51 protein-coding genes and 1 pseudogene (1 of these 52 running past the window's edge) are annotated in these 57,671 nt (G+C 70.4%); 38 read left to right on the top strand and 14 right to left on the bottom strand.

Annotation, left to right across the window (positions count from 1 at the left end):
* Positions 1–1,141, top strand: a pseudogene (locus WH07_RS04550) (TerD family protein); the annotation flags it as partial.
* 222 nt (positions 1,142–1,363) lie between these two features.
* Complete coding sequence (locus WH07_RS04555; RefSeq protein WP_046495579.1) at positions 1,364–2,431, top strand: TerC family protein; 1,068 nt, start codon at positions 1,364–1,366, stop codon at positions 2,429–2,431.
* 176 nt (positions 2,432–2,607) lie between these two features.
* Here the strand turns inward: WH07_RS04555 and WH07_RS04560 are convergent, their stop codons facing one another.
* Both WH07_RS04560 and WH07_RS04565 read right to left on the bottom strand, forming a co-directional pair.
* Positions 2,608–3,261, bottom strand: coding sequence for an MBL fold metallo-hydrolase (locus WH07_RS04560; RefSeq protein ID WP_046495581.1), 654 nt, complete (start codon positions 3,259–3,261; stop codon positions 2,608–2,610).
* Positions 3,262–3,271: 10 nt separating this feature from the next.
* Positions 3,272–3,958: a maleylpyruvate isomerase family mycothiol-dependent enzyme gene (locus WH07_RS04565; protein WP_046495583.1), complete on the bottom strand. Its 687-nt coding sequence runs from the start codon at positions 3,956–3,958 to the stop codon at positions 3,272–3,274.
* 228 nt (positions 3,959–4,186) lie between these two features.
* Between WH07_RS04565 and uvrA the strand changes: the two genes are divergently transcribed.
* The 15 genes from uvrA to WH07_RS04640 all read left to right on the top strand — a co-directional run bounded on the left by uvrA (position 4,187) and on the right by WH07_RS04640 (position 24,535).
* Positions 4,187–7,132 carry an excinuclease ABC subunit UvrA gene (gene uvrA / locus WH07_RS04570; RefSeq protein ID WP_046495586.1) on the top strand — a complete coding sequence of 982 codons (2,946 nt, stop codon included), beginning with the start codon at positions 4,187–4,189 and terminating at the stop codon, positions 7,130–7,132.
* Positions 7,133–7,319: 187 nt separating this feature from the next.
* On the top strand, positions 7,320–7,748 hold the full coding sequence (locus tag WH07_RS04575) for a Rieske (2Fe-2S) protein (protein WP_046495589.1): 429 nt from the start codon (positions 7,320–7,322) through the stop codon (positions 7,746–7,748).
* Between the two features lie 309 nt (positions 7,749–8,057).
* Positions 8,058–10,136 carry an excinuclease ABC subunit UvrC gene (uvrC, locus tag WH07_RS04580; protein WP_046495593.1) on the top strand — a complete coding sequence of 693 codons (2,079 nt, stop codon included), beginning with the start codon at positions 8,058–8,060 and terminating at the stop codon, positions 10,134–10,136.
* Positions 10,133–11,071, top strand: a complete 939-nt coding sequence (gene rapZ, locus WH07_RS04585; RefSeq protein ID WP_046495596.1) for an RNase adapter RapZ — start codon at positions 10,133–10,135, stop codon at positions 11,069–11,071. The genes uvrC and rapZ overlap by 4 nt, the downstream gene beginning before the upstream one ends.
* Complete coding sequence (locus WH07_RS04590; RefSeq protein WP_046495599.1) at positions 11,068–12,102, top strand: gluconeogenesis factor YvcK family protein; 1,035 nt, start codon at positions 11,068–11,070, stop codon at positions 12,100–12,102. Before rapZ ends, WH07_RS04590 begins: the two co-directional genes overlap by 4 nt.
* Positions 12,093–13,082 carry a DNA-binding protein WhiA gene (whiA, locus tag WH07_RS04595; RefSeq protein WP_046495602.1) on the top strand — a complete coding sequence of 330 codons (990 nt, stop codon included), beginning with the start codon at positions 12,093–12,095 and terminating at the stop codon, positions 13,080–13,082. The genes WH07_RS04590 and whiA overlap by 10 nt, the downstream gene beginning before the upstream one ends.
* Positions 13,083–13,250: 168 nt before the next feature.
* A complete protein-coding gene (locus WH07_RS04600) occupies positions 13,251–16,202 on the top strand; it encodes a M14 family metallopeptidase (RefSeq protein WP_046495605.1) in 2,952 nt (983 codons plus the stop codon).
* Between the two features lie 181 nt (positions 16,203–16,383).
* Complete coding sequence (gap, locus tag WH07_RS04605) at positions 16,384–17,388, top strand: type I glyceraldehyde-3-phosphate dehydrogenase (RefSeq protein ID WP_046495607.1); 1,005 nt, start codon at positions 16,384–16,386, stop codon at positions 17,386–17,388.
* 149 nt (positions 17,389–17,537) lie between these two features.
* Positions 17,538–18,758, top strand: a complete 1,221-nt coding sequence (locus WH07_RS04610; RefSeq protein ID WP_046495610.1) for a phosphoglycerate kinase — start codon at positions 17,538–17,540, stop codon at positions 18,756–18,758.
* Between the two features lie 7 nt (positions 18,759–18,765).
* Positions 18,766–19,542, top strand: coding sequence for a triose-phosphate isomerase (gene tpiA, locus WH07_RS04615; protein WP_046495613.1), 777 nt, complete (start codon positions 18,766–18,768; stop codon positions 19,540–19,542).
* A gap of 203 nt (positions 19,543–19,745) precedes the next feature.
* On the top strand, positions 19,746–19,976 hold the full coding sequence (gene secG / locus WH07_RS04620; protein WP_046495616.1) for a preprotein translocase subunit SecG: 231 nt from the start codon (positions 19,746–19,748) through the stop codon (positions 19,974–19,976).
* Between the two features lie 174 nt (positions 19,977–20,150).
* Complete coding sequence (locus tag WH07_RS04625; protein ID WP_003976875.1) at positions 20,151–20,486, top strand: RNA polymerase-binding protein RbpA; 336 nt, start codon at positions 20,151–20,153, stop codon at positions 20,484–20,486.
* Between the two features lie 197 nt (positions 20,487–20,683).
* Positions 20,684–22,336, top strand: coding sequence for a glucose-6-phosphate isomerase (pgi, locus tag WH07_RS04630; protein ID WP_046495718.1), 1,653 nt, complete (start codon positions 20,684–20,686; stop codon positions 22,334–22,336).
* 4 nt (positions 22,337–22,340) lie between these two features.
* Positions 22,341–22,841: a PH domain-containing protein gene (locus WH07_RS04635; protein ID WP_046495624.1), complete on the top strand. Its 501-nt coding sequence runs from the start codon at positions 22,341–22,343 to the stop codon at positions 22,839–22,841.
* A gap of 152 nt (positions 22,842–22,993) precedes the next feature.
* Complete coding sequence (locus WH07_RS04640; protein WP_046495627.1) at positions 22,994–24,535, top strand: PH domain-containing protein; 1,542 nt, start codon at positions 22,994–22,996, stop codon at positions 24,533–24,535.
* Positions 24,536–24,626: 91 nt separating this feature from the next.
* Here WH07_RS04640 and pgl read toward each other — a convergent pair whose 3' ends face one another.
* Genes pgl through tkt form a run of 5 tightly spaced genes read right to left on the bottom strand, consistent with a single transcriptional unit; the run spans position 24,627 to position 31,185 of the window.
* Positions 24,627–25,409: a 6-phosphogluconolactonase gene (gene pgl / locus WH07_RS04645; protein WP_046495630.1), complete on the bottom strand. Its 783-nt coding sequence runs from the start codon at positions 25,407–25,409 to the stop codon at positions 24,627–24,629.
* Positions 25,406–26,422, bottom strand: a complete 1,017-nt coding sequence (gene opcA / locus WH07_RS04650) for a glucose-6-phosphate dehydrogenase assembly protein OpcA (RefSeq protein ID WP_046495632.1) — start codon at positions 26,420–26,422, stop codon at positions 25,406–25,408. The genes pgl and opcA overlap by 4 nt, the downstream gene beginning before the upstream one ends.
* On the bottom strand, positions 26,419–27,951 hold the full coding sequence (gene zwf, locus WH07_RS04655; protein WP_046495635.1) for a glucose-6-phosphate dehydrogenase: 1,533 nt from the start codon (positions 27,949–27,951) through the stop codon (positions 26,419–26,421). Before zwf ends, opcA begins: the two co-directional genes overlap by 4 nt.
* Positions 27,952–27,956: 5 nt before the next feature.
* On the bottom strand, positions 27,957–29,075 hold the full coding sequence (gene tal, locus WH07_RS04660) for a transaldolase (protein WP_046495637.1): 1,119 nt from the start codon (positions 29,073–29,075) through the stop codon (positions 27,957–27,959).
* 34 nt (positions 29,076–29,109) lie between these two features.
* Complete coding sequence (tkt, locus tag WH07_RS04665) at positions 29,110–31,185, bottom strand: transketolase (protein ID WP_046495640.1); 2,076 nt, start codon at positions 31,183–31,185, stop codon at positions 29,110–29,112.
* Between the two features lie 339 nt (positions 31,186–31,524).
* Between tkt and WH07_RS04670 the strand changes: the two genes are divergently transcribed.
* The 3 genes from WH07_RS04670 (at position 31,525) to WH07_RS04680 (ending at position 34,271) form a co-directional block, all read left to right on the top strand.
* Positions 31,525–32,472 (top strand): heme o synthase, encoded by a 948-nt coding sequence (locus WH07_RS04670; protein WP_046495642.1) that lies wholly within the window; start codon positions 31,525–31,527, stop codon positions 32,470–32,472.
* Positions 32,473–32,594: 122 nt separating this feature from the next.
* Positions 32,595–32,990 (top strand): hypothetical protein, encoded by a 396-nt coding sequence (locus WH07_RS04675; protein ID WP_232788714.1) that lies wholly within the window; start codon positions 32,595–32,597, stop codon positions 32,988–32,990.
* Positions 32,991–33,158: 168 nt separating this feature from the next.
* Positions 33,159–34,271, top strand: a complete 1,113-nt coding sequence (locus tag WH07_RS04680; protein ID WP_046495644.1) for an amidohydrolase family protein — start codon at positions 33,159–33,161, stop codon at positions 34,269–34,271.
* Positions 34,272–34,358: 87 nt separating this feature from the next.
* Here the strand turns inward: WH07_RS04680 and WH07_RS04685 are convergent, their stop codons facing one another.
* From WH07_RS04685 to WH07_RS04695, 3 genes are all read right to left on the bottom strand, one after another.
* A complete protein-coding gene (locus tag WH07_RS04685) occupies positions 34,359–35,333 on the bottom strand; it encodes a COX15/CtaA family protein (protein WP_046495646.1) in 975 nt (324 codons plus the stop codon).
* 135 nt (positions 35,334–35,468) lie between these two features.
* A complete protein-coding gene (locus tag WH07_RS04690; RefSeq protein WP_046495649.1) occupies positions 35,469–36,326 on the bottom strand; it encodes an ABC transporter permease in 858 nt (285 codons plus the stop codon).
* Positions 36,323–37,300 carry an ABC transporter ATP-binding protein gene (locus WH07_RS04695; protein WP_079022947.1) on the bottom strand — a complete coding sequence of 326 codons (978 nt, stop codon included), beginning with the start codon at positions 37,298–37,300 and terminating at the stop codon, positions 36,323–36,325. The genes WH07_RS04690 and WH07_RS04695 overlap by 4 nt, the downstream gene beginning before the upstream one ends.
* 247 nt (positions 37,301–37,547) lie before the next feature.
* Here WH07_RS04695 and WH07_RS04700 point away from each other — a divergent pair, with 247 nt between their 5' ends.
* From WH07_RS04700 to WH07_RS04735, 8 genes are all read left to right on the top strand, one after another.
* On the top strand, positions 37,548–38,333 hold the full coding sequence (locus WH07_RS04700) for a helix-turn-helix transcriptional regulator (protein ID WP_046495651.1): 786 nt from the start codon (positions 37,548–37,550) through the stop codon (positions 38,331–38,333).
* Positions 38,330–39,751, top strand: a complete 1,422-nt coding sequence (sufB, locus tag WH07_RS04705) for a Fe-S cluster assembly protein SufB (RefSeq protein ID WP_046495654.1) — start codon at positions 38,330–38,332, stop codon at positions 39,749–39,751. The genes WH07_RS04700 and sufB overlap by 4 nt, the downstream gene beginning before the upstream one ends.
* Positions 39,752–39,865: 114 nt before the next feature.
* A complete protein-coding gene (gene sufD / locus WH07_RS04710; RefSeq protein WP_046495656.1) occupies positions 39,866–41,044 on the top strand; it encodes a Fe-S cluster assembly protein SufD in 1,179 nt (392 codons plus the stop codon).
* Positions 41,044–41,361, top strand: coding sequence for a bifunctional 3-phenylpropionate/cinnamic acid dioxygenase ferredoxin subunit (locus WH07_RS04715; RefSeq protein ID WP_046495659.1), 318 nt, complete (start codon positions 41,044–41,046; stop codon positions 41,359–41,361). Before sufD ends, WH07_RS04715 begins: the two co-directional genes overlap by 1 nt.
* Before the next feature lie 7 nt (positions 41,362–41,368).
* A complete protein-coding gene (sufC, locus tag WH07_RS04720; RefSeq protein ID WP_046495661.1) occupies positions 41,369–42,133 on the top strand; it encodes a Fe-S cluster assembly ATPase SufC in 765 nt (254 codons plus the stop codon).
* Positions 42,130–43,422 (top strand): cysteine desulfurase, encoded by a 1,293-nt coding sequence (locus WH07_RS04725; RefSeq protein WP_408645798.1) that lies wholly within the window; start codon positions 42,130–42,132, stop codon positions 43,420–43,422. The genes sufC and WH07_RS04725 overlap by 4 nt, the downstream gene beginning before the upstream one ends.
* Positions 43,423–43,474: 52 nt before the next feature.
* Entirely contained in the window at positions 43,475–43,939 is a 465-nt protein-coding gene (sufU, locus tag WH07_RS04730) for a Fe-S cluster assembly sulfur transfer protein SufU (protein WP_046495664.1), read from the top strand.
* The gene (locus tag WH07_RS04735) at positions 43,936–44,274 is read left to right on the top strand and encodes a metal-sulfur cluster assembly factor (RefSeq protein WP_046495667.1); all 339 of its coding nucleotides are present in this window, start codon (positions 43,936–43,938) and stop codon (positions 44,272–44,274) included. The genes sufU and WH07_RS04735 overlap by 4 nt, the downstream gene beginning before the upstream one ends.
* 99 nt (positions 44,275–44,373) lie before the next feature.
* Here the strand turns inward: WH07_RS04735 and WH07_RS04740 are convergent, their stop codons facing one another.
* The gene (locus WH07_RS04740; protein WP_232788715.1) at positions 44,374–45,663 is read right to left on the bottom strand and encodes a hypothetical protein; all 1,290 of its coding nucleotides are present in this window, start codon (positions 45,661–45,663) and stop codon (positions 44,374–44,376) included.
* Between the two features lie 129 nt (positions 45,664–45,792).
* On the opposite strand from WH07_RS04740, the gene WH07_RS04745 reads away from it, so the two are divergent.
* The 4 genes from WH07_RS04745 to dapD all read left to right on the top strand — a co-directional run bounded on the left by WH07_RS04745 (position 45,793) and on the right by dapD (position 48,149).
* The gene (locus WH07_RS04745; protein WP_046495672.1) at positions 45,793–46,113 is read left to right on the top strand and encodes a DMT family transporter; all 321 of its coding nucleotides are present in this window, start codon (positions 45,793–45,795) and stop codon (positions 46,111–46,113) included.
* Positions 46,113–46,649 carry a TetR/AcrR family transcriptional regulator gene (locus tag WH07_RS04750; RefSeq protein WP_046495675.1) on the top strand — a complete coding sequence of 179 codons (537 nt, stop codon included), beginning with the start codon at positions 46,113–46,115 and terminating at the stop codon, positions 46,647–46,649. The genes WH07_RS04745 and WH07_RS04750 overlap by 1 nt, the downstream gene beginning before the upstream one ends.
* A 43-nt stretch (positions 46,650–46,692) precedes the next feature.
* On the top strand, positions 46,693–46,911 hold the full coding sequence (locus WH07_RS04755; protein WP_046495677.1) for a hypothetical protein: 219 nt from the start codon (positions 46,693–46,695) through the stop codon (positions 46,909–46,911).
* Between the two features lie 230 nt (positions 46,912–47,141).
* Positions 47,142–48,149, top strand: coding sequence for a 2,3,4,5-tetrahydropyridine-2,6-dicarboxylate N-succinyltransferase (dapD, locus tag WH07_RS04760; RefSeq protein ID WP_046495680.1), 1,008 nt, complete (start codon positions 47,142–47,144; stop codon positions 48,147–48,149).
* A 63-nt stretch (positions 48,150–48,212) separates the two neighbouring features.
* Here dapD and dapA read toward each other — a convergent pair whose 3' ends face one another.
* Positions 48,213–49,127: a 4-hydroxy-tetrahydrodipicolinate synthase gene (gene dapA, locus WH07_RS04765; protein WP_046495684.1), complete on the bottom strand. Its 915-nt coding sequence runs from the start codon at positions 49,125–49,127 to the stop codon at positions 48,213–48,215.
* A gap of 145 nt (positions 49,128–49,272) precedes the next feature.
* Here dapA and WH07_RS04770 point away from each other — a divergent pair, with 145 nt between their 5' ends.
* The 4 genes from WH07_RS04770 to WH07_RS04785 all read left to right on the top strand — a co-directional run bounded on the left by WH07_RS04770 (position 49,273) and on the right by WH07_RS04785 (position 53,544).
* A complete protein-coding gene (locus WH07_RS04770) occupies positions 49,273–49,947 on the top strand; it encodes a DUF4232 domain-containing protein (RefSeq protein ID WP_157877221.1) in 675 nt (224 codons plus the stop codon).
* 338 nt (positions 49,948–50,285) lie between these two features.
* Positions 50,286–50,915, top strand: coding sequence for an SMI1/KNR4 family protein (locus tag WH07_RS04775; protein WP_157877223.1), 630 nt, complete (start codon positions 50,286–50,288; stop codon positions 50,913–50,915).
* A gap of 140 nt (positions 50,916–51,055) precedes the next feature.
* The gene (locus tag WH07_RS04780; protein ID WP_046495689.1) at positions 51,056–51,757 is read left to right on the top strand and encodes an antibiotic biosynthesis monooxygenase; all 702 of its coding nucleotides are present in this window, start codon (positions 51,056–51,058) and stop codon (positions 51,755–51,757) included.
* Positions 51,758–52,035: 278 nt separating this feature from the next.
* Positions 52,036–53,544 carry a hypothetical protein gene (locus WH07_RS04785; protein WP_046495692.1) on the top strand — a complete coding sequence of 503 codons (1,509 nt, stop codon included), beginning with the start codon at positions 52,036–52,038 and terminating at the stop codon, positions 53,542–53,544.
* Between the two features lie 170 nt (positions 53,545–53,714).
* Here WH07_RS04785 and WH07_RS04790 read toward each other — a convergent pair whose 3' ends face one another.
* Complete coding sequence (locus tag WH07_RS04790; protein ID WP_046495695.1) at positions 53,715–54,479, bottom strand: SDR family NAD(P)-dependent oxidoreductase; 765 nt, start codon at positions 54,477–54,479, stop codon at positions 53,715–53,717.
* Positions 54,480–54,582: 103 nt separating this feature from the next.
* Here WH07_RS04790 and WH07_RS04795 point away from each other — a divergent pair, with 103 nt between their 5' ends.
* Both WH07_RS04795 and WH07_RS04800 read left to right on the top strand, forming a co-directional pair.
* Positions 54,583–56,001, top strand: a complete 1,419-nt coding sequence (locus WH07_RS04795; RefSeq protein WP_046495698.1) for an alkaline phosphatase PhoX — start codon at positions 54,583–54,585, stop codon at positions 55,999–56,001.
* A 323-nt stretch (positions 56,002–56,324) separates the two neighbouring features.
* Complete coding sequence (locus tag WH07_RS04800) at positions 56,325–56,552, top strand: hypothetical protein (RefSeq protein ID WP_046495701.1); 228 nt, start codon at positions 56,325–56,327, stop codon at positions 56,550–56,552.
* Between the two features lie 134 nt (positions 56,553–56,686).
* On the opposite strand, the gene WH07_RS04805 is transcribed toward WH07_RS04800, so the two are convergent.
* Positions 56,687–57,671, bottom strand: the 3' portion of a protein-coding gene (locus WH07_RS04805; protein WP_198533718.1) for a TerD family protein. 206 nt of this gene lie beyond the right edge of the window; the window shows 985 of its 1,191 coding nt (coding positions 207–1,191); its start codon lies off the right edge, out of view; the stop codon is at positions 56,687–56,689.

Genomic DNA, 57,671 nt, shown 5'->3' on the forward strand with positions numbered 1-57,671 from the left:
TCCATGGCCCCGCCCCGTCGCGGGCGACGCCACGGGCTGGTCCATGGACGAGCGGCTCTACAACCAGGTCTGGGGCATGTTCGAGGACCTGGCCCGCGCCGTCGCCTCGTACCGCAGCGCCATGGACTTCGCCGAGTCCCGGATGGACCAGGAGCTGGACCGCGTCCTGTCCGACCCCCGCAGCCGGATCGGCGGCGCGGGCGACGCGGCGCGGGAAGCTGCCCGCGCCAAGCACGACCAGCTCGCCGCCCAGGCCCGCGAGGTCCTCGACCGCGATCTCGCCCAGCTCGTCGCCGAGTCCGAGGTCGTCGAGCCCGCCCTGCCCGCCGCGTACGCCCGCTGGGACAACCCCGTCTGGCACGCCTACCGGGTCCCCATGGAGATCCCGATGGCGCTGCGCCTCGGCGACGTCCATCTTCCCGAGCGGCCCGAGCTGCGGATCCCCATGCTGGTGCGGCTGCCGCTGGAGCGCGGGCTCTGGGTGGACAGCGGCCGGTCCGGTTCCGAGGCCGCCCTGATGATGGACGAGGCCCAGCTCCGCGGCCTCGCCATGGACACCGCGGTCGCACACGCCGGGCGGCTCCTCGCCGTGTATCCGCCCGGCGAGTTCACGGTGCATGTCATCGATCCGGCCGGTTCCGCGACGCGTTCGCTGGCCCCGCTGACCGCCTCGGGTGTCCTCGCGTCGCCGCCCGCGGCCGGTGCCGCCGGGGTGGCGGCGGTCCTCGGCAAGCTCACCCAGCGGGTGGACCTGGTGCAGATGGCGGTGCGCGGCGGGGCCGCCGAGTCGCTGCCGCCCGGTCTGGACACCGCCGAGCAGCTCCTGATCGTCAATGACTTCCCGCACGGCTTCGACGACCGGGCGGTGACCCAGCTCCGCTATCTCGCCGACGAGGGCCCGGCGGTCGGTGTGCATCTGCTGATGGTCGCGGACCGCCAGGACGCCAGCGCGTACGGGCCGGTGCTGGACCCGCTCTGGCGGTCCCTGCTCCGGATCACCCCGGTGCCCGACGACCATCTGGCCGACCCGTGGGTGGGGCACGCCTGGACGTACGAGCCTCCCGCCGTCCCGCCAGGCAGCCGGGTGCTGTTCCAGGTGCTGGAACAGGTCGCCGCGGCCCGTCGTTCCTGGCGCCGCTGATCAGCACAGTCAACGCCTGTTGACCTTGCTCTTTACCTTTCCTTGGTCTTTCCTGTACTCTCTTTTGGAACGGAGGGGAGTACTCCCATCTCGCGGCGCACCCGTCAATACGGACCGCAATCGGTCCCGGGGCGCCGGCCCGGCGGCGGCTGCGCCGTGCGGGTGGAGGAGACCTCCGGCAGCGACGACGCTGATCAGTAGCCGTACGAAGCCGGAGGCACAGTGGACGTATCCCTGACCCTGTGGGCGCTGACCATCCTTGGTCTGTCCGCCCTGATCGCGGTCGACTTCTTCATCGGGCGCAAACCCCATGACGTGTCGGTCAAGGAAGCCGGTATCTGGACGGCCGTCTGGATCGCCCTCGCCGTGCTGTTCGGCCTCGGCCTGATGTTGTTCGGTACGGGGCAGGCGTCCGGCGAGTTCTTCGCGGGCTTCATCACCGAGAAGTCGCTCAGCGTCGACAACCTCTTCGTCTTCGTCCTGATCATGGCGAAGTTCTCGGTGCCCTCGCATCTCCAGCAGCGGGTGCTGTTGATAGGCGTGCTGATCGCCCTGGTCCTGCGCGCGGTCTTCATCGCCACGGGCGCCGCGATCATCGCCAGCTTCTCGTGGGTCTTCTTCATCTTCGGCGCGTTCCTGATCTACACCGCCTGGAAGCTGATCCAGGAGGCGCGCTCCGGTGAGGAGGAAGAGGAGTTCGAGGAGAACCGCCTGCTGAAGTCCATCGAGAAGCGGTTCGGAGTCGCCGACAAGTACCACGGCACCAAGCTGTTCATCAGGAACAACGGCAAGCGGGTGCTGACCCCGCTGATGGTGGTCATGCTGGCCATCGGCACCACCGATGTGCTGTTCGCGCTGGACTCCATACCCGCGATCTTCGGGCTGACCCAGGACCCGTACATCGTCTTCACCGCCAACGCCTTCGCGCTGATGGGTCTGCGACAGCTCTACTTCCTCATCGGCGGCCTGCTGAAGAAGCTGGTGCACCTCAGCTACGGCCTGTCGGTGATCCTGGGCTTCATCGGTGTGAAGCTGGTGCTGCACGCGCTGCACGAGACCGGGGTGCATGTCCCCGAGATCTCCATACCGGTCTCGCTGGCCGTCATCTGCGGCGTCCTGATCGTCACCACGATCACCAGCCTGATCGCCTCCAGGAAGCAGGCGGAACGCGAGGCACTGACCGCCACCGATGCCACGGACGCCGGTGCGGGCGCGCAGAGCAGCGACAGCACTGACAGCAGCGCCGACCCCGGCAGCACCGACAGCGCGGACAGCACGCTCAGCAGGTGACGCCGATACGCCGCCCGCGTCCGTCCACCCGTACCTGGCCGCCGTAAGGGATCACCAGTTGCGGATTGGTGCCCGCCGCCCGGCCGGGTCTCCGGTTCGGCCGCCAGGGCCGCCGAGCCCGCCGGTCTTCCGGGTCGCCGGATACTCGACGGGCACCAGCCCGAAGTGCCGGCGGGTCACCAGCCGCGGGCGCGCCAGGCCGGGAGGTGAGGGCGTTCGGCGCCGAGAGTGGTGTCGTTTCCGTGGCCCGGGTAGATCCAGGTCTCGTCGGGCAGCGGGCCGAAGATCTTGGCTTCCAGGCCGTCCATCAGGCTGGTGAAGTCCGCCGGCTCCGTGGTCCTGCCGGGGCCGCCGGGGAAGAGGCAGTCGCCCGTGAACACGTGCGGGTGGCCGTGCGGGTCGTCGTAGACCAGCGCGATGGAGCCCGGGGTGTGGCCCACCAGGTGCAGTGCGGTCAGCCCGATCTCCCCGACCCGCACGGTGTCCCCGTCCTCGACGAGCACATCGGTCGGTACGGGGATGCCCTCGGCGTCGTACCGGCCCGCGTACGTACGGGCACCGGTGGCCGTTACGACCTCGGCGAGCGCCTGCCAGTGGTCGCCGTGCCGGTGAGTGGTGACCACGGACGCGATGCCATCGTCGCCGATCAGCGTCAGCAGGGTCGCGGCGTCATTGGCCGCGTCGATCAGAAGCTGCTCACCGGTCGCCCGGCAGCGCAGCAGATAGGCATTGTTTTCCATCGGCCCGACGGCGACCTTGGAGATCATCAGGGCGGTCAGCTCGTGCACATCCGCCGGCCCGCCGACCTTCACCGCTCCGCTGTACGTCATAAGGATCAGCCTATAGCGGGGGCAGTACGGGCAGGGGGCCGCCGGAGAACTCCAGGGAGGCTCCGTCGCGGCGGCCCGCGAGCCAGCCCATCAGGTCCGCGGCGGGACCGGTCACCGGCAGCGGGTCGCCCTCCGCCGCACCCGTGTGCCAGGTGCGGCCGTCGGACGCCTTGAGGGTCAGCGGCGGGACCGAGGGCGTCCCGGAGAAGCGCTGCGCCAGGAAGTCGATCTCGCGGACCACGAACTCCTCGGACAGATCATCCAGCTCGCGGCCGAGACCGAGATCGACATGGTGCAGCTCCACCTCGACCAGCCGCCGGAACGGAATCCGGGCCGCCGCATCCGTCACACCGTTGCGCAGCTCGACGGTCCGGGTCCAGTCGGCGGGCACGGAAGCGGAATGCAGGAAGCGCGCGGCGGTGTTACGTACATCGGCGAGCTGTACACCGAGGGGGCGGGGCGCGTCCCGCTCGATGTCCGCGTCGCGGGTGGCCGCGTCCACGTACATCGGCCGCCCTTCGAGAACATTGACCAAGGCGTCCGCGTTCCGCGCGAGATGGGCCAGCACATGCCCCCGGCTCCAGCCGGGCAGGCGTGACGGCGCGGCGAGGCCCGCGGGGTCCAGCGCGGCGGCGGCGCACAGGAGCCGTTCGGTGGCTTCGGTGACGGATGCCAGGTCCTGCATGTGGTCGATCATGGCGCCGACGATAGCCGTGCCACTCGATCGGGTGAAGCGGATGCGACCCGTCCAAAAATCGAATGCGCGTGCTATAGGCTCAGGAGAGGCATCCTGGCATGTAGGCAATTCCGAGTCCGGCGCTTCCGCGCCGGGTGATCCACCTGTTGGCAACCATCGCTCTGGCGACCCCCATAGTCTGGGAAGGGGGCTCCGCCCCTGCTTCTCATAAGAAAGGTGCGGACCGGCGTGGCCGACCGTCTCATCGTCCGTGGCGCGCGCGAGCACAATCTCAAGAACGTGTCGCTCGACCTCCCCCGTGACTCCCTCATCGTCTTCACCGGGCTCTCCGGGTCGGGCAAGTCCTCCCTCGCGTTCGACACGATCTTCGCCGAGGGCCAGCGGCGGTACGTGGAGTCGCTCTCCTCGTACGCCCGGCAGTTCCTCGGCCAGATGGACAAGCCGGATGTCGACTTCATCGAAGGGCTCTCCCCGGCCGTCTCCATCGACCAGAAGTCGACCTCGCGCAACCCGCGCTCGACGGTCGGCACGATCACCGAGGTCTACGACTACCTCCGGCTGCTCTTCGCCCGGATCGGCAAGCCGCACTGCCCCCAGTGCGGGCGGCCGATCTCCCGCCAGTCGCCGCAGGCCATCGTGGACCGGGTGCTCGAACTGCCCGAGGGCAGCCGTTTCCAGGTCCTGTCCCCGCTGGTGCGCGAGCGCAAGGGCGAGTTCGTCGATCTCTTCGCCGACCTCCAGACCAAGGGGTACAGCCGGGCCAGGGTCGACGGGCAGACCGTCCAGCTCACCGAGCCGCCCACGCTGAAGAAGCAGGAGAAGCACACCATCGAGGTGGTCGTCGACCGTCTCACGGTGAAGGACAGCGCCAAGCGCCGGCTGACCGACTCGGTCGAGACCGCGCTCGGTCTCTCCGGCGGCATGGTCGTGCTCGACTTCGTCGACCTCCCCGAGGACGACCCCGAGCGCGAGCGGATGTACTCGGAGCATCTCTACTGCCCGTACGACGACCTCTCCTTCGAGGAGCTGGAGCCCCGCTCCTTCTCCTTCAACTCGCCCTTCGGCGCCTGCCCCGACTGCACCGGTATCGGTACGCGCATGGAGGTCGACCCGGAGCTGGTCGTCCCGGACGAGGAGCGGTCGCTCGACGAGGGCGCGATCCACCCCTGGTCGCACGGCCACACGAAGGAGTACTTCGGCCGGCTGATCGGCGGCCTCGCCCAGGCCCTCGGCTTCCGTACGGACATCCCCTGGGCCGGACTGCCGCAGCGGGCCAAGAAGGCCCTGCTGTACGGGCACAAGACCCAGGTCGAGGTGCGCTACCGGAACAGGTACGGGCGGGAGCGCGCCTATACGACCCCCGCCTTCGAAGGCGCCGTCTCGTTTGTGAAGCGGCGGCACACCGAGGCCGAGAGCGACTCCAGCAGGGAGCGCTTCGAGGGCTATATGCGCGAGGTGCCCTGCCCGACCTGCGAGGGCACACGGCTCAAGCCGATCGTGCTCGCGGTCACGGTCATGGACAAGTCCATCGCGGAGGTCTCGGCGCTCTCGATCAGCGACTGCGCGGAGTTCCTCGGCCGGCTCACGCTGAACGCCCGCGACAAGAAGATCGCCGAGCGGGTGCTCAAGGAGGTCAACGAACGGCTGAGGTTCCTGGTCGACGTCGGCCTGGACTATCTCTCGCTCAACCGCGCGGCAGGCACCCTCTCCGGCGGCGAGGCGCAGCGCATCCGGCTCGCGACCCAGATCGGCTCGGGGCTGGTCGGGGTGCTCTATGTGCTGGACGAGCCGTCCATCGGACTGCACCAGCGGGACAACCACCGGCTCATCGAGACCCTGGTCCGGCTCCGGGACATGGGCAACACCCTGATCGTCGTGGAGCACGACGAGGACACCATCAAGGTGGCCGACTGGGTGGTCGACATCGGCCCCGGCGCGGGCGAGCACGGCGGCAAGGTGGTGCACTCCGGGCCGCTGAAGGGGCTGCTGGCCAACAAGGAGTCGATGACCGGCCAGTATCTGGCCGGCAAGAGGTCCATCCCGACCCCGGTCATCCGCAGGCCGGTCGATCCGGAGCGCAGGCTGACCGTGCACGGGGCGCGGGAGAACAATCTGCGGGACATCGACGTGTCGTTCCCGCTGGGCGTGTTCACGGCGATCACCGGTGTCTCGGGCTCCGGCAAGTCGACTCTGGTCAACGACATCCTCTACACCCATCTCGCGCGCGAGCTGAACGGCGCGAAGTCGGTGCCGGGCCGGCACACCCGGGTCGCCGGGGACGACCTGGTGGACAAGGTGGTCCATGTCGACCAGTCGCCCATCGGCCGTACGCCCCGGTCCAACCCGGCCACGTACACCGGGGTGTTCGACCATGTCCGCAAGCTCTTCGCGGAGACGATGGAGGCCAAGGTCCGCGGTTATCTGCCCGGACGGTTCTCCTTCAACGTCAAGGGCGGCCGGTGCGAGAACTGCGCGGGTGACGGCACGATCAAGATCGAGATGAACTTCCTGCCGGACGTCTATGTGCCGTGCGAGGTCTGCCACGGGGCGCGGTACAACCGGGAGACTCTGGAGGTGCACTACAAGGGCAAGTCCATCGCCGAGGTGCTGGACATGCCGATCGAGGAGGCCCTCGACTTCTTCGAGGCCGTCCCGACGATCTCGCGTCACCTGCGGACCCTCAACGAGGTCGGCCTCGGTTATGTACGGCTCGGCCAGTCCGCGCCGACGCTCTCGGGCGGCGAGGCCCAGCGTGTGAAGCTGTCCAGCGAACTCCAGAAGCGCTCCACGGGCCGTACGGTCTATGTCCTGGACGAGCCCACGACCGGTCTGCACTTCGAGGACATCAGCAAGCTGATCACCGTTCTGTCGGGTCTGGTCGAGAAGGGCAACACGGTGATCGTCATCGAGCACAACCTCGATGTGATCAAGACCGCGGACTGGGTGATCGACATGGGACCCGAGGGCGGCAACGGCGGCGGTCTGGTGATCGCGGAAGGCACCCCGGAACAGGTGGCGGGCGTCCCGGCCAGCCACACCGGAAAGTTCCTGCGGGAGATCCTGGACCCGGACCGGATCAGCGACGCGGCACCGCTGAAGAAGACCACGGCCCGGAAGACGGCGGCGAAGAAGACAACGGCGAAGAAGACGAGCGCGGCCTCGCGCGGCGCCTGACGCGGCCGTCCCGTCCGGCCCCCACCCGGCTGTGCCGTCCGCGGTCGCGGAATCTCTCCGGGGAACGGTCGTACGGCCGCCCGCCCGCGAGCGACGGCCACCCGCCCGGGGCCGCCCCCGGGCGGGCGCCGAAAGCGGGCGGGTAGTGTCGGGTATGTCTTTGATCCGTCTGACCTGGGGAGACACCATGACCGGCCCGTCCGCGCCTCGTCGTACCGTGCTGAAGGGGGTCGCGCTCGCCGGGGCGGCCGGGGCCGGGCTGGCGGCGTGTTCCACCGAGTCCAAGCTCGGGCATGCCGAGGACCCCACGCCCAGCGAGCCCGTCGGGCTGGGCGCGGCGGACGAGGTGCCGGTCGGCGGGGCCAAGCTCTACCGGGAGCAGCGGCTGGTGGTGAGCCGCCCGGCGCCGGACGAGTACCGGGCGTTCAGCGCGCAGTGCACCCACGCGGGCTGCCTCCTGGAGAAGCTGGAGGGCACGGTCGGTGACTGCCCGTGCCACGGCAGCAAATTCGACGTCACCACGGGCGAGGCGGTTCACGGCCCGGCGACCGTACCCCTGCCGAAGGTCCCGGTCACCATCGAGGGCGGCAAGCTGATCGCCGGCCCCAAGGCCTGAGGCCCGGCAGGACCCGGGCCCCGGCCGGAAACCCAGAACACACGCTGCCGGAACCCCGGACACACACACGACCGGAGCCCCGGGGGCGCGCATGCCTCGAACCCCGGACGCGCACGACTGGAACCCCGAGCACACACGACCGGAACCCTGGCCGCGCATGTCCCGAGTCCCGGGCACACACGACCGGAACCCCGGACGCACACGTCCCGGATCCTGAGCCACACATGGCCCGAAGCCCCCGGACCCCGAGGGCCCCCGCCGTACCCCGGCGCGGCCACACTGTCCGTCCCCGACAGTAGGGTGGACGGCATGGCCGACCCCTCCAGCTACCGCCCCAAGCCGGGACAGATCCCCGACTCGCCGGGGGTCTACAGATTCCGCGACGATCACCGCCGGGTGATCTACGTCGGGAAGGCGAAAAGCCTGCGCCAGCGGATCGCCAACTACTTCCAGGACCTCGCGAGCCTGCATCCGCGCACCCGCACCATGGTCACCACGGCGGCCTCCGTCGAATGGACCGTCGTCTCGACCGAGGTCGAGGCGCTCCAGCTCGAATACTCCTGGATCAAGGAGTTCGACCCCCGCTTCAACGTCAAGTACCGCGACGACAAGAGCTATCCCTCACTCGCCGTCACCCTCAACGAGAAATACCCCCGCGTCCAGGTCATGCGGGGCGCCAAGAAGAAGGGCGTGCGCTACTTCGGACCGTACGGACACGCCTGGGCCATCCGCGAGACCGTCGATCTGATGCTCCGTGTGTTCCCCGTACGGACCTGCTCCGCGGGCGTGTTCAAGAACGCCGAGCGGACCGGCCGCCCCTGTCTGCTCGGCTACATCGGCAAGTGCTCGGCGCCCTGCGTCGGCCGGGTCACCCCCGAGGAGCACCGCGAACTGGCCGAGGAGTTCTGCGACTTCATGGCCGGCCGCACCGGTACGTACATCCGCCGCCTGGAGAAGCAGATGGCCGAGGCGGCCGAGGACATGGAGTACGAGAAGGCCGCCCGGCTGCGGGACGACATAGGCGCGCTGCGCCGCGCGATGGAGAAGAACGCGGTCGTGCTCGCCGACGCCACCGACGCCGATCTGATCGCGGTCGCCGAGGACGAGCTGGAAGCCGCCGTGCAGATCTTCCATGTCCGTGGCGGACGCGTCCGCGGCCAGCGCGGCTGGGTCACCGACAAGGTCGAGGCCGTCGAGACGGCGGGCCTGGTCGAGCACGCGCTCCAGCAGCTCTACGGCGAGGAGAGCGGCGACTCCGTCCCCAAGGAGGTCCTCGTCCCCGCACTGCCGGAGGACACCGGCGCCGTCACCCAGTGGCTGAGCGACCGCCGGGGCTCCCAGGTCTCCCTGCGGATACCGCAGCGCGGCGACAAGAAGGACCTGATGGAGACGGTCGGGCGCAATGCCCAGCAGGCGCTCGTCCTCCACAAGACCAAGCGCGCCAGCGATCTGACCACCCGCTCCCGGGCTCTGGAGGAGATCGCGGAGGCGCTCGGTCTGGACAGCGCGCCGCTGCGTGTCGAGTGCTTCGACATCTCGCACCTCCAGGGCGACGACGTGGTGGCGTCCATGGTCGTCTTCGAGGACGGCCTCGCGCGCAAGAGCGAGTACCGCCGCTTCCAGATCAAGGGCTTCGAGGGGCAGGACGACGTACGGTCGATGCACGAGGTGATCAGCCGCCGCTTCAAGCGGTATCTCGTGGAGAAGACCCGTACGGGGGAGTGGCCCGAAGAGGTACCCGAGGAGTCCGAGCCGTCCGCGGGCGAGGGCCCGGCTCCTGAGGCGAACGGTTCTCCGGGCGGCCGCGAGAACGGCTCGGCGCCCGGCGACGACACCCACGAGATCCCGTCCCGTACCGACGACGACGGCCGCCCCAAGCGCTTCGCCTATCCGCCCCAGCTCGTCGTGGTCGACGGCGGACAGCCCCAGGTCGCGGCGGCCAAGCGAGCCCTCGACGAGCTGGGCATCGACGATGTCGCCGTCTGCGGTCTCGCCAAGCGCCTCGAAGAGGTCTGGCTGCCTGCCGACGACGATCCGGTGGTCCTGCCCCGCTCCAGCGAGGGCCTCTACCTGCTCCAGCGGGTACGGGACGAGGCGCACCGCTTCGCCATCACCTATCAGCGGACCAAGCGCGCCAAGCGCGTCAGGTCCAGCCCGCTGGACGATGTCCCGGGCCTCGGAGAGTCCCGCAAACAGGCGCTCATCAAGCATTTCGGCTCGGTGAAGCGGCTGCGGGGCGCGACAATCGACCAGATCTGCGAAGTACCGGGCCTGGGCCGCAAGACGGCCGAGTCCATCGTCGTGGCCCTCGCGAACGCGGCCCCGGCGGCACCCGCCGTGAACACGGCAACAGGAGAGATCATGGAAGACAACGGGGGCAGCACATGACCGAGCACGACCGGGACGGAGCGGAGCACGTGAGTACGGGCAGCACGAAGGAGACCGGTGACACCGGCGACGCGGCCATTCCCGAGCTGGTGATCATCTCCGGGATGTCCGGCGCGGGCCGCAGCACCGCGGCCAAGTGCCTGGAGGACCTGGGCTGGTTCGTCGTGGACAACCTGCCGCCCGCGCTGATCCCCACCATGGTGGAGCTGGGCGCGCGCTCGCAGGGCAATGTGGCCCGGATCGCGGTCGTCGTGGACGTACGCGGCCGGCGGTTCTTCGACAACCTCCGCGAGTCCCTCGCCGACCTCGACGCCAAGGAGGTCACCCGGCGGATCGTCTTCCTGGAGTCGTCCGACGAGGCGCTGGTCCGCCGCTTCGAGTCCGTACGGCGTCCGCACCCGCTCCAGGGCGACGGCCGGATCGTGGACGGCATCGAGGCCGAGCGCGATCTGCTGCGCGAGCTGCGCGGCGACGCCGATCTGGTGATCGACACCTCCAGCCTCAATGTGCACGAGCTGCGCGCCAAGATGGACGCCCAGTTCGCCGGCGACGAGAAGCCGGAGCTGCGGGCCACCGTGATGTCCTTCGGCTACAAGTACGGACTGCCGGTCGACGCCGACCTGGTGGTGGACTGCCGCTTCCTGCCCAATCCGCACTGGATCCCGGAGCTGCGTCCGTACACCGGACTGAACGAGGAGGTGTCCGCGTATGTCTTCAACCAGCCGGGCGCCAAGGAGTTCCTCGACCGCTACACCGAACTGCTCCAGCTCATCGCCGCCGGATACCGGCGCGAGGGCAAGCGCTATGTGACCGTCGCGGTCGGCTGTACGGGCGGCAAGCACCGCTCCGTCGCCATGTCCGAGAAGGTCGCCGCCCGCCTCGTCTCCGCGGGGATCGAGACCGTCGTCGTCCACCGGGACATGGGGCGCGAGTGACCGCACGCACCTTCCGTACGCGCCGGCCGCGCAGGGGAGCCCCCGCGTTGTCGGCGCGCGGCCGCGGTGCCCAGCCGAAGGTCGTCGCCCTCGGCGGCGGCATGGGCCTGTCCGCCTCCCTGGCGGCGCTGCGTCGCATCACGGGGGATCTCACCGCGGTCGTCACCGTCGCCGACGACGGAGGGTCCAGCGGCCGGCTCAGGGCGGAGCTGGGCGTGCTGCCGCCAGGCGATCTGCGCAAGGCCCTGGCGGCGCTGTGCGGCGACGACGACTGGGGCCAGACCTGGGCCCGGGTGATCCAGCACCGCTTCCAGTCGCAGGGTGAACTCCATGAGCACGCGGTGGGAAATCTGCTGATCGTCGCCCTGTGGGAGCAGCTCGGCGACCATGTGCAGGCGCTCGACCTGGTCGGCAAGCTGCTCGGCGCGCACGGCAGGGTGCTGCCCATGTCCGCCGTACCGCTGGAGTTGCAGGCGCTCGTACGGGGCCATGACCCGGCGTACCCCGACGAGGTGAACACGGTGCGCGGCCAGGCGACGGTCGCGCTCACCCCGGGCGACGTGCAGTCGGTGCATCTCGTGCCGCACGACCCGCCGGCCGTCCCCGAGGCGGTCGCCGCGGTCAGGGACGCCGACTGGGTGGTGCTCGGCCCGGGCTCCTGGTTCTCCTCGGTGATCCCGCATCTGCTGGTGCCCGAGCTGCTCGAAGCGCTCATGGAGACCAAGGCGCGCCGGGTCCTCTCGCTCAACCTCGCACCGCAGCCCGGTGAAACCGATGGCTTCTCACCGCAGCGTCATTTGGAGGTTTTGGGGCGACACGCCCCTAAACTCGCCCTGGACGTGGTGCTGGCCGACCAGGCCGCCGTGCCCGACCGTGAGTCACTCTCCGACGCCGCCAGCCGGTTCGGTGCCGCGGTCGAGCTGGCGCCGGTGGCAGCGCACGACAGTTCCGCGGTCCACGATCCGGAGCTGTTGGCAGCCGCGTACGACCGTATTTTTCGGATGCATGGAAGGATCGGCCCATGGCGATGACGCCAGCGGTGAAGGACGAGATCGCCCGCCTCCCCGTCACCCGGACGTGCTGCAGGAAGGCGGAGGTCTCGGCGATTCTTCGGTTCGCGGGCGGGCTGCACCTGGTGAGCGGCCGCATTGTGATCGAGGCGGAGCTGGACACCAGCATCGCCGCGCGCAGGCTCCGCAAGGACATCCTGGAGATCTTCGGGCACAACTCCGAGCTGGTGGTGATGGCCCCCGGCGGGCTGCGACGCGGCAGCCGTTACGTCGTACGGGTGATCACCGGAGGTGATCAGCTCGCCCGGCAGACCGGTCTGGTCGACGGCCGCGGGCGCCCGATCCGGGGCCTGCCCCCGCAGGTCGTCTCGGGGGCGACCTGTGACGCGGAGGCCGCCTGGCGCGGGGCGTTCCTGGCCCATGGCTCGCTCACCGAGCCGGGTCGCTCCTCCTCACTGGAGGTGACCTGCCCGGGCCCGGAGGCCGCCCTCGCGCTCGTCGGTGCCGCCCGCAGGCTCCAGATCGCCGCGAAGGCCCGCGAGGTGCGCGGGGTGGACCGGGTGGTCGTACGGGACGGGGACGCGATCGGCGCGCTGCTGACGCGGCTCGGGGCGCATGAGTCGGTGCTCGCCTGGGAGGAGCGCCGGATGCGCCGCGAGGTCAGGGCCACGGCCAATCGCCTCGCCAACTTCGACGACGCGAATCTGCGCCGCTCCGCGCGCGCCGCGGTCGCCGCGGGTGCCCGGGTGCAGCGTGCGCTGGAGATCCTCGGCGAGGAGGTCCCGGAGCATCTCGCCGCCGCGGGCCGGCTGCGGATGGAACACAAGCAGGCCTCGCTGGAGGAGCTGGGCGCGCTCGCCGACCCGCCGCTGACCAAGGACGCGGTCGCGGGCCGGATCCGGCGGCTGCTGGCCATGGCCGACAAACGGGCGCAGGACCTCGGGATTCCGGGTACGGAGTCCAATCTGAGCGAGGAGCTGGCCGACGGTCTCGTCGGCTGACCCTGGCCCGCCCTCAGCGGCCTCTTGTGGTCAACTGCCCGCCGCCGGCACCGAGTCAGGTGCCGGCGGCGGCATTTCATGGCATCCACACACACCCTTGACATGATCATGAAGCCTGGTCAGCCTGACGTCAGTTCTCGGACGTGCAGACGACAACAAGAGGGGCACATGAGACGTAGAGCGAGATCGATACTCGCCGCAGGCGCGCTGCTGCTCGCCGGTGTGACGGCGGCGCCCGCCGCCCAGGCGCGGCCCGGATCCGGGCCCGCCGCCGGCGCGGACGCGGTGAAGGTCTTCGAGGCCGAGGTCACCCAGGAGCAGATACCCCTGCTCCTCGCGGCCGGCCAGGACGCCCATGAGTTCACCGAGCGGGCGCCCGAGCAGGGGACGGCGAAGGTCGAGCTGTTCCTCACCGACGCCCAGGCGCGCGGCCTGGAGAAGCAGGGCGTCGAGGTGACCGAGCGTACGGTTCCCGAGCGGGCCAGGGCCCGGGTGAGCGCGGCCGGCGACGGGGTGTTCCGTCCGTACAGCGGCGCCGGCGGCATCAAGGCGGAGATCGCCGAGACCGGGCAGGCCAACCCCGGTATCACCAAGGTCGTCTCCATCGGCAGGACCGTCCAGGGCCAGGACATCCTCGCCCTCAAGCTCACCAAGGGCGCGCGCACCACCAAGGACGGCAGCAAGCCGTCCGTGCTCTACATGTCCAACCAGCACGCCCGGGAGTGGATCACTCCCGAGATGACACGCCGTCTGATGCACCACTACATCGACAACTACGGCAAGGACCCGAGGATCACCAGGATCGTCGACTCCACCGAGCTGTGGTTCGTCATCTCCGCCAACCCCGACGGCTACGACTACACCCACAGCTCGGACAGCGCCCGCCTCTGGCGCAAGAACCTGCGTGACGTCAACGGCGACGGCGTCATCACCTCCGGCGACGGTGTCGACCTCAACCGGAACTTCTCCTACAAGTGGGGCTACGACAACGAGGGTTCGTCCCCGGACCCCGCCAACGAGACCTACCGCGGCGCGGGGCCCAACTCCGAGCCCGAGACGCAGGCGATCGACCGGTTCGAGAAGCGGATCGACTTCGACTACGGCATCAACTACCACTCCGCCGCCGAACTGCTCCTCTACGGCGTGGGCTGGCAGGTCGCCACCCCGACCCCCGACGACGTCCTCTACAAAGCGCTCGCGGGCACGCCCGAGAACTCCGCGATCCCCGGCTACTACCCGCAGGTCTCCTCCGAGCTGTACACCACCAACGGTGAGGCCGACGGGCACGCGGCGAACGTCAACGGAACGATGATGTTCACCCCGGAGATGACCACCTGCCAGACCGCGTCGGACAGCGATCCCAATGACGCGTGGGTGGCCAGGGACTGCCGCTCCGGATTCAACTTCCCCGACGACGAGAAGCTGATCCAGGCCGAGTTCGCCAAGAACATCCCCTTCGCGCTCTCCGTCGCCGAGACCGCCTCGCACCCCGACCAGCCGTCCTCCTCGGTCGGTCTGACCGCCCCCGACTTCACCCTCGACCCGTTCACCACCTCGTACGCGCGCGGCGCCGACCAGGAGGTCTCCGTCACCGCACGCTCCTCGGTGCGCGACAAGGAGCTGAACTACCGGATCAACGGCGGCCGTACGCAGGACGAGAACCTCAAGGCCTGGAAGGGCGGCGAGACCTACGGCGGCGAGGACAACCTCCACTTCGACCAGTACCGCGCCGAGGTCGAGGACGCGGAGCCCGGCGACACCGTCGAGGTCTGGTTCACCGGACGGACCAAGAGCGGGAAGTCCGTCTCCAGCGAGCACTTCACGTACACCGTGGCCGAACGCCCCCGCGCCGACACGCTCGTGATCGCCGAGGAAGGCGCGCCCGCGCAGCAGACCCGCGCCTACACGGACGCCCTGCGAGCCAACGGGCGTACGGCAGTGGTCTGGGACGTCGCCGCCCAGGGCGCACCGCACGCGCTGGGGGTGCTCAGCCACTTCTCCACGGTGGTCCACTACACCGGCGCCGTGGCCCCCGGCGGACCCACGCAGCTCGCCATCCGCGACTTCCTGAACGAGGGCGGAAAGCTCGTCGAGGCCGGTGAGCTGGCCGGCGGCAACGCCACGGTCGGACGCGCCGCGACCAACGACTTCAGCCAGTACTACCTGGGCGCGTACGGGCGTACGTCCCTCTCCGGCGCGACCGGGTTCAGCGGCTCCGGAGCGCTCTCCGGAGCCACCGGCGCACTCGGGGCGGCCCCCGGCAACCCGCTGAACGCGGCGGGCGGCTACACGGTCACCTCCGACACCCTCGGCCCGGAGACCTTCCCGCAGTTCCGCAGCGCGCCCGGCGGGTCGTACACCGGGATCGCCAACCCGTACGCCCCGTACGAGGGCCAGTGGATGGCCGCGGCCACGCACCAGGACAACGCCTGGCGCCGGCTCACCCGTACCGTCGACCTGACCGGCGTCAGCGCGGCCGACAAGCCGGCGCTGCGCCTCGCGCTCAACTGGAACACCGAGCCGGGGTACGACCACGCCGTCCTGGAGGCCCACACCGCGGGGGCCGACGACTGGACGACCCTGCCCGAGGCCGGCGGCGCGACCAGCGCCGCCGTCCCCGCCGAGTGCGAGGCCGGGTTCTTCCTCGAAGGCCACCCGTTCCTCGGCCGCTATCTGACCCTCGGCAACGAGGGCTGCACCGCGACCGGCACCAGCGGCGCGTGGAACAGCCTCACCGGCACCTCCAACGGCTGGAAGCAGGTCTCCTTCGACCTGAGCGCCTACGCGGGCACCAAGGCCGAGCTGTCGCTGAGCTACATCACCGACCCCGGCAGCGGCGGGCGCGGACTCCTCGCGGACAACGCGCGGCTCGTCGTGGGCGGCGCGGAGCAGGCTCCCGAGGGCTTCGAGACCTCGCTGGGGGCCTGGGCCGTGACGGGCGCGCCGGAGGGCAGCCCGACGGTGCCGGGCGACTGGGCGCGTACCCAGGAGCTCTTCAAGTCTTACGCCTCGGTCACCACGCGTGACACCGTGCTGCTCGGGTTCGGTCTGGAGCACATCCAGGACCCGGCGGAGCGCGCGGCGGTGCTCGGCAAGGCGCTGCGGGCCCTGCGCCACTGACCCGTACACGTGTCCGTACAGCGGCCCGTACCCGTACCGACGGGTACGGGCCGCTGCCCGTTCGCAGTGCCTCTCGATGTCACCACGCGGTCCGCGGAGAGGTAGGGTCATAAGCGGTCGGGGACATCCCATACAACTCGCCGGCGTCGAAACCCGGCGTACCTAACGAGGAGATCGGTTCGTGACGATCCGCGTAGGCATCAACGGCTTTGGCCGCATCGGTCGTAACTACTTCCGCGCGCTGCTGGAGCAGGGTGCAGACATCGAGATCGTGGCTGTCAACGACCTGGGTGACACTGCGACCACGGCGCACCTTCTGAAGTACGACACCATCCTGGGACGCCTCAAGGCCGAGGTGACCCACACCGCCGACACGATCACCGTCGACGGCCACACGATCAAGGTGCTCTCCGAGCGCAACCCGGCCGACATCCCCTGGGGCGAGCTGGGCGTCGACATCGTCATCGAGTCGACCGGCATCTTCACCAAGAAGGCGGACGCCGAGAAGCACATCGCCGGTGGCGCCAAGAAGGTCCTCATCTCGGCCCCGGCCAAGGACGAGGACATCACCATCGTGATGGGCGTCAACCAGGACAAGTACGACGCGGCCAGCCACCACGTCATCTCCAACGCCTCCTGCACCACCAACTGTGTGGCGCCGATGGCCAAGGTTCTCCTGGAGAACTTCGGCATCGTCAAGGGCATGATGACCACGGTCCACGCGTACACCAACGACCAGCGCATCCTGGACTTCCCGCACAAGGACCTGCGCCGCGCCCGCGCCGCCGCGGAGAACATCATCCCGACCACCACCGGTGCCGCCAAGGCCACCGCGCTGGTGATCCCGGAGCTGGCGGGCAAGCTCGACGGCATCGCCATGCGCGTCCCGGTCCCCACCGGATCCGTCACCGACCTGGTCATCGAGCTGGAGCGCGAGGTGACCAAGGACGAGGTCAACACCGCGTTCCAGAAGGCCGCCGAGGGCCAGCTCAAGGGCATCCTCGACTACACCGAGGACCAGATCGTCTCCTCGGACATCGTCAACTGGCCGGCCTCCTGCACCTTCGACTCCTCCCTGACCATGGTCCAGGGCAAGAACGTCAAGGTCATCGGCTGGTACGACAACGAGTGGGGCTACTCCAACCGGCTGGTCGACCTGACCGTCTTCGTCGGCGGCCAGCTCTGATCCAGGGCCGCTGAGCTCGGGTCCGGCAGGTATCTCGATATGAGCGACAGGGCTCGGCCGGCGCACATGGCGCCGTTCGAGCCCTGTCGGCCTGTCCGGACGTCCCAAGGACAGTCCCCAGGTCAGACATCCCAAGGAGTCCAGCAGAGATGAAGACGATCGACGAACTTCTCGCCGAAGGGGTCGGCGGCAAGCGCGTATTCGTCCGCGCCGACCTCAATGTGCCGCTCGACGGCACCACCATCACCGACGACGGCCGGATCCGGGCCGTCCTGCCGACGGTCGCCCGGCTCGCCGAGGCCGGCGCCCGGGTGATCGTCGCCTCCCATCTGGGCCGCCCCAAGGGCGCCCCGGACCCCGCCTTCTCCCTGGCGCCCGCCGCCGCGCGCCTCGGTGAACTCCTCGGCGGCCCGACCGGCGAGGTGGCGTTCGCGACCGACACGGTCGGCGAGTCCGCCAGGGCCGTGGTCGAGGGCCTCGCCGACGGGCGGGTCGCCGTCATCGAGAACCTCCGCTTCAACCCGGGCGAGACCTCGAAGGACGACGCCGAGCGCGGCGCCTTCGCGGACCAGCTCGCCGAGCTGGCCGATCTCTATGTGGGCGACGGCTTCGGCGCCGTACACCGCAAGCACGCCTCGGTCTTCGACCTGCCGGCCCGGCTGCCGCACGCCGCGGGCGGACTGATCGCCACCGAGGTCGCCGTACTGAAGAAGCTCACGGACGAGGTCCGGCGGCCGTACGCGGTGGTCCTCGGCGGCGCCAAGGTCTCCGACAAGCTCGGGGTCATCGACCACCTCCTGGAGAAGGCCGACCGCATCCTGATCGGCGGCGGCATGCTCTTCACCTTCCTCAAGGCGCAGGGCCACGAGATCGGCTCCTCGCTGGTCCAGGAGGACCAGATCCCGGCCGTCCAGGAGTATCTGAAACGGGCCGAGGCGCGCGGGGTGGAGTTCGTGCTCCCCGTGGACGTCCTGGTCGCCGACGAGTTCCCGGACCTGAAGACCAAGGCGCCCGCCCACCCCGAGACGGTGGCCGCGGACGCCATCCCGGCCGGGAAGATGGGCCTGGACATCGGCCCGGAGACCGGCCGGCTCTACGCCTCGAAGCTCCTCGACGCCGAGACCGTCTTCTGGAACGGCCCCATGGGCGTCTTCGAGCACCCCGACTACGCCGAGGGCACCCGGGCCGTCGCCCAGGCGCTCGTCGACTCCCCGGGCTTCTCCGTGGTCGGCGGCGGCGACTCCGCCGCGGCCGTCCGCATCCTGGGCTTCGACGAGAACGCATTCGGCCATATTTCGACCGGCGGCGGCGCGAGCCTCGAATACCTCGAAGGCAAGACGCTTCCCGGCCTCGCCGCACTGGAGGACTGACCCCCGTATGAGCACCCGTACCCCGTTGATGGCGGGCAACTGGAAGATGAACCTCAACCACCTTGAGGCCATCGCCCATGTCCAGAAGCTCGCCTTCGCCCTGACCGACAAGGACTACGACGCCGTCGAGGTCGCCGTACTGGCGCCCTTCACCGATCTGCGGTCCGTGCAGACCCTGATCGACGGCGACGAGCTCAAGATCAAGTACGGCGCCCAGGACATCTCGGCGCACGACTCCGGCGCGTACACCGGTGAGATCTCGGGCCCGATGCTGGCCAAGCTGAAGTGCACGTATGTGGCCGTGGGTCACTCCGAGCGGCGGCAGTACCACGCCGAGACGGACGAGATCTGCAACGCCAAGGTGAAGGCCGCGTTCAAGCACGGGCTCACCCCGATCCTCTGTGTCGGCGAGGGCCTGGACATCCGCAAGGCCGGTGACCAGGTCTCCTACACGCTGAGCCAGCTCGACGGCGGCCTCAAGGACATCCCGGCCGAGCAGGCCGGGTCCGTGGTGATCGCGTACGAGCCGGTGTGGGCCATCGGTACCGGCGAGGTCGCCACCCCCGAGGACGCCCAGGAGGTCTGCGGGGCGATCCGCGGGCGGCTGGCCGAGCTGTACTCGCAGGAGCTGGCCGACCAGGTCCGTATCCAGTACGGCGGCTCGGTGAAGTCCGGGAACGTGGCCGCGATCATGGCGCAGCCGGATGTGGACGGCGCCCTGGTGGGCGGCGCGGCGCTGGACGCCGACGCGTTCGTCAAGATCGTCAGGTTCCGGGACCAGTAGGTCCGGGGTCCGCGAGCACCACGAGTATCAGGTCCGGCGACCGGCAAGTATGCGGTAGCACGGATCCGTCGTACCCTTGCGGGGGCCGGACCCGGACGGTGGAACATCGCCCGGCGGCCCCCGCAGTCCGTCTCAGATCCGTCGGTCCTGACCGTCAGTGCCGTCGGATCTGTCCGTCCGAGGAAGTTGGTCCAGCCGTGGTTATGGGGTTCTCGATCGCCCTCATCGTCTTCAGCCTGCTGATGATGCTGCTCGTGCTGATGCACAAGGGGAAGGGCGGCGGCCTCTCCGACATGTTCGGTGGCGGAATGCAGTCGTCCGTCGGTGGCTCCTCGGTCGCCGAGCGTAACCTCGACCGCATCACCGTGGTTGTCGGTCTGCTGTGGTTCGCGTGCATTGTCGTGCTCGGCCTCCTGCTGAAGCTGGACAGCTGAGTACACGTGCGGTAAGGCGCCGTCGGCGCGCGGCCTATCATGGGGGTCCGCGCCGGGCGGCAGGGGGGTAACTCCCTTCACTGGACGCGCGTTGGGCCTTACGTAGACTGGGGCGCCCGGCAGCGGAGCTGCCTATCGATGCTTTGCGGCACCATCACGCAGGGAGTTACGACCGTGGCAAGTGGCAACGCGATCCGGGGAAGCCGGGTCGGAGCGGGGCCGATGGGTGAGGCCGAGCGTGGCGAGTCCGCGCCCCGCCTGCGCATCTCCTTCTGGTGCTCCAACGGGCACGAGACGCAGCCCAGCTTCGCCAGTGACGCACAGGTTCCGGAGACGTGGGACTGCCCGCGCTGCGGATTCCCGGCCGGTCAGGACCGGGACAATCCACCGGACCCGCCGCGCACCGAGCCGTACAAGACACACCTCGCCTATGTACGGGAGCGGCGCAGCGACGCGGACGGCGAGGCGATCCTCGCCGAGGCGCTCGCCAAACTGCGCGGCGAGATCTGAACCACCTAGATCTGAACCACTGAGATCTGATCCTTACCGAGATCTGATCCACTTCATCCGGCCGGACACATGACAGGTGTTCCGGCCGGATCGCTTCTGCCCGTATTGTCCTGCCTTCGTTACGACTCCGATCACATAGGTTGGACAGGCAGCAGGGCACGCACGCAGGCACGAGAAGAAGTGGACCGATGTCCGAGATGAACGCAGAAGGCCGTACCAGGCTCAACCGGACGCCCGAGTGGGACGCGCTCGGCAAGCACCGCGAACAACTGGGGCAGACGAATCTGCGGGAGCTGTTCGCCGCCGACCCGGCACGCGGCACCGGCTACACCCTGACCGTGGGCGACCTCCACATCGACTACTCCAAGCATCTGGTCACCGACGAGACCCTGACGCTGCTCCGCGAGCTGGCCGCGGCGACCGGGGTGGCGGAGCTGCGGGACGCGATGTTCCGCGGCGAGAAGATCAACACCACCGAGGACCGCGCGGTACTGCACACCGCGCTGCGCGCCCCGCGCGACGCCGTCGTCGAGGTGGACGGCGAGAACGTGGTGCCGGGGGTGCACGCCGTACTCGACCGGATGAGCGCGTTCGCCGACCGGATCAGGTCCGGTGAGTGGACCGGGCACACCGGCCGCCGGATCAAGAACGTGATCAATGTCGGTATCGGCGGCTCCGACCTCGGTCCCGCGATGGCCTACGAGGTGCTGCGCTCCTTCACCGACCGCGATCTGACGGTCCGTTTCGTCTCCAACGTGGACGGCGCCGATCTGCATGAGGCGGTACGGGGCCTGGACCCGGCCGAGACGCTGTTCATCATCGCGTCCAAGACCTTCACCACCATCGAGACCATCACCAACGCCACCTCCGCCCGCGACTGGCTGCTCACCGGTCTCGGCGCCGGGCCGGAAGCCGTCGCCAAGCACTTCGTGGCGCTGTCCACCAATGCCGGCAAGGTCGCCGAGTTCGGTATCGACACGGCCAACATGTTCGAGTTCTGGGACTGGGTCGGCGGCCGCTACTCGTACGACTCGGCCATCGGCCTCTCGCTGATGATCGCGATCGGCCCGGCCAGGTTCCGGGAGATGCTCGACGGATTCCACCTCGTCGACGAGCACTTCCGTACCGCGCCGCCGGAGGCCAACGGGCCTCTGCTGATGGGGCTGCTGGGTGTCTGGTACGGCTCGTTCTTCGACGCCCAGTCGCACGCCGTCCTGCCGTACAGCCACTATCTGTCGAAGTTCACCGCCTATCTCCAGCAGCTCGACATGGAGTCCAACGGCAAGTCCGTGGACCGCGAGGGGCGGCCCGTCGACTGGCAGACGGGGCCGGTGGTCTGGGGCACGCCGGGCACCAACGGGCAGCACGCGTACTACCAGTTGATCCACCAGGGCACCAAGGTCATCCCCGCCGACTTCATCGGCTTCGCCCGCCCGGTCGCCGATCTGCTGCCCGGTCTGGTCGCGCAGCACGATCTGCTGATGGCCAACTTCTTCGCGCAGACCCAGGCGCTGGCGTTCGGCAAGACGCCCGAGGAGGTACGGGCCGAGGGCGTGCCCGAGGAGCTGGTGCCGCACAAGACCTTCCGCGGCAACCACCCGACGACCACGATCCTCGCCGGGGAGCTGACCCCGTCCGTACTGGGCCAGCTCGTCGCGCTGTACGAGCACAAGGTGTTCGTCCAGGGAGCGATCTGGAACATCGACTCCTTCGACCAGTGGGGCGTCGAGCTGGGCAAGGTCCTGGCCAAGCGCATCGAGCCCGTACTGACCGGGGAGGCGGCCGGGGACGGTCTGGACGCTTCCACGGCGGCGCTGGTCGGCACGTACCGCACGCTGCGCGGTCGCTGAGCCGATGGCGACGGGGGAGGGGACGCGGCTGCGGCCGCCGAACAACTCGCTGAACGAGCGCGCCATCGGCTGGTGGCGCGTGCAGTGGCTGACGCTCACCGTGGTGGTGGCGGGGATCCTGGCCGTGCTGGGGGCGCTCATCGCGCCCGCCCGCGCATGGCTGCTGATACCCGCCGCCGCCCTGGCGGTGCTGGGCCTGGCCTGCACGGCGCTGATACCCGTGTGGTGGTTCAGGGTGCACCGCTGGGAGGTGACGGAGGAGGCGGTCTATGTACGGACCGGCTTCTTCTGGCAGGAGTGGCGGATCGCGCCGATGTCGCGGATACAGACCGTGGACACCGTGCGCGGTCCGCTGGAGCAGCTCTTCCGGCTCTCCACGGTGATCGTCACGACCGCGTCGTCCAAGGGCGCGGTGCGTATCGGGGGGCTGGACCACGAGCTGGCGGCGGAGCTGGCGGAGCGGCTGACCCGGATCACCCAGGCCACTCCGGGGGACGCCACATGAGCGACGTCCCGGAGGCGCCGGGTACCTCGGACGCCCCGGTGGTCCCGGGCGCCCCGGCCGTCCCCGAAGTACCAGCGGTCCCCGGTGTCCCGGCTGTTCCCGAAGCACCAGCGGTCCCCAGTGTCCCGGCCCTCCCCGATTCACCGGATTCCGTGGCTGCTTCGGAAGACGGCTGGCGGCGGCTCGACCGGCGCACCCTGCTGGTCACCGTCGTGGTCATGACGGGGGTCGTCGTGGGCGCGGGCGTACCGACCGGGATCGGTCTCTCGGGCGCCCTGCCGCCCGGCGAGGTCTTCGCCTGGCTGCTCGGCGGGGCCGTACTGCTGATCGGCGGTGGCACCGGCGCGGACTATGTCCGCTGGCGCCGCACCCGCTACCGCATGGGCCCCGAGCGCGCCGAGCTGCACACCGGTCTCTTTCTGGTCAAGCGCCGCTCGCTGGCCCGCGAGCGGATACGTACGGTCGACCTCACCGCCAATCTGCTGCTCCGGCTGCTCGGTCTGGTGAAGGTCCGGATAGGGACCGGCGAGCAGACCGGCGGCGAATCCACCCTGGAGCTGGACCCGGTCACCAGGGCCGAGGGCGAGCGGCTCCGTACCGAACTGCTCGGCCGCGCCCCGGGGGCGGCCGGGGCCCCCGGCGAGGGCATGCTGGCGGTGCTCGATCCCGCCTGGATCCGCTACGCGCCGCTGTCCTTCGTCCCGGTGGCCCTCGGCGGCGCCGGGATCGGCGGGCTGTTCCAGGTCGCCGACTGGTTCGGGGTGCAGAACCGGGCGATCCACTGGGCGGGCGACCAGTTCCGGGGCATCTCGCCCGTCTGGGTGGTCGCGCTGATCGTCGGGCTCGCGGTGGCGACGGGGCTCGCGGGGGTCGTCGCGGCGCTCGCGCTGTGGATCGAGATGTGGTGGAACCACCGGCTGGAGCGGGAGCCGGGCGGCACCCTGCGGGTCCGCCGCGGGCTGTTCACCTCCCGCTCGATCTCCATCGAGGAGCGGCGGCTGCGCGGAGTGGAGCTGGTCGAGCCGATCGGCGTCCGGCTGGTCGGCGCGGCCCGGGTGGACGCCATCGCCACCGGTCTCGCCCAGGACGACGACGCCGAGGAGATGGACCAGAAGACCCTGCTGCCCGCCGCGCCGCGTGCGGTGGCGGACGCGGTGGCGGCCCGGATACTGCGCGAACCGGCGTCTCCGACGAGTACGGTACGGCTGGTCCCGCACCCCCGGGCGGCGCGGGCGCGCCGGCTGCGCTGGGCCCTCTCCTCCGTACTGCTGCCGCTGGCGGTCGTGGCGGCCCTCGGCCTGCTGCTGACCGATGTCCTGGTCGTCATCGCGGCGGCCGGTGCCGTGGTGCTGCTGCCGCTCGCCGTGCTGATGGCGCTCGACGCGTACCGCGGTCTGGGGCACGGTCTCGGCGGCGCCTATCTGGTGGCCCGCTCGGGCACGGTGCGCCGGACGACGGTGGCCCTCCAGCGCGGCGGAGTCGTCGGCTGGACGGTCCGTCAGTCGTTCTTCCAGCGCCGCACGGGTCTGCTGACGCTCACGGCGACCACGGCCGCGGGCGGCGGCGCGTACCACGTGTACGACACCGCGGAGGGCGAGGGGCTGACCTTCGCGGCGGAGGCGGTCCCGGGCCTGCTGGAGCCGTTCCTGATACGGGAGCGCGCGGCGGAAAGGCCGTCGGGGCCGGGTCGTTGACACGCTGAAGGCCCGGCCGCCGGGAGGCGAACCGGGCCTTCACACCGCCTTATACACACCGCTTGCTTGAGATACGGCCTTTGACGCTCCGTCAGGCGGAGGCCGGCGGATAGAGGTCCCGCGGCAGCGCCGAGGCCGCCGCAGCGTCCAGCAGCCACAGCGTGCGGCTGCGGCCGTACGCACCCGCCGCCGGGGCCTGGATCTCCCCCGCCCCCGACAGCGCGATCTCCGCCGCCTTCGCCTTGTCCTCGCCCGCCGCGAGCAGCCAGACCTCATGGGCCGCGCGGATCGCGGGCAGCGTGAGCGAGATACGGGTCGGCGGCGGCTTGGGAGCGCCGTGCACGGCGACCACCGTGCGCTCGGTCTCCCGTACCGCGGGCAGTTCGGGGAAGAGCGACGCCACATGGGTGTCGGGGCCGACCCCCAGCATCAGTACGTCGAAGGTCGGCACCGGACCGTGGTCCTCCGGCCGTGACGCCGCCGCGAGTTCCGTGGCGTACGCGGCGGCCGCGGCCTCCACATCACTGCCGTACGGCCCGTCAGAAGCCGGCATCGGATGCACCCGCGAGGGGTCCAGCGGCACCGAACCGAGCAGTGCCTCCCGTGCCTGGGTGTAGTTGCGCTCCGGGTCGCCCTCCGGCAGGAAGCGCTCGTCGCCCCACCACAGATCGAGCCGTGACCAGTCCACCGCGTCCCTGGCGGGCGCCGCCGACAGCGCGGCCAGCAGCCCGTTGCCGTTGCGGCCGCCGGTCAGCACCACCGAGGCGGAGCCCCGGGCGGCCTGGGCGTCCACGATCTTGGTGATCAGCCGGGCCGCCGCGGCCTGGGCCATCAGCTCCTTGTCCCGGTGGACGACCAGTTGCGGAGTGCTCACGAGGACGAGGCCTTCCCGGTCGCATTCTTCGTCGCGGTCGCCGTCGCCGTACCCCCGCCACCGGAGGCGGCGGCCGACGGGGCGGCGCTGTCGCCGAGCCGGTCGACACCGAACCGCAGCGCCGACGCGTAGATGTCGTCCGGGTCCAGCCGCCGCAGCTCCTCCGCGATCAGCTCGGAGGTCTCGCGCCGCTTCAGCGCCACCGCGCGGTCCGGCTGCCCCTCGACCGAGAGGGTCGCCAGCGAGCCGTCCGCCCGGTGCAGATTGACCGGACCGCAGTCGGTCTGCATCCGTACAGCGGTGAGCCCGGGCCCCGCGGAGACGGCGCGCTTCACCGGTACGTTCAGCCGGTTCGCGAGCCACATGGCCAGCAGTTCACAGCTCGGATTGTGCTGCTCGCCCTCCACCTCCACCGAGGTGACCGCGCAGTCCACCTGGTCCAGCGCCGCCGCCAGCATCGAGCGCCACGGCGTGATCCGCGTCCAGGCCAGATCCGTGTCGCCGGGGGTGTACGCGTCCGCGCGCACCGTCAGCTCCTCGGTCGGGTTCTCCGCCGCGTGGGTGTCGGTCACCCGGCGCTGCGCCAGCCTGCCCAGCGCGTCCTTGGCCGGGTTGGCCGGCGCGTTCGCCGGCCACCACACCACGACCGGGGCGTCGGGCAGCAGCAGCGGCAGCACCACCGACTGCGCGTGGTCCACGACATCGCCGTACAGCCGCAGGACGATCGTCTCGCCGGTGCCCGCGTCCGCACCCACCCGGACCTCGGCGTCCAGCCGCGCCTTGGACCGGTCGCGCGCCGAGCGGGAGACCCGCTTGACGACGACCAGCTTGCGCGACGGGTGCTCGCGGGACGCCTCGTCGGCGGCCCTGAGCGCGTCGTACTGGTTCTCCTCGTCGGTGACGATGACCAGCGTGAGCACCATGCCGACGGCGGGAGTGCCGATCGCCCTGCGCCCCTGCACCAGTGCCTTGTTGATCTTGCTGGACTTGGTGTCCGTCAGGTCGATCTTCATGGCCGGCGCCAGCTCCGTCCGTCTCGTGCGAGCATCTCGTCCGCCTCGACCGGACCCCAGGTCCCGGACTCGTACTGCGCGGGCTTGCCGTGCTTCTCCCAGTACTCCTCGATCGGGTCGAGGATCTTCCAGGACAGCTCGACCTCCTCCAGGCGCGGGAAGAGGTTCGAGTCGCCGAGCAGCACATCGAGGATGAGCCGCTCGTACGCCTCGGGGCTGGACTCCGTGAAGGACTCGCCGTACGCGAAGTCCATGGAGACGTCCCGCACCTCCATCGAGGTGCCGGGCACCTTGGAGCCGAACCGCATCGTCACGCCCTCGTCCGGCTGCACCCGGATGACCAGGGCGTTCTGCCCCAGCTCCTGGGTGGAGGTGTGGTCGAAGGGGGAGTGCGGCGCGCGCTGGAAGACCAGCGCGATCTCGGTGACCCGGCGGCCGAGCCGCTTTCCGGTACGGAGATAGAACGGCACGCCCGCCCAGCGGCGGTTGTCGATCTCCAGCTTCACCGCGGCATAGGTGTCCGTCTTTGACTTGCTGTCGATGCCGTCTTCCTGGAGATAGCCGACGGCCTTCTCGCCGCCCTGCCATCCCGCGGCGTACTGCCCGCGCACGGTGCCCTCACCGAGGTCCCTGGGCAGCCGGACGGCGCCCAGCACCTTGGTCTTCTCCGCGACCAGCGCGTCCGCGTCGAAGGAGGCCGGCTCCTCCATGGCGGTCAGCGCCAGCAACTGGAGCAGATGGTTCTGGATCACATCGCGGGCGGCGCCGATGCCGTCGTAGTAGCCGGCCCGGCCGCCGATCCCGATGTCCTCGGCCATCGTGATCTGTACGTGGTCGACGTACGACCGGTTCCAGATCGGCTCGAAGAGGCTGTTGGCGAACCGCAGCGCCAGGATGTTCTGGACGGTCTCCTTGCCCAGATAGTGGTCGATCCTGAAGACCTCGTGGGACGGGAAGACCTCGTGGACGACCTTGTTCAGCTCCTTGGCGGAGGCCAGATCGTGGCCGAACGGCTTCTCGATGACCGCGCGGCGCCAGGAGCCGTCCCGCTGGTCCGCCAGCCCGTGCTTCTTGAGCTGCTGCACGACCTGCGGGAAGAACTTGGGCGGTACGGAGAGATAGAACGCGAAGTTGCCGCTGGTGCCCTGCGACTTGTCGAGGTCCGCGATCGTCGCCCGCAGGTTCTCGAACGCGTCGTCGTCGCCGAAGTCGCCCTGGACGAAGCGCATCCCCTGGATGAGCTGCTGCCAGACCTCCTCACGGAACGGCGTGCGCGCGTGTTCCTTGACGGCGTCGTGCACCTCCTGCGCGAAGTCCTCGTCCTTCCACTCACGGCGCGCGAAGCCGACGAGCGAGAAGCCCGGCGGAAGCAGACCGCGGTTGGCCAGGTCATAGATGGCAGGCATCAGCTTTTTGCGGGACAAATCGCCCGTGACGCCGAAGATGACCAGGCCCGACGGCCCCGCGATACGCGGGAGCCGTCGGTCCGCGGCGTCACGGAGCGGGTTCGCTCCGTGGGTTGCGGTCAAGGGGATCAGCCCTCCGAAGGGGCGAGGCGCTTCAGCTCCGCCTCGGTCGACTTGAGCAGGTCGTTCCAGGCCACCGCGAACTTCTCGACGCCCTCGTCCTCCAGTACCTGGACGACGTCGTCGTACGAGATGCCCAGCGCGGCCACGGCCGCCAGGTCCGCGCGCGCCTGGTCGTACGTACCGCGCACGGTGTCACCGGTGATGGCGCCGTGGTCGGCGGTGGCGTCGAGCGTGGCCTCCGGCATGGTGTTCACCGTGCCCGGGGCGACCAGGTCGTCGACGTACAGCGTGTCCTTGTACGCCGGGTCCTTCACGCCGGTCGAGGCCCAGAGCGGACGCTGCTTGTTGGCCTGCGCCCGGTCCAGCGCCGCCCAGCGGTCGGAGCTGAAGACCTCTTCGTACGCCTCGTACGCCAGCCGCGCGTTGGCCACGGCCGCCTTGCCGCGGGCCGCCTTGGCCTCGGGCGTGCCCAGCGCGTCGAGCCGCTTGTCGATCTCCGTGTCCACCCGGGACACGAAGAAGGACGCCACCGAGTGGATCTTGGAGAGGTCGAGGCCGGCGGCCCTGGCCTTCTCCAGACCCGCCAGATAGGCGTCCATGACCTCGCGGTAGCGCTCCAGCGAGAAGATCAGCGTGACATTGACGCTGATGCCCCGGCCGACGGTCTCGGTGATGGCCGGGAGACCGGCCTGGGTCGCCGGGATCTTGATCAGGGTGTTGGGGCGGTCCACCAGCCAGGCGAGCTGCTTGGCCTCGGCGATGGTCGCCACGGTGTTGTGCGCCAGGCGCGGGTCGACCTCGATCGAGACCCGGCCGTCCTGGCCCTGCGTCGCGTCGAAGACCGGACGCAGGATGTCGGCGGCGTCCCGGACGTCCGCCGTGGTGATCATGCGGACGGCCTCCTCGACGGTCACCCGGCGGGCCGCGAGGTCGGCGAGCTGGCCGTCGTAGCCGTGCCCCTGCGAGATCGCCTTCTGGAAGATGGACGGGTTGGTGGTGACGCCCACCACGTGCTGCTGGTCGATCAGTTCGGCGAGATTGCCGGACGTGATACGGGTACGCGACAGGTCGTCGAGCCAGATCGCGACGCCTTCGTCGGAAAGGCGCTTCAGTGCGTCTGTCATGAGAGTTGCATCTCCTACAGTTCGTATACGGGCGTCAGCGCGCTGACGCCGCAAGAGATTCCCGGGCTGCGGCGGCCACCGCGTCCGCGGTGAAGCCGAACTCACGGAAGAGGACCTTGCCGTCCGCCGAAGCGCCGAAGTGCTCCAGCGACACAATGCGGCCGGCGTCACCCACGTACCGGTGCCAGGTCAGTCCGATACCGGCCTCGACCGCCACCCGCGCTGTCACGGAGGGCGGCAGAACGCTGTCCTTGTACGTCTGGTCCTGCTCGTCGAACCACTCGACGGACGGCATGGAGACCACCCGCGCCCGGATACCGTCGGCCTGGAGCTGCTCGCGCGCCGCCACGGCGAGCTGCACCTCGGAACCCGTACCGATCAGTACGACCTCGGGGTCGCCGCCCTCGGCGTCGAAGAGGACATAACCGCCCCTGGCCGCCTCGTCGTTGGCGTCGTACGTCGGCACGCCCTGGCGGGTGAGCGCCAGACCGTGCGGCGCGCCCTTGGAGTGGCGGCGCAGGATCTCGCGCCAGGCGATCGCCGTCTCGTTGGCGTCGGCGGGGCGCACGATGTTCAGCCCCGGGATGGCGCGCAGCGCGGAGAGGTGCTCGACCGGCTGGTGCGTCGGGCCGTCCTCGCCGAGCCCGATCGAGTCATGGGTCCAGACATACGTGACGGGTACCCGCATCAGCGCCGCGAGCCGCACGGCCGGGCGCATGTAATCGGAGAACACCAGGAAAGTGCCGCCGTAGATACGGGTGTTGCCGTGCAGCGCGATGCCGTTCATCGTCGAGCCCATGGCGTGCTCGCGGATGCCGTAGTGCACCGTGCGGCCGTACGGGTCGGCCCCCGGCAGCGGGTTGCCGGCCGGGAGGAACGAAGAGGTCTTGTCGATGGTGGTGTTGTTGGAGCCCGCCAGGTCGGCGGAGCCGCCCCACAGCTCCGGAATGACCTCGCCGAGCGCCTGGAGCACCTTGCCGGACGCGGCGCGCGTCGCCAGGGACTTGCCGGGCTCGAAGGCGGGGACCTTGTCCTCCCAGCCCTCGGGGAGTTCACCGGCCCTGATCCGGTCGAACAGCGCGGCGCGCTCCGGCTGCGCGGTGCGCCACGCGGCGAAGGTCTTCTCCCACTCGCCGCGCACCTCACGGCCGCGGTCGAGCGCCTCACGGGTGTGCGCGAGCACCTCGTCCGCGACCTCGAAGGACTTCTCCGGGTCGAAGCCCAGGACCTTCTTGGTCGCCGCGACCTCCGCGTCGCCGAGCGCCGAGCCGTGCGCGGCCTCGGTGTTCTGCGCGTGCGGGGCGGGCCAGGCGATGATCGAGCGGGCCGCGATGAAGGAGGGGCGGTCGATCTCCTCCTGCGCGGCCTTCAGCGCCCGGTACAGACCGGCCGGGTCGAGGTCGCCGTTGGGAAGCTGCTCGACGCGCTGGACGTGCCAGCCGTACGCCTCGTACCGCTTGAGGGTGTCCTCGGAGACCGCGGTCTCCGTGTCGCCCTCGATCGAGATGTGGTTGTCGTCCCAGAGCAGCACCAGATTCCCCAGCTTCTGGTGGCCGGCCAGCGACGACGCCTCGGCCGAGATGCCCTCCTGGAGACAGCCGTCACCGGCGATCACCCAGACGGTGTGGTCGAACGGGGAGGTGCCGGGCGCCGCGTCCGGGTCGTACAGACCGCGCTCGTACCGCGCCGCCATCGCCATGCCGACGCCGTTCGCGACACCCTGGCCGAGCGGTCCCGTGGTGGTCTCGACACCGACGGTGTGGCCGTACTCCGGGTGGCCCGGGGTCTTCGAGCCCCAGGTGCGGAACGACTCCAGGTCCGCCAGCTCCAGGCCGTAACCCGCCAGATAGAGCTGGATGTAGAGCGTCAGGCTGGCGTGGCCGGCCGAGAGGACGAACCGGTCACGCCCGGTCCACTGAGCGTCGGCGGGGTCGTGCCGCATGAGCTTCTGGAACAGCACATACGCGGCGGGGGCCAGGCTCATGGCCGTACCGGGATGGCCGTTGCCGACCTTCTGTACGGCATCCATGGCCAGGACGCGAACGGTATCGACCGCCCGGCTGTCCACATCGGTCCACTCGAGGTCTGTGGTGGTCGGCTTGGTGCTCACCCTGAGTCAGGGCTCCTCTCCACATGTCCAGTCCCGGTGTCTGAGGGCGCACCGGCTTCGCTGCCGAGCCTACCCTCGTAGCCCCATCCAACTTTTCCCCTTCGTAACCAGGGTGCGGCGGGCACATGGACTTCGCCTCCCGGCTGGGTACGGGGACGTCCCGCCCGGCGTGCGGGGACGTCCGAGCCGTGATAGCGGGACTGCTCCCGGGGCCCTCCGCACCACCCACCCCCGCGCGGAATCGGTGTCTGGGCAACGTCTAGAGTGGCGTGGTAAGCGCAAGTCTTTACCGGGGCTTCACGTCCGGAGCTTGCTGGGATTTCTCTGTCAGGGGTGTGCGTGACGGCCGTCGAGTCCCGACCCGCTGGGGTCGTCCCGACTCCGACCCCGGGGGGCCATCGGCCGTTCGGGGCCCGCGTCAAAGCGTTCGTGATGCTGACCAAGCCGCGGATCATCGAGCTGCTGCTCATCACGACCGTGCCGGTGATGTTCCTGGCCGCCGGCACCGTGCCGGATCTGTGGCTGGTGGTCACCACCTGTGTCGGCGGCTATCTCTCGGCCGGCGGCGCCAACGCGCTGAACATGTACATCGACCGTGACATCGACGCGATGATGGACCGTACGTCCCAGCGTCCCCTGGTCACCGGGATGGTGTCACCGCGCGAGGGGCTGGTCTTCGGCCTCACGCTGACCGTCGTCTCGACGCTCTGGTTCGGATTCCTGGTCAACTGGCTGTCCGCGGCGCTGTCGCTCGGTGCGCTCCTTTTCTACGTCGTCGTCTACACGATGATCCTCAAGCGCCGTACCGCGCAGAACATCGTCTGGGGCGGGATCGCCGGCTGCATGCCCGTGCTGATCGGCTGGTCCGCGGTCACCGACTCGGTGTCCTGGGCGTCTCTCATCCTCTTCCTTGTCATCTTCTTCTGGACGCCGCCGCACTACTGGCCGCTGTCGATGAAGGTGAAGGAGGACTACGCGCGCGCGGGCGTGCCCATGCTTCCGGTCGTCGCGAGCAACCGGGTGGTGGCCCGGCAGATCGTCGTCTACAGCTGGGTGATGGTCGGTGTCTCGCTGCTGCTGACCCCGCTCGGGTACACCGGCTGGTTCTACACGGCGGTGGCGCTGGCGGCGGGCGGCTGGTGGCTCTGGGAGGCGCACGGTCTTCAGTCGCGCGCCCGGGCCGGGGTGACCGGCGGCAAGCTGAAGGAGATGCGGCTGTTCCACTGGTCGATCACCTATGTGTCGCTGCTGTTCGTCGCCGTGGCGGTCGATCCTTTCCTGCGGTAGCACTCAGGTTCTGTTTCATCAGATTCTGTTTCCCCAGGTTCTGTCCAACGGGCGGGGCGCGTGGTCAAGGCCACGCGGCCCGCCCGTCGCCGGTTGATCTACCCGTGGGTAGCATCGAATTCATGTCAGAGACCCAGCAGGTTGACCAGAGCGAGCCCGATCCCGACGAGAGCGCCGTCAGCGCGGCGAGTGCCGAGAGCGGGGCCGCGGCCCGCCGGGCGACGCGCGACGCACGCCGGGCCGCCCGGCTCGCCAAGCAGATCGGCGCCTTCGCCAAGCGGCACGGCGGCGCCGAGGGACGGCTCGCCTACCTCGGACAGGCGGGCACCCGGATCGTCCTTGTCGGCGAGGACGGCGGCTGGGGCGATCTCGTCGCCCCCAGCTACGAGGTCGCGCTCGGCGCCGCCGAGAAGGCCGGACTCACTCTGCACGAGAGTTTCGACGGGGAACTCGCGGCCAAGGTCCGCACCGGCCCGTACGAATGGAAGCGGATGGCCGGGATCCAGCTCGGCCACTGATTCGGCCGTCCCGGCCCCCCGCCGTCCCGGCCCTGTGACGACCGGCGGCGACCGGGCTCGTACGGCTGACATGACGGCCGTCACGGGCCCCGGGCGCGCCCTGGGCGCCACCCGATCGCGGTTCACCCGTTAGTCCGGGTAGGAGTACGGTCCACGACGGGAATCCCGATGATCGAAACTGCGTCCCTGGTCGACCAGTACTGCCACGGGGTGCTCCGCGGAGAGCTGGGGCTCGGCACCTTCGAGGCCCAGCTCGGCAGGACGGCGGGGCCGCCCGCCGCCGGCACCACCTTCTTCGACACCCAGACCGGTTTCGCGGTACGCCGCTGGTGTCCGCCCGTACTCGGTCTCGAACCGCACTGCCCCCCGGCCCGCTATCTGGCCCGCCGCCGGGAGCTGGGGGTCCTGGAGGCGGGCCGGCGGCTGCTGCGGTCCACCGGGATCGCCACCTATTTGGTGGACACCGGGCTGCCCGGCGATCTGACCGGGCCCGCCGAGATCGCCTCGGCCGGTGCGGCCGAGGCGCTGGAGATCGTACGGCTCGAACCGCTCGCCGAGCGCGTCGCTGACGGAGCGGACGGGGTCGGCACGTTTCTCTCCGGTCTCGCCGAGTCCGTGCACACCGCCGCCGCCTCGGCCGTCGCCTTCAGCTCGGTCGCCGGGATCCGGCACGGTCTGGCGCTCGCCCCGGAGCCGCCGGGGCCCGGCGAGGTACGGAGTGCGGCGGACCACTGGCTGGCCGGGCGGGTGGCCGGCGCGCCGCTCACCGATCCTGTACTGCTGCGGCATCTGCTGTGGACGGCCGTCGGCTCCGGGCTGCCGCTGCAACTGCACATGGGCGCCGGTGCCGGATATCCGCGGCCGGGGCGTACGGATCCGCTGCCGCTCACCGGTTTCGTGGCGGCCACCGCCGGCCTCGGCACCGATCTGGTCCTGCTGGGGGCCTATCCGTACCACCGGCACGCGGCCCAGCTCACCGGGGCCTTCCCGCATGTGTACGCCGATCTGGGGCCCGCCCTCGCGCATACCGGGGCCCGGGCCACCGCCGTACTCGCGGAGGTCCTGGAACTGGCGCCGTTCGGGAAGCTGTTGTTCTCCAGCGGCGCGCGAGGGCTGCCGGAGCTGCATGTGGTGGGGGCGCGGGTGTTCCGGGAGGCGCTGGCGCGGGTCCTGGGCGGCTGGGTGGCCGACGGGTCCTGGGCGCCCGGTGACGCGCAGCGGGTCGCCGGGATGATCGCGGCGGGCAACGCGCGGCGCCTCTACCGGCTGTTGGGCGACTGAAGCGGCTGTCGCGGAATCCCGGACTCAGCCGTCCCCGGATTCAGCCAGGCGCGGGACCGCCGGGTGTGGGCTCGGCCGGGCGTGGGCTCAGCTCGGAACAGCCGACAGCGGGGACTCCTGCTGCGCGGGGATTCCCGGTGCGGCGTGCGGGCGCTCGCGCACACTCATCGCCAGCCGCAGCACCGCGATCCACACCAGGCACGAGCCCAACATGTGCGCGCCGACCAGGATCTCGGGTACGTCGGTGAAGAACTGCACATAGCCGATGGCGCCTTGGGCGAGCAGGACCAGCAGCAGTTCCCTGGCGCGCGTCCGGGTGTCCGGCGGAGCGTCCACCACCCGCAGCACCAGCCACATCGCCACGGCCAGCGCGCAGACCAGCCAGGCGAACACCGCGTGCACATGGGCGGCGGTGACCCAGTCGAACGGCATCCGCGGCACATCGCTGCTGTCGCCCGCGTGCCGCCCCGAGCCCGTCACGACCGTACCCGCCCCGATCAGGACCACCGCCGCGCCGGTCAGCGCCCAGGACAGCTTGCGCACCGGGCGCGGGACCCGCGGCCGGGCCGCGCTGTCGCCCTCGCGGGTGCGCAGCCAGGTCAGGGTGGTGACGGTGAGCAGGGTGGTGGCGAGCAGGAAGTGGCCCGCCACGGTCCAGGGGTTGAGGCCCATCCACACCGTGACCCCGCCGAGCACGGCATTGCCCATCACGATCCAGAACTGGGACCAGGCGAGCCGGGTCAGCCCGCGCCGCCGGGGCTTCGCCGAGCGAACCGCCACGATCGCCCAGCCGACCGCCGCGCACAGCACATAGGTCAGCATCCGGTTGCCGAACTCGATCGCCCCGTGGATTCCCTGCTCCGGGGTGGCGAAGAGGCTGTCGTCCGTGCACTTGGGCCAGGTGTCGCAGCCGAGGCCGGAGCCGGTCAGCCGGACCGCGCCGCCGGTGACGACGATCACCACGCTCATCACGACGGCGGTGAGCGCGGCGCGCTGGACCGTACGGGGTGACGGTGTCCAGCGCTGGGCGATATGGGCGAGGGGGGTCAGCACGGCAACCATCGTAGGCGGGAGCTTGTGCAGGTTTTCACGAGGGGTACGGGACGGGCTCTTCCGGCATCTTCGCGCCCGGCGCTCAACGCCGCGTGCGCGACCCCCAGCGCCGGCGCTCAACACCCAGCCCTCAATGCCCGGCGCTCACTCCCAGCGGAAGAACACGGCCGCCGCCCCGAGCCCCAGCGCGGCCCAGCCGGCCAGCACCCCGAGATCGCCCCAGGGCGTCGCGGCGCCCTGCTGGAGGACGTCCCGCAGCCCGTCGGAGAGCGCCGAGATCGGCAGCAGCGCGAGCACCGAGCCCGCCGCGTCCGGGAACCGGTCCAGCGGCACGATCACCCCGCCGCCCACCAGGAGCAGCAGGAAGACCAGATTGGCCGCGGCCAGGGTCGCCTCGGCCCGGAGCGTGCCCGCCATCAGCAGACCGAGCCCGGAGAAGGCCGCGGTCCCCAGCACGAGCAGCAGCAGTACGGCGAGCGCCCCGGACGGGGTGGCCGCCCCCTGCGGCGACCAGCCGAGCAGCAGCGCGATCACCGTCAGCAGCATGATCTGGAGCACTTCGGTGACCAGGACGCAGAGCGTCTTGGCGGTCATCAGCGCCCACCGCGGCAGCGGTGACACCGCGAGCCGCTTGAGCACTCCGTACCGCCGCTCGAAGCCGGTGGCGATGGCCTGTCCGGTGAACGCCGTGGACATCACCGCCAGGGCGAGGACACCGGGCGCGAGGAAGTCCACCGCCTTGTCGGAGCCGCTGCCGGGGCCACCGCCGGTGCCGGTACCGCTCGTGTCGATGATGTCGACCGTCGAGAACAGCACCAGCAGCAGCGACGGGATGATCACGGTCAGCAGGAGCTGCTCGCCGTTGCGCAGCAGCAGCTTCGTCTCGAACGCCGTCTGGGCCGCGATCATGCGGAGCAGCGGTGCCGCGCCGGGCGCGGGGGCGTACGTACCGGCGCTTCTGACGGCGCCCGTCGCGCTGCTCGTAACGGCGTCGGCGGTCATGAACGCAGCTCCTTGCCGGTCAGTTCGAGGAAGACGTCCTCCAGGGTGTGCCGCTCGACGGAGATCCCGTCGGCCATCACACCGTGCTGCGCGCACCAGGAGGCGACCGTGGCCAGGAGCTGCGGATCGACCGAGCCGCTGATCCGGTACGCGCCCGGCGACAGCTCCGCCGCGGCGGTGCCGTCCGGCAGCGCCTTCAGCAGCGAGCCGAGGTCGAGCCCGGGGCGGCCGGTGAAGCGCAGGGTGTTCTCGGCGCCGCCCCGGCACAGCTCCTCGGGGCTGCCGTGGGCGATCACCCGGCCCGCGTCGATGATCACCACGTCGTCGGCCAGTTCCTCGGCCTCGTCCATGAAGTGCGTGGTCAGTACGGCGGTGACGCCGTCGGCGCGCAGTTCGCGGAGCAGTTCCCAGGTGGAGCGCCGGGCCTGCGGGTCGAGCCCGGCCGTCGGCTCGTCCAGGAAGACCAGCTCCGGCCGGCCGACCACGGCCAGGGCGAGCGCGAGCCGCTGCTGCTGGCCGCCGGAGAGCCGCCGGTAGGCCGTACGTCCGCAGTCGCCGAGGCCGAGCCGTTCCATCAGCGCGTCCACATCCAGCGGCCGCGCGTGCAGCCGGGCCATGTGGCGGAGCATCTCCTCGGCGCGCGCTCCGGAGTACACACCACCCGACTGGAGCATCACGCCGATGCGGGGACGGAGCCGGGCGGCGTCGGCGACCGGGTCGAGACCGAGGACGCGTACGGTGCCGGAATCGGCCCTGCGATAGCCCTCGCAGGTCTCCACGGTGGTGGTCTTGCCGGCTCCGTTGGGGCCGAGCACGGCGGTGACCGTACCGGCGCGCACCACCAGGTCGAGACCGTCCACCGCGGCTCTGTCCCCGTACCGCTTGACCAGGCCGTGGACCTCGACCACGGGATCCCGTGTGCCTGCTGCGGGCGCGCGGTCGGGCAGGGAGCCGCCCGGGAAGACGCTGTGCATGCCGGGCAGTCTAGGCAGCGCCCGCCGGACCCCGGGCCGCGGGGCCGAAAGGATCTGTCCGCAGGCCGGAAAAGTGCGGTGTCCCGAACCTGTACGCATCGCTCGGCAGCCGGTCGCGAGCCGGAAGAAGAGCAGGCCGGCCGGGGTGGCGAGGGTCGTTGTTAGGTAACCCTTAGTGATGAAGCGCACCGGAGACCGCTGCGGACCGTGGTTGTCACGGCCGGACGAATTACGCAACAATGGCGTTGTGAAATACGTCGGCGAGGCTCCCCAGGAGGAACTCGCGACCGGTGAGCACCCCACTCGCAACCGCGTCGCGCGCTCCATCCTGGACCACGGCCCCTCCACGGTCTCCGAGCTGGCGGGGCGCCTCGGGCTCACCCAGGCCGCCGTCCGCCGCCATCTCGACGCGCTGGTCGCCGATTCCGTGGTGGAACCGCGCGAGCAGCGGGTCTACGGATCACGCGGACGCGGCAGGCCGGCCAAGGTGTTCGTCCTGACTGACTGCGGCCGGGACGCCTTCGACCAGTCGTACGACCAGCTCGCCGCGGACGCCCTGCGCTGGATCGCCAGGAGCGCGGGCGGCGGGGAGCGCGGCGAGGCGGCCGTCGCTGCCTTCGCCCGTGCCCGGCTCGCCGACCAGTCGGAGAGCTACCGCCGGGCGGTCGAGCAGGCCGATCCGGCCAGGCGCACCGAGGCCCTGGCCGAGGCGCTGAGCGCCGACGGGTACGCTGCTACGGCGCGTAGCGCGCCGAACCGGCAGGGCGAGCAGCTCTGCCAGCACCACTGCCCGGTCGCCCATGTCGCCGAGCAGTTCCCGCAGCTCTGCGAGGCGGAGACGGAGTCCTTCTCCGAGCTGCTCGGGACCCATGTGCAGCGACTGGCCACCATCGCCCACGGTGACGGCGTCTGCACGACGTTCATCCCCCGCGCCACCGCGACCGCAGAGGCCACCGCGACCGCGGAGACCGCCGCCACCGCAGAGACCACTGATCACGCTTCTGAAAGCACAGCCGGGAGGAACCCCGAATGACGCTCCCCACGGAGACCGCCCACCCCGAGCTGGAGGGTCTGGGTACGTACGAATTCGGCTGGGCCGACTCCGACGCCGCCGGCGCCGCGGCCAAGCGCGGACTCTCCGAGGATGTCGTCCGTGACATCTCGGAGAAGAAGAACGAGCCGGAGTGGATGCTGAAGCTGCGGCTCAAGGGTCTGCGCCTGTTCGACAAGAAGCCCATGCCGAGCTGGGGCTCGGACCTGTCGGGCATCGACTTCGACAACATCAAGTACTTCGTACGGTCCACCGAGAAGCAGGCCGCCTCCTGGGAGGAACTGCCGGAGGACATCAAGAACACGTACGACAAGCTCGGCATCCCGGAGGCGGAGAAGCAGCGCCTCGTCGCGGGTGTCGCCGCGCAGTACGAGTCCGAGGTCGTCTACCACCAGATCCGTGAGGACCTGGAGCAGCAGGGCGTCATCTTCCTGGACACCGACACCGCGCTCAAGGAGCACCCGGAGCTGTTCCAGGAGTACTTCGGCACGGTCATCCCGGTCGGCGACAACAAGTTCGCGTCGCTGAACACCGCCGTATGGTCGGGCGGATCGTTCATCTATGTGCCGAAGGGCGTGCATGTCGACATCCCGCTCCAGGCCTACTTCCGTATCAACACGGAGAACATGGGCCAGTTCGAGCGGACGCTGATCATCGTCGACGAGGACGCGTACGTCCACTACGTCGAGGGCTGTACGGCCCCGATCTACTCCTCGGACTCGCTGCACAGCGCCGTGGTCGAGATCATCGTCAAGAAGGGCGGCCGCTGCCGCTACACGACCATCCAGAACTGGTCGAACAACGTGTACAACCTGGTCACCAAGCGGGCCGTCGCCTACGAGGGCGCGACCATGGAGTGGGTCGACGGCAACATCGGCTCCAAGGTGACCATGAAGTACCCGGCCGTCTATCTGATGGGCGAGCACGCCAAGGGCGAGACCCTGTCCATCGCCTTCGCGGGCGAGGGGCAGCACCAGGACGCCGGCGCCAAGATGGTCCACATGGCCCCCAACACCTCGTCGAACATCGTCTCCAAGTCGGTGGCGCGCGGTGGCGGGCGTACGTCGTACCGCGGTCTGATCGAGATCGGCGAGGGCGCCGAGGGCTCCAAGTCCAATGTGCTCTGTGACGCGCTGCTCACGGACACCGTCTCGCGCTCCGACACCTACCCGTACGTGGACGTCCGCGAGGACGACGTGTCCATGGGCCACGAGGCGACCGTCTCCAAGGTCTCCGAGGACCAGCTCTTCTATCTGATGAGCCGCGGTCTCTCCGAGTTCGAGGCGATGGCGATGATCGTGCGCGGCTTCGTCGAGCCGATCGCCAAGGAACTGCCCATGGAGTACGCGCTGGAGCTGAACCGGCTGATCGAGCTGCAGATGGAAGGCTCCGTCGGCTGACCACGGCCCCGACGGACGGAGTCCGGCCCCCGCAAGCGCGGCCGGACCTCCGCCCGACCCCAGCAGCGACCGTTTTTCCTTACGCAGAGGCAGAGAGAGAGCACGACGACAGCCATGGCTGAGGCTCAGAACATTCCGGCGGGTTCCACCACCGCCGGGTCGATCGCGGTGGCCGCCGAGTCGACCGTCGCCACGCGCATGAGCGCGCCCCCCTCCTATGACGTGGCGGACTTCCCCGTCCCGCACGGACGTGAGGAGGAGTGGCGGTTCACGCCGCTGGAGCGGCTGCGCGGGCTGCACGACGGCACGGCCGTCGCGGCGGACGGCGTCACGGTCGAGGTGACCGCCCCCGACGGCGTCGTCGTCGAGACCGTGGGCCGGGACGACGCGCGGATCGGCCGGGCCGGTACGCCGGTGGACCGGGTCGCCGCCCAGGCGTACTCCTCGTTCGAGAAGGCCTCGGTCGTCTCGGTGCCCAAGGAGACCGTGCTGAGCGAGCCGGTGAGGATCGCCGTGCACGGCGAGGGCGGTACGGCCTACGGCCACCAGATCATCGAGCTGGGCGCCTTCGCCGAGGCGGTCGTCGTCATCGAGCACACCGGTGACGCCGTGCTCGCCGCCAATGTCGACTATCTCCTCGGGGACGGCGCCAAGCTGACCGTCGTCTCCCTCCAGGACTGGGACGAGAAGGCCGTCCATGTCGCCCAGCACAACGCGCTGGTCGGCCGGGACGCCTCCTTCAAGTCCGTCGTGGTCACCTTCGGCGGCGATCTCGTACGGCTCACGCCCCAGGTGCGGTACGCGGCCCCCGGCGGGGACGCCGAGCTGTTCGGCCTGTACTTCACCGACCGCGGCCAGCACCAGGAGCACCGTCTCTTCGTCGACCACAACGCCCCGCACTGCCGGTCCAACGCCGCCTACAAGGGCGCGCTCCAGGGCACCGACGCGCACGCCGTCTGGATCGGTGACGTACTGATCCGCGCCGCGGCCGAGGGCACCGACACGTACGAGATGAACCGCAACCTGGTCCTCACGGACGGCGCGCGGGTCGACTCGGTGCCGAACCTGGAGATCGAGACCGGAGAGATCGCCGGCGCCGGCCATGCCTCGGCCACCGGCCGCTTCGACGACGAGCAGCTCTTCTATCTGATGGCCCGCGGCATCCCGGAGACCGAGGCCCGCAGGCTGGTCGTCCGCGGCTTCTTCGCCGAACTGGTCCAGAAGATCGGGCTGCCGGAGCTCGAAGAGCGTCTGATGGCGAAGATCGAGGCGGAACTGGAGGCGTCCGTCTGATGGCCTTCGTCCGTGTCTGCGCCCTCGGCGAGCTGGAGGAGGACACCCCGAAGCGGGTGGAACTCGACGGCACGCCGGTCTCCGTCGTCCGCACCGGCGGCGAGGTGTTCGCGATCAACGACATTTGCTCGCACGCGAATGTCTCGCTCTCCGAGGGCGAGGTGGAGGACTGCATGATCGAATGCTGGCTGCACGGCTCCAGCTTCGACCTCCGTACCGGCAAGCCGTCGAGTCTGCCCGCGACGCGCCCCGTCCCCGTATACCCCGTAAAGATCGAAGGGGACGATGTGCTCGTCTCCGTCACCCAGGAGTCCTGAGTCACCCATGGCAACGCTTGAAATCCACGACCTGCACGTCTCCGTCGAGGCCGAGACCGGCCCCCGCGAGATCCTCAAGGGTGTCGACCTGACCGTGAAGCAGGGCGAGACGCACGCCATCATGGGCCCCAACGGCTCCGGCAAGTCGACCCTCGCGTACTCCCTCGCGGGCCACCCCAAGTACACGATCACCAGCGGCACCGTCACCCTGGACGGCGAGGACGTCCTCGGGATGACCGTCGACGAGCGCGCCCGCGCCGGGATCTTCCTCGCGATGCAGTACCCCGTCGAGGTCCCCGGTGTCTCCGTCTCCAACTTCCTGCGCACCTCCGCCACCGCCGTACGGGGCGAGGCCCCCAAGCTGCGGACCTGGGTCAAGGAGGTCAAGGAGACCATGGAGCGGCTCCAGATGGACCCGGCCTTCGCCGAGCGCAATCTGAACGAGGGCTTCTCCGGCGGTGAGAAGAAGCGCCACGAGATCCTCCAGCTCGAACTGCTGAAGCCCAGCATCGCGATCCTCGACGAGACCGACTCCGGCCTCGACGTCGACGCGCTGCGCGTTGTCTCCGAGGGCGTCAACCGCGTCCGCGAGACCGGCGCGGTCGGCACGCTGCTGATCACGCACTACACGCGGATTCTCCGCTACATCAAGCCCGACTTCGTCCATGTCTTCGCCCAGGGCCGGATCGCCGAGTCCGGTGGCGCGGAACTGGCCGACAAGCTGGAGGAAGAGGGCTACGAGGCATATGTGAAGGGTGGCGTACCCGCGTGACAGAGCTGCCGGGCCTTCTCACAGCGTCGGACCACCGCGCGTCGGACCACCGCCTGCTGGACGAGGCGATCCGCAAGGATTTCCCGATCCTCGACCGGATGATCCACGACGGCAAGAAGCTCGTGTATCTGGACTCCGCGGCGACCTCGCAGAAGCCGCGCCAGGTGCTCGACGCGCTCAACGAGTACTACGAGCGGCACAACGCGAATGTCCACCGCGGCGTGTACACCATCGCCGAGGAGGCCACGGCGCTGTACGAGGGCGCGCGGGACAAGATCGCCGCCTTCATCAACGCTCCCAGCCGCGACGAGGTGATATTCACCAAGAACGCGTCGGAGTCGCTCAATCTCGTGGCCAATATGCTCGGCTGGGCCGATGAGCCCTACCGGGTCGACCACGAGACCGAGATCGTCATCACGGAGATGGAGCACCACTCCAACATCGTGCCGTGGCAGCTTCTGTCGCAGCGTACGGGCGCGAAGCTGAAGTGGTTCGGCATCACCGACGACGGCCGGCTCGACCTGTCGAACATCGACGAGATCATCACCGAGAAGACGAAGATCGTCTCCTTTGTGCTGGTCTCCAACATCCTGGGCACCCAGAACCCGGTCGAGACGATCGTCCGCCGGGCCCAGGAGGTCGGTGCGCTGGTCTGTGTCGACGCCTCGCAGGCCGCTCCCCATCAGGTGCTGGACGTCCAGGCGCTCCAGGCCGACTTCGTGGCCTTCACCGGTCACAAGATGGCGGGCCCCACGGGGATCGGAGTGCTCTGGGGCCGCCAGGAACTGCTGGAGGACCTGCCTCCGTTCCTCGGCGGCGGCGAGATGATCGAGACCGTGTCGATGCACTCGTCGACCTATGCACCGGCGCCGCACAAATTCGAGGCGGGTACGCCCCCGATCGCGCAGGCCGTGGGCCTCGGCGCGGCAGTGGACTATCTCACCGCGATCGGGATGGACCGGATCGCCGAGCATGAGCACGCGATCACCGAGTACGCGGTGAAGCGCCTGCTGGAGGTCCCCGACCTGCGCATCATCGGACCGGCGACGGCCGAGGACCGCGGTGCCACGATCTCCTTCACGCTCGGCGACATCCACCCGCACGATGTGGGCCAGGTCCTCGACGAGCAGGGCATCGCCGTCCGGGTCGGCCACCACTGCGCCCGGCCGGTCTGCCTTCGGTACGGAATTCCCGCGACGACGCGAGCGTCTTTCTATCTGTACTCCACTCCGGCCGAGGTCGACGCCTTGGTCGAAGGCCTGGAGCACGTCCGTAACTTCTTCGGTTGAGGTTGAGAACGTCTTCGATTGAGGGACGAGGCGAGGACTTGAGAGGCTGTCCGTGAAGCTGGATTCGATGTACCAGGACGTCATCCTGGACCACTACAAGCACCCGCACGGGCGCGGTCTCCGGGACGGCGACGCCGAAGTGCACCACGTGAACCCGACCTGCGGTGACGAGATCACGCTGCGTGTGCGGTACGAAGGTTCGCGGATCGCGGATGTCTCGTACGAGGGGCAGGGCTGCTCCATCAGCCAGGCCAGCGCATCCGTACTGAATGACCTGCTGGTCGGCAAGGAGCTGGCCGAGGCGCGGAAGATCCAGGGCACCTTCCTGGAGCTGATGCACTCCAAGGGCCAGTTGGAGCCGGACGACGCGATGGAGGAGGTGCTGGAGGACGCGATCGCGTTCGCCGGTGTCTCCAAGTACCCCGCCCGTGTCAAGTGCGCTCTGCTGAGCTGGATGGCGTGGAAGGACGCGACGGCCCAGGCCCTGGGCGACAGCGCGACGAAGGAGACGGCATGAGCGAGAACGAGACCCTGACGATCAAGCCGGCCTCGGAGGACGAGGTCCGGGAGGCGCTGTACGACGTCGTCGACCCCGAGCTGGGTATCGATGTCGTCAACCTCGGCCTGATCTACGGCATCCACATCGACGAGTCCAACAACGCGACCCTGGACATGACGCTGACGTCGGCGGCCTGTCCGCTGACCGATGTGATCGAGGACCAGGCGAAGGCGGCGACGGACGGCATCGTCAGCGAGCTGAAGATCAACTGGGTCTGGATGCCGCCGTGGGGCCCGGACAAGATCACCGACGACGGCCGCGAACAGCTCCGCGCCCTGGGCTTCAACGTCTGACCACGAACGCCCGATCGCGCCACCGCTTCACGGGACCCCCGGCCGACGGCCGGGGGTCTCGGTGTGTCGGTGGCCGCGCGGTGACGTCGTACGAGGTGGTCAGACGGGGGGCCTTGCCGCTGCCGCTGCCAGGGTGGGGGCCAGGTTTTCCTTGCGGATGCGCTGGTCGACGTAGAGCAGGGTGAGGACGAGCTGGGGGAAGGTCGTCGAGATGATCTGGCTGATGAACTGGGCGAGTGTCGCCAGGAGCAGATAGCCGGCGACGACGATCAGGACCTCGCCGGCGCCCGGATCGCTGCCGGTGGTGGTGGGGTCGAGGGCGGCGGGGAACACGCCCAGGCTGTTCACCACTTGCTGGATGACCAGGGCCGCGACGCCCGCCATCACCGAGGCCAGCAGGGAGATGCCGAAGATCCGCCACCAGGCGGTGCGCACCAGCGCGGTCGAGCGGCGCAGGGCCGCGACCGGGCCATGGGATTCGATCACGGCGACCGCGGGGGCCAGGCTGAATCGGACCCAGAGCCAGATGGCCAGGGGCGCACAGGCCAGCGCGCCCAGGAGGCCGAGGGGGATCAGCCAGGGGGCGGGGGCGTAGTCGCCCCAGGTGGCGAACGAGGCCACCGCGGCGGTGAAGCCGCCCACGAACAGCACCAGAGGTACGAGAGCGATCAGCCAGCTCAGAGCTGCCGTGCCGAGCACCGCGGGGGCCCGGACCGCCGCCCGGCGAGCCGTCGCGCCGAGCGTGGCGGGCCGGCCCAGGACCGCGTTCTGGACTATTGCCGGGCAGGCCGCCAGGACCAGGGCATTGGCGGCCAGCAGTGTCAGCATGCCGAAGACCCAGACACAGCCGAAAGCGATCAGCAGCGGGCGTATGTCCTCCCAGGCCGGATCGATGTCGTACGCCGTCGCCGTGTCGATGACCCGGTGCAGCCGTTCGCCGACCGTCCCGTACGCGACCGCCAGGGCTGCCGCGACCGCGACGAGGGCGGCGCCGTACACCAGGGCGGTCAGGCCGAAGAGCGGCTTGGCGTAGCGGCCCATGGTGGCGAAGGCGCCACCGAGTATGTCGCCGAGACCGAGCGGCGCCAGCGGGATCACGCCGGGCCTGGGCGGCGGGGGAGGGGGCGTCCAGCCGCCCCAGCCGTAGGGGCCGCCGCCGTGAGGGCCGCTCGGACCGCCGCCGTAAGGGCCGTTCCCGTACGGGCCGTTCGGGCCGTGCGGTCCGCTGCCGTACGGACTGCCGCCGTGAGGGCCGCTGTTGTACGGGCCGCTGCCCTGGGGGTCGTCGCCCTCGGGGCTGTTCGGCCACGGGCCGTCCCCTTGCCGCCCGCCTCCTTGTGGGTCGTTGCCTTGAGGATCGTTTCCGTCCTGCCCCATGCCCTGCGTCACGACTCTCCCCCGTTCTCGCTCGCCCGGATCCGGACGGCATACCGTAACCGCTCCGCGTGGCCGTTCCGAGAGGGGCGGTGGAAGGGCCGGTGCGTACGGGCGTACGTATCGTTGTGTACACTCGTACACATGGGATATGGACTGCTGGCCGCGGCGATCGCGGCGGAGGTGGCCGGGACGACGGCCATGAAGTACAGCGAGGGTTTCAGCCGGCTGTGGCCCTCGGTGATCACCGTGGCGGGGTACGTCATAGCCTTCGCGCTGCTCTCACAGACCCTCAAGACCCTCTCCATGGGCACCGCCTACGCGATATGGTCCGGCGCCGGCACGGCGGTCATCGCCGCCATAGGCATGGTCTTCATGGGCGAGTCCACGAGCGCGCTCAAACTGGCCGGCATCGCCCTGGTGATCGCGGGGGTCCTCGTGCTCAACCTGGGAGGGGCCCACTGATGACCCGTCGGTACGACCCCGAGCGGCGCGGGCGCATCATCGACGCCGCGATCCGGGTGGTCGGGCGGAGCGGGATCGCGGGGCTGAGCCACCGTACGGTCGCGGCGGAGGCCGATGTGCCGCTGGGCTCGACCACGTACCACTTCACCTCGCTCGACGAACTGCTGGTCGCCGCGCTGCGCCAGGTCAACGAGACCTTCGCCGCCTATCTCCAGGAGAGCCGGACCCTCGCGGATCCGGAGTGCGACGTCGCCGCCGAGCTGGCCCGGCTCATGGGGGACTGGCTCGCCGGGGAGCGCACGGGTGTGGAGCTGGAGTACGAGCTGTATCTCGCGGCCCTGCGGCGGCCCGCGCTGCGGCCGGTCGCTGCGGAGTGGTGCGACGGCGTGGCCGAGGCGCTGGCCGGGCGGACCGATCCCGTCACGGTACGGGCGCTGGTCGCGATGATGGACGGGCTCTGCTTGCAGGCGCTGCTCACGGGCACGCCGTACGACGAGGAGTACGCGCGGGAGATGCTGGCGCGGCTGATTCCCTGATCGGCGCGGTCGGCCGGCGCGGGTTCGGCGGTAGGTTGATCGGATGAGCCATTCCTCCCCGGGCCCCGAGATCACCTATGCGGAGTGCCGGCAGTGCGGAACCCTGATCGCCGGGCTGGACGGCCGCTACAGCTGTGGTGTCTGCGGCTGGGTCAACCATCACTCGGAGGGGCACCGGCCGCTGCCGCGCGCGGAGGACGACATCGACCACGTGGTGCGTGGGAGGGACGACAACCGGCTGAGTGGAGTGGAGCCGAGCTGAGCTGACGGGCGCCGCCGCCCGGGTCCGCTGACGGGCGCGGCTACCCGGGTCCGCTGCCCGGCGCCGGGGCCCGGTTCCGCCGACCGGGGCGGGCCGCGCCGCTCGGTCCGGGCGGGCCCGGTTCGCGCCGCTCGGCCCGCTCCGGCGCATGCCCGCCGCCTCGGACCCGCCCGCGCCCGGCACCTGAGACCGGTTCGCCCGCGCGGCGCCCGAAACGTTAAGTTCGGAGCATGACCGACACCGCTTCTGCTGCTTCCGCACGTCCTGCCCGTACCACCGGCGCCGTCGCCGCCGGGCTCGCCACCCTCGCCGGGGACGGCACCGTCCTGGACACCTGGTTCCCCGCTCCCGCGCTCGCCGCGGAGCCCGGACCGGCCGGCACCGAGCGGCTCACCGCCGAGCGCGCCGTGGAGCTGCTCGGGGCGGGCGCGGCCAGGGCCGTCGGGCCCGACGCGCGCCGCGGGGTCGAGGTCGTCGCCGTCCGTACGGTCATCACGTCGCTCGACGACAAGCCGCTGGACGCGCACGACGCGTATCTGCGCCTGCATCTGCTCAGCCACCGTCTGGTCCTGCCGCACGGCCAGAACCTCGACGGACTCTTCGGGCTGCTCGCCAATGTCGCCTGGACCTCTCTCGGCCCGGTCGCCGTCGACACGCTGGAGACGGTACGGCTCAACGCGCGCGCCGAGGGCCTGCACCTCCAGGTGACCTCGGTCGACAAGTTCCCGCGGATGACCGACTACGTGGCGCCCAAGGGTGTCCGGATCGCCGACGCCGACCGGGTACGCCTCGGCGCGCATCTCGCCGAGGGCACGACCGTGATGCACGAGGGCTTCGTCAACTTCAACGCGGGCACCCTCGGCACCTCCATGGTCGAGGGCAGGATCTCCGCGGGCGTCGTCATCGGCGACGGCTCCGACATCGGCGGCGGCGCGTCCACCATGGGCACGCTCTCCGGCGGCGGCAAGGAGCGCATCGTGATCGGCGAGCGCTGCCTGATCGGCGCGGAGGCGGGCGTCGGGATCGCGCTGGGCGACGAGTGCGTGGTCGAGGCGGGGCTGTATGTCACGGCCGGTACGCGGGTCACCCTGCCGGACGGTCAGGTCGTCAAGGCCCGTGAGCTGTCAGGCGCGAGCAACATCCTCTTCCGCCGCAACTCGGTCACCGGCACCGTCGAGGCCCGTCCGAACAACGCGGTCTGGGGCGGCCTCAACGATGTGCTCCACAGCCACAACTGAGCGCTCCGACCGAGCATTCGGGGGACACTCAGGGCCTGGTGCCCTTCAGGGGCTCTGGTGCCTTCAACGGCTTGAAGCGGCCAGGAGTTCCCCGTACGCCTTCAGCAGCCCGTCGGCCGTCTCCCGGCCGGCGGGCCGCAGCGGTTCACGGACCGGTCCGGCGGGCAGGCCGAGCGTGCCGAGCAGTGCCTTCGCGGTGACCGTGCCCGGCAGGCCGGCCGCCATCATCGCCGTGACCAGCGGAAGTGTGAGCTGGTTGAGGCGCCTGGACTCGGCGAGCGCCCCGGAGTCGTACGCGTCGAGGACCGCGCGCAGTTGACGGGGCGCGGCATTGGCGACCGTACTGACGAATCCGGCGCCGCCGATCGCGTACAGCGGGAGGTTGAGCTCCTCGGAGCCCGCGTAGTACGCCAGTGAGGTGCGGGCGATCACCGTGGAGCTGCCGAGCAGGTCGTACGCGCAGTCCTTCACGGCGACGACGCGCGGGTGCCCGGCGAGACGGAGCATGGTCTCGGGCTCGATGCGGACGCCGGTGCGCGCCGGGATGTCGTACAGCATCAGCGGGATCCCGGCGGCGTCCGCGACGCGCAGGAAGTGTGCCTCGATGTCCTGCTGGGGCGGGCGGCTGTAGTACGGCGTCACCACCAGGAGGCCGTCGGCGCCTGCCTGTTCGGCCGCGTGTGCCAGGGCGATCGTGTGCCCGGTGTCGGCACTGCCGACGCCCGCGACGACATGGGCCCGGTCGCCGACCTCCTCCCGGACGGCCCGTACCAGCGCGGTCTTCTCCTCGTCCGTGGTGGTGGGGGACTCGCCGGTGGTCCCGTTCAGGACCAGCCCGTCGCAGCCCTCGGCCACCAGATGGCCGGCGAGTTCGCGGGCGCCGTCCAGATCCAGCTCTCCGGTGGCGGTGAAGGGCGTGACCATCGCGCAGAGGGCGCGGCCGAAGGGGCGTGGTGCGCCGTTACGGGGAGTGCTCATACGGGCAGTGTCCGTCCAGCGGACTGTGAAGGTCTACTTAGTTCTGCTTTGAGTGGGAGTGAAGCAGAGCTGAATGCGGGGGACGGCCGGGCGTCTGGCATGATCGGCGGCGGCGTGCAAACGGCGCCGGACGGGGGAGGTTCGTGTGGCCGGTTCGGCTCGTATGGAATGGGTACGCGGTCCCGTCGGTGCGGCGGTGGCCGCGCTGGCGGTGATGGCGGGGGCGGCCGGCTGCGCCGACATCCGCAACGAGATCGACGCCGAGCGGGGCGTGCGCCCGGGGGCGCTGTCCTCACCGGCTCCGACCCCCTCGTACAGCGCTTCCTCCACCCCGACTCCCGAATTTGAGGGCGGCCCCGCGCCCTGGGCCGACCAGGGTCCCGGGCCCTGTCTCGCTTCCGGAGTCTCCGTCAGCCACGGTCCTGTGAACGCCGCCCTGGGCGAGCGCGCCGTGGACATCACGCTGACGAACTGCGGAAACAAGCCATACCGCGTCCACGGCTATCCGGAGATCGGCGCCCTGGACGGGTCGCGCGAGCCGCTCGCGATGAAGGTGATCCACGGCGGTGCGTACACCGACGCGTCGCGGGTCGAGGCCCCGGGGGAACTGACGCTGGCGCCCGGCGAGTCGGCGCTGTCGGTCCTGCACTGGGACAGCCGGATCACCGGCACCGTGACCCCTCCCGAGGGCGCGTATGTGGTGGTCGCGGCGACGAAGGGCGCGGAGCGGAGCACGCTGCCCATGCCGCTCGACGTCGGCACGTCGGGCGAACTGGATGTGACGGCCTGGGCCCCCGGACCCGCCGCGGAGCCGTCCTGAGTGGTCGGACTCTGCCATCGGCAGTAGTCCGCCCTCCGTCATTCGGCGCGCGTATATCGGCATCGAACAGTGATCGGCCGCCCGTTCGGAATGCGGCAGGATGCTCCCATGATGCGTACTCTGCGCCGACCACTGGCACGGCTCTTACCGCCGCAGGGCCCTGCCCTCGCGGCCGCGGGCCGCAGGACCGGGAAGGCGTACCCGGGGATCCCGGCTGAGCGGGGCGATCTGCCTCCGGTGGGCGACGGGGCCCACGACATCAGCGTGCCGGTAGGGGCTTCGGGGTAACAGGGGCCGGACTGTCAGTGGGTGCGGGTCCAACGGAGGACATGGAGGGCATGAAGAGCATGGAGAACGAAAACGCCCACCGGGGCGAATCAGGCGCGCCGGATCCGGGCGCGGGCGGCATGAGCGCGGGCGACCGGAGCGAACTCGACGTGCTGCGCGCGGCGTTCCCGCCGGAGCACTGCCTGCCGCCGCTGGGGTGGGACGCGGTGCGCGCCTTCGAACGCGAGCAGGGGGTCGTGCTGCCCGAGCCGTACCGCACGCTGGTCGCCGAGATCTGCGACGGGTGCAGCGAGGGGCCGGCCGATGTGGACGGGCTGATACCCGTGGCGGCGCTGCCCGCCGACTGGGGCTGCGCAGAGCAGCAGCGGGTGCTCTCGGAACCCTTCCCGCTCACCAGGGCCTGGGTCTGGGAGGACGACCCGCGGCCGTACGAGGAGATCGAGCCGCTCATCGACGAGGTCTCCAACCACGGGAGCGTGGTGCTGGGCACGGACGGCTGCGGCATGTACTGGCATCTCGTCGTGACCGGACCGCAGCGGGGGCGGATCTGGAACATCAGCGATGTGGGGGCGGCGCCGTTCGGGGCGGCATTCGGACATCCCGCCGCGGGGGACGGGTTCACGAGCTGGGTGGCGCACTGGGCCACGACCAGGCGGCCATGGTTCGACGTCGTGGTCTGAGGGTGCCGCGCTCCGGGACAGTGATCTCCGGGGCAGCGCTGGACAGCGATGGGGAGCGCTGGTTGACCTCAACCGCACTTCATCTTCGAGCATGGTGGTGAGGGCGCACCGCGGGGGTGCGCCATCGAGGAGGGATCACCATGTCCGTGCGGTCCGGCGCCCTGCCCGAGATCACCCGTCCCGGAGTGGGCGTCGTCATGGTCAGCCGCTGGCGTCTCGGCAGCCCCGAGCGGCAGCGGGCGGCGGTCGAGGCGATCGGCCGCGCGTGGGGGAGCCGGGAGTGGCCGGACACCGGCCTCCTCTCGTACTCCGTCCTGACCGGCAACGACGGGGACACGCTGCTCCACTACTCGCAGTGGAGCGGAGCCGACGCGTACGCGGAATTCGTCCGTACCCGTCGTGACGAGCGGAACGCGGAGATCGACGCGGCCGTGCCCGGTATCGAGCGCGTCGGGCTGCGCCCGTACGAGCTGTACCGGGCGGACCGCGCCGAGGACGAGAGCCGGGTGCCCGGCTGTGTGGTGATCGTCGAGGTGGAGTTCGAAGGGCCAGATGCCGGGCGGCAGAAGGGCTGGGTCGACGCCGTTTTCGCGGCCCTGGCGAGCGATCCGGCCCCGGCCCCCGGCGGGATCTCGGCGCACTTCCATGTCAGCACGGACGGCACCCGGGTCCTCAACTTCGCGCAGTGGGAGACCCAGCAGGCGCACATCGACGCGCTGGCGGCGCCGGGGGACGGGATCGGCTCGGCCACCGACGAGTGGCGGCGGGTACAGAATTACCCCGGCCTGGCGGTCAGCTCCGTGACGCGGTACACGCCCGCGCTGAGTCTGAGCGCCGGCTGAGAGCGGCGGCCCGGCCGTATGTGGGGTACGGCCGGACCGCCGCGGTCCCCTGGGCGGTCCGGGGGTGCCAGAAAGCCCCTCGGCCCGGCTCTCGGGCAACTCGGGGAAGTGGCGTACACAGGTGGTTCTACGCGCGTAATCTCCTTGCTGGGCAAGCCAGTTGTCAAGGGCGCCCGGCCCCGGACCCCCTGTCGGGTACATGAACCGGGTGGGATGGGTCCAAATGCGTCTACGCTGGGGGCCGCCGTGAATCCGCATGCTGCGAGGAGACCCACCAGATGACCGGAGACCGCCCCACCGTCCCACCGGTACGACTTCCCTCGGACGCGGAACTGGCGCGGGAGGCGCTCTCCGCGCCCCTGCTCGCCCGCGCGGTGCGCCTCGCCCGCTGGGCCGGACCCGGGACGCGTGTGGGGGCGGGAGGCGAACTGGTCGATGAACAGCTTCCCGAGGCGGCTGAGGTGCTCGGCCTGTCCGAGGCGGAGGGCGAGGCGTACGCGAGCGAGGCGTGGCGGGTCGCGGTCGACACGGGTCTGGTGGCGGTCGAGGACGGTGACGACAGAGACGACGGCGAGGGCGGCGCGCCGGACGAGGGCGAGGACGACACCACCGCGGCGCGGGTCACCGCGGGCGATCAGCTCGGGCTGATCGCCTCCGGCTCCCCGCAGGACGTCCTCTCGCTCTGGCTGGACGCCCTGGACGTCGTGTTCGCGGACGCGACCGCGCCCGTCCTGGACGATCTGGCGGCGGCGATCGGCGAGGACGGCGAGATCGACTTCGAGTCGCTCGACTGGGACCCGGAGTCGGAGGCGGAGTTCCTGGAGGGCGTGCTCGGCAACCTCTATCTGCTCACCGTCGCGGACGGCGGGGGCATCGGGGCCGTGGGCGGCGCGTCCGGTCCCGGGCCGGTGCCGCTGCCGGTGCTCGCCGCGTCGATGATCGTCCCCGACGACATGGGCGAGCCCACCGACGACATCCTGGAGCAGGTCTCCGAGGCGATGATGCGGCTGGACGACCAGTTCCGGCTGCTGGAGCCGGTCGGGCTCGTCTCGTACGTACCGGTGGACGAGGCCCTGATGGAGGAGGACGCGGGGGGCGCGGACGCGTCGCTGCCGGTTGACGACGAGGACGTCGCCCGGTATGGGATGGTCCGGCTGACGCAGCTCGGGCTGTACGGGATCAGGTCCCGGATGCTGGAGGCGGGCGTCGACGCGCCCGCGGTCGGCGATCTCGCGGACAAGGACGCGCATGCGCTGCTGGACGGGGTCGCACGGTTCCCCGAGCTGTCCGCGCGCGCGGAGACGGAACAGTGGCTGGCCCGGCGCGCGCCGGCCGAGGCGGCGGAGGAACTGCTGGCCGCCGCGCGCGGCACCGACCCCGGCGCGCCGCTGCGCCGCCTGCACTGCCAGCAGGCGCTCTCCCTGGTCGGCGCGGAAGCGGAACCTGCGGTACGGGGCGTGCTCGCCGACGCGGAACTGGGCGGCCTGGCGCGGGTCTGGCTCGCGGAACTGGGCGCGCGGGACGTGCCGCCGCCGCCGGAATCGATGATCTTCTGGCTCGCCATCGACACGATCGCCGCGCAGCTCGACGCGGAGGGTGAACCGGAAGAGCTCCAGGAACTGGTCGAGGGGCTCGTGGGCCGCCACAGCGGCTTCTTCGACGCGGCGTGGCGGGTGGAGCATCCGGCGACGGCGGAGGTGCTGGAGGCGATGGGGAGGCTGCACCGGGACCGGGCGGTGTCGAAGGACGCGCGGAAGGCGGCGTTCAAGGCGAGGTCGCGGGCGTAGCGGTGGCGGCTCGCCGGGCCCGCCCGGCGAGCCGGTTCGTCCTCAATCGCCGGACGGGCTTGTTCTTCGCGCACCCGGCGCCGGGGCGGGCGGTTCCGTCCTCAAACGCCGGACGGGCTGGATTCCGCGGCCCGCGAGCGAGTCGGCAGCCGGCGTCGGGGTGCGCTTGCTTACCGCAGGTATGACGCTCCGTTGAGGTCAAGTGTGGTGCCCGCTGCCCATTCCGCCTGCGGTGATGCCAGCCATCGCACCGCCTCCGCCACCTCCTCCGCCGTGGCGACCCGGCCGAACGGGCTCTGGGCGCGGATCGATTCGCCCTCCTGGCCCGTCAGGCGGTGGGCCACGCGTTCCGTTTCGAAGAAGCCCGGGGCCACGGACGCGACGCCGATGCCGTACGGGGCCAGGGAGACCGCCAGGGACTGGGCCAGTGCGTGGACGGCCGCCTTGGTCGCGCCGTACGCCGGGTAGTCCGGTTCGCCGCGGAACGCGCCGCGTGAGCCGATGTTGATGATCCGCCCGCCCGTGCCCCGGTCGATCATCGAGCGGGCGGCGCGATGACTGAGCAGGGCCGTGGCCAGGACGTTGACGGAGAGGTGGCGCTGCCAGGCCGTGGTCCACTCCTCGTACGAGGTCGACGGCAGCGGATGCGGCTCGTTCACCGCCGCGTTGTTGACCAGGATGTCTATCCCGCCGAGCGCCCCCTCCGCCTCGTCCATGATCCGGGCCGCCTCCGCCGGGTCGGACAGGTCGCCGCCGGTCAGCGTATGACCCGTACCGGACAGGGAGTCCAGCGTGGTGCGGGCGTCGTCGGCGCGCGTCGCGTAGTGGACGGCGACCCGGTCGCCGTTCGCGGCGAAGACCCCCGCGACCGCGCGGCCAAGACCGCGGGACGCGCCGCTGACGAGGACACGACGACCGGTGGTTGGCAGGTTCATGGAAGCTGGCCTCTCGATGTCGGCCGGTGTTCAACCGGCGTTTGTCCGTGGACGGAAGCGTCTGGAGCGTATCCCTCCGTCTTGTGCCCTCCAGGAGATCGCGATGTCGCTGACCCGCAGGGAATTCACCGGAAGCACCGCACTCACCGGGGCGGGTTTCGCCCTGACCGGCGCCGCGGGCGCGCTCGCCACCGCGCCCGGCGCGCTCGCCGCGGAAGACGCCCCCGAGATCGCCGGCCGCCCGGAGCAGGAGCCCGGGTACGGACCGCTGCGCCCCGACCCGCACGGCATGCTCGCGCTGCCCGCCGGCTTCTCGTACCGGATCATCACGCACAGCGGTGTCACCAAGCTGGAGACCGGCGAGGACACCCCCTCCAACCACGACGGCACCGCCACCTTCGAGGGTTCGCGCGGCGTCACCCTGCTCGTCAACAACCATGAGCTGGACGGCCCGAGGGACGAGGTCGAGTACCCGGTGCCGCTCACCGAGGGTCTGGTCTACGACCCCGCCGCGCCCGGCGGCTGCACCATCGTCGAGACGCACCGCGACGGCCGCACCGCCGAGTGGGTCGGTATCTCCGGTACGGCCAACAACTGCGCCGGCGGGCGCACCCCCTGGGGCACCTGGCTCACCTGCGAGGAGAACTCCGACCGCGCGGGTCAGAACGGGATGACCAAGGACCACGGCTATGTTTTCGAGGTCGACCCGTACGACCGCCGTGCCAACCAGAACTCCAAGCCCATCAAGGCGTTCGGCCGCTACGACCACGAAGCCGTCGTCATCGATCCCCGTACCGGCTACGCGTATCTGACCGAGGACGCCGACGAGCCCAACGGCCTCTTCTTCCGCTGGGTCCCGCCGCACGGCTTCAAGCACGGCCGCGGCCAGCTCCGCCGGCTCGCCGACGACGCGGGTGTCCTCCAGGCGCCGCGCTGCTTCGACGCGGGCGGCCGCTTCGTCGACGACCTGTCGCGCGCCACCAAGATCGGTGTCGTGTACGGCGTGGACTGGGTGGACGTTCCGGACCGGGACGCCAGGACGGTCGACGTACGCCAGCAGTTCGAGGCCGAGGACGTCACCCGGGCCAGGAAGCTGGAGGGCATGTGGTGGGCGGACGGCGGCGCGTACATCGTCTCGTCGTACGCCCGTGACGAGAGCCCCGGCAGGCCGCACGACGGGCAGGTGTGGTTCTACCACCCCCGTCGCCGCACCCTGACGCTCAAGGTGCTGCTGGGCGTCAACACCGAGCCCGACAAGGACGGCGCCTTCGACGGCCCGGACAACATCACCGTCTCGCCGTACGGCGGTCTGGTCATCGCGGAGGACGGCGAGGGGGTCCAGCACCTCTTCGGCGCGACGGAGCGCGGTCGTACGTACCCCATCGCCCGAAACGACCTGAACGACAGCGAGTTCACGGGTGTGGTGTTCTCGCCCGACGGCCGCACGCTGTTCGCCAATATCCAGGAGCCGGGCATCATGCTCGCCATCACCGGCCCCTGGCGCCGCACGCCCCGGCACTGACGCCTAGCTAGGGTCTTTCGTTTGGGTCTGGCTGGATCAGGGAGCGCCCGCCGCGGGAGCGGCTGATGTCGGTGTTGGTGCCGTGTATCGCAAGGCGGAGGATGGAGCCCACGCGGAGGGGGTACCTCCCACGCCCTTAAGGCTGTGGGGGAGTAGGCGACTGACGACAACGCCGCGAGGCGCGGTGCCAGGGCACGCGAGCCCAGCAAGATCCAAACGAGAGGCCCTAGCCCTTTCCGACGGGTCCCGGAAGGAGTGATCCGGCGGCCCGTCGGCCGCCGGGCATGGCGCGTCGGGGCTCATTGGGCGCATACTCCAAGGTAATGACAAAGTCAGCCGGATCCCGGCGCCACCTGCCGTCCAGTCCCTTCAACCGCCAGGCCCCGGCCTCTCCCCCGCCCGAGCAGTTCGATGTGGGAGACCGTGTCTCACACGATCAGTTCGGCCTGGGCAGAGTCATCGGAGTCGAGGGCGACCATGCCGTGCTCATCGATTTCTCGGGGCGACAGGGGCGGATCCTCAGCCCCTTCGCCAAGCTGACCAAGCTCTGAGCCGCACCCCGAACGCCGTGCCCCCTCGGCGCCGCGGGTCCTGACGGGACCCCGCGGCGCCGAGGAGGGACCGGGCCACCCCGCCTCGGCCGGGCCCCGGCCCCGGACCGCCCGGCCCTGCCCAGGCCTCGCGGTCAGAGGATTTTCGCGGCGGGCTTCACCATGCCGCGGACCGTGCGGGACTTCACGAACTCCCCGAGGCCGGTCATCTCCCACTCGCCCGAGAACTGCTTGATCAGTTTCGCCATCATCACCCCGGTCTGCGGCTCGGCGCTCGTCAGATCGAAGCGGACCAGCTCCTCGTCCGTGGCCGCGTCGATCAGCCGGCAGTACGCCTTGGCGACCTCGGTGAACTTCTGGCCCGAGAAGGAATTGACCGTGAACACCAGGCCCGTCGCATCGGCGGGCAGCCGGCCCAGGTCCACCATGATCACTTCGTCGTCGCCGGCGCCCTCGCCGGTCAGATTGTCGCCGGAGTGCTTGATGGCGCCATTGAGAATGGACAGCTTGCCGAAGTAGCAACTGTCCAGATGGTTACGGTTCGGGCCGTAGGCGATCACCGACGCGTCGAGGTCGATGTCCTTGCCGCGGTACGCGGGCTCCCAGCCGAGGCCCATCTTGACCTGGGTGAGCAGCGGGCGGCCGCCCTTGACCAGGGACACCGTCTGGTTCTTCTGGAGGCTGACCCGGCCCTTGTCGAGATTGATCTTCCCGCTGCCGGGCGCGGGAGCCGCCGCCGGAGCAGCCGCGGGGACCGGCGGCGCGGTGGCCGGAACGGGCGGTACGGGTGCGGCGGCCGGGGCCGCGGCGGGAACCGGGGCGGGCTCCTCCACCGAGACCCCGAAGTCGGTGGCGATCCCGGCCAGTCCATTGGCGTAACCCTGGCCGACGGCGCGGGCCTTCCACGCTCCGTTCCGCAGATAGATCTCCACGACCACGAGGGCGGTCTCGGTGCCCAGCCGGGGCGGGGTGAACGTGGCCAGCACGGCGCCCGAGGCGGAGTCGCGGATGGTGGCGGTGGGCTCGATGCCCTGGAAGCTCTGCCCTGCGGCGTCCGGGCTCGCGGTGACGACGATCTTCTCGATACCGGGCGGGACGGCGGCGGTGTCGACGACGATC

It is taken from the genome of Streptomyces odonnellii, assembly GCF_000981895.1.
Taxonomy (GTDB): domain Bacteria; phylum Actinomycetota; class Actinomycetes; order Streptomycetales; family Streptomycetaceae; genus Streptomyces; species Streptomyces odonnellii.

Coding starts and splice junctions, on each gene's coding strand:
- WH07_RS04560 (WP_046495581.1), bottom strand. CDS start 3,261: ATGACGTACAGCGGAGCGGTGAAGGTCGGCGGGCCGGCGGATGTGCAC.
- WH07_RS04565 (WP_046495583.1), bottom strand. CDS start 3,958: ATGATCGACCACATGCAGGACCTGGCATCCGTCACCGAAGCCACCGAA.
- WH07_RS04575 (WP_046495589.1), top strand. CDS start 7,320: ATGACCGGCCCGTCCGCGCCTCGTCGTACCGTGCTGAAGGGGGTCGCG.
- uvrC (WP_046495593.1), top strand. CDS start 8,058: ATGGCCGACCCCTCCAGCTACCGCCCCAAGCCGGGACAGATCCCCGAC.
- rapZ (WP_046495596.1), top strand. CDS start 10,133: ATGACCGAGCACGACCGGGACGGAGCGGAGCACGTGAGTACGGGCAGC.
- whiA (WP_046495602.1), top strand. CDS start 12,093: ATGGCGATGACGCCAGCGGTGAAGGACGAGATCGCCCGCCTCCCCGTC.
- WH07_RS04600 (WP_046495605.1), top strand. CDS start 13,251: ATGAGACGTAGAGCGAGATCGATACTCGCCGCAGGCGCGCTGCTGCTC.
- WH07_RS04610 (WP_046495610.1), top strand. CDS start 17,538: ATGAAGACGATCGACGAACTTCTCGCCGAAGGGGTCGGCGGCAAGCGC.
- tpiA (WP_046495613.1), top strand. CDS start 18,766: ATGAGCACCCGTACCCCGTTGATGGCGGGCAACTGGAAGATGAACCTC.
- secG (WP_046495616.1), top strand. CDS start 19,746: ATGGGGTTCTCGATCGCCCTCATCGTCTTCAGCCTGCTGATGATGCTG.
- pgi (WP_046495718.1), top strand. CDS start 20,684: ATGAACGCAGAAGGCCGTACCAGGCTCAACCGGACGCCCGAGTGGGAC.
- WH07_RS04635 (WP_046495624.1), top strand. CDS start 22,341: ATGGCGACGGGGGAGGGGACGCGGCTGCGGCCGCCGAACAACTCGCTG.
- opcA (WP_046495632.1), bottom strand. CDS start 26,422: ATGAAGATCGACCTGACGGACACCAAGTCCAGCAAGATCAACAAGGCA.
- tal (WP_046495637.1), bottom strand. CDS start 29,075: ATGACAGACGCACTGAAGCGCCTTTCCGACGAAGGCGTCGCGATCTGG.
- WH07_RS04675 (WP_232788714.1), top strand. CDS start 32,595: ATGTCAGAGACCCAGCAGGTTGACCAGAGCGAGCCCGATCCCGACGAG.
- WH07_RS04680 (WP_046495644.1), top strand. CDS start 33,159: ATGATCGAAACTGCGTCCCTGGTCGACCAGTACTGCCACGGGGTGCTC.
- WH07_RS04685 (WP_046495646.1), bottom strand. CDS start 35,333: ATGGTTGCCGTGCTGACCCCCCTCGCCCATATCGCCCAGCGCTGGACA.
- WH07_RS04690 (WP_046495649.1), bottom strand. CDS start 36,326: ATGACCGCCGACGCCGTTACGAGCAGCGCGACGGGCGCCGTCAGAAGC.
- WH07_RS04695 (WP_079022947.1), bottom strand. CDS start 37,300: ATGCACAGCGTCTTCCCGGGCGGCTCCCTGCCCGACCGCGCGCCCGCA.
- sufB (WP_046495654.1), top strand. CDS start 38,330: ATGACGCTCCCCACGGAGACCGCCCACCCCGAGCTGGAGGGTCTGGGT.
- sufD (WP_046495656.1), top strand. CDS start 39,866: ATGGCTGAGGCTCAGAACATTCCGGCGGGTTCCACCACCGCCGGGTCG.
- WH07_RS04715 (WP_046495659.1), top strand. CDS start 41,044: ATGGCCTTCGTCCGTGTCTGCGCCCTCGGCGAGCTGGAGGAGGACACC.
- sufC (WP_046495661.1), top strand. CDS start 41,369: ATGGCAACGCTTGAAATCCACGACCTGCACGTCTCCGTCGAGGCCGAG.
- WH07_RS04735 (WP_046495667.1), top strand. CDS start 43,936: ATGAGCGAGAACGAGACCCTGACGATCAAGCCGGCCTCGGAGGACGAG.
- WH07_RS04745 (WP_046495672.1), top strand. CDS start 45,793: ATGGGATATGGACTGCTGGCCGCGGCGATCGCGGCGGAGGTGGCCGGG.
- WH07_RS04750 (WP_046495675.1), top strand. CDS start 46,113: ATGACCCGTCGGTACGACCCCGAGCGGCGCGGGCGCATCATCGACGCC.
- WH07_RS04755 (WP_046495677.1), top strand. CDS start 46,693: ATGAGCCATTCCTCCCCGGGCCCCGAGATCACCTATGCGGAGTGCCGG.
- dapD (WP_046495680.1), top strand. CDS start 47,142: ATGACCGACACCGCTTCTGCTGCTTCCGCACGTCCTGCCCGTACCACC.
- dapA (WP_046495684.1), bottom strand. CDS start 49,127: ATGAGCACTCCCCGTAACGGCGCACCACGCCCCTTCGGCCGCGCCCTC.
- WH07_RS04775 (WP_157877223.1), top strand. CDS start 50,286: ATGAAGAGCATGGAGAACGAAAACGCCCACCGGGGCGAATCAGGCGCG.
- WH07_RS04780 (WP_046495689.1), top strand. CDS start 51,056: ATGTCCGTGCGGTCCGGCGCCCTGCCCGAGATCACCCGTCCCGGAGTG.
- WH07_RS04785 (WP_046495692.1), top strand. CDS start 52,036: ATGACCGGAGACCGCCCCACCGTCCCACCGGTACGACTTCCCTCGGAC.
- WH07_RS04790 (WP_046495695.1), bottom strand. CDS start 54,479: ATGAACCTGCCAACCACCGGTCGTCGTGTCCTCGTCAGCGGCGCGTCC.
- WH07_RS04795 (WP_046495698.1), top strand. CDS start 54,583: ATGTCGCTGACCCGCAGGGAATTCACCGGAAGCACCGCACTCACCGGG.
- WH07_RS04800 (WP_046495701.1), top strand. CDS start 56,325: ATGACAAAGTCAGCCGGATCCCGGCGCCACCTGCCGTCCAGTCCCTTC.